Genomic DNA, 55,639 nt, shown 5'->3' with positions numbered 1-55,639 from the left:
GAATAGGCATGCCACAGATAGACGGCGGCGTAGGCGCGCCAGGGTCGCCAGGCTTCGGCGCGGCGTTGCAGTTCGCGGGCGGTGATGCCTTCGGCGCCCCAGACCGGTGACTTGAGCAGCCCCAGGTCAGCGGCGGGGAAGGCGTCGGGATCGCCGAAGGCGCGCAGGGCGACGTACTCGGCGGTCCAGGGGCCGATGCCGGGGAGGGCACAGAGGCGCTTCACCAGGTCCTCGGCGCCGTCGTCGACGTGCAGCGCCAGCGCGCCGCTGGCGCAGGCGGCGGAAAAGCGCTGCAGGGTCTCGACGCGCTTTCCGGGCATGCCGATGCCGGCGAGGTCGGCTTCGGCCAAGGCCTCGGGGGTGGGGAAAAGACGGGTCGGTTGGCCTTCGACGTTGCCGGGCAGCGCTTCGCCCAGGCGCTGCACCAGCCGCCCGACTATGGTCACGGCGGCTTTCACCGTGACCTGCTGGCCGACGATGGCGCGCACGGCCTGCTCGAACGGGTCGAACGCGGTCGGCAGGCGCAGGCCGGGAGCCTGCAGCAGGAGTGGGCCGAGGACGGCGTCACCGCCCAGGTGCCCGGCAATGTGGGCGGGGTCGCTGTCCAGGTCGAACATCTTGCGCACCCGCGCCGTCAGCGCTTCGGCATGGGCGGCCGGCAGGTGCAGTTCCAGTTCCAGCTCGGCGCTGTCGTCCAGCGGCGTGACGCTGAACCAGCCGCTTTCCGCGCCCAGTCGCACGCTGCGGGCATAGCGCCGGGGCGACAGGCATTCGACGCCGGCCAGGCTGCGCAGGGCGAAGTGGTCGTGGAACTGCTGCCAGTCCCAGGGGGCGTGGTAGGGCAGACGAATGATGCGGGAATCGGTGGCTGTGCTTTTCATGCCGCGACCTTACCTGTTGCGCGCCGGGCTGTCGTCCCGCGCCTGACTTTCAAACTGGCGTGGCCGGCACCTGAGAGGGAGAGCGCCGACGGCAGGGTTCGACCTGTCATCTTCCGGCACGTAGAATGCGCGCCTCTTTCGGGGCGGCCCGGCCGTCCCCTCCTAGTGTCTTGTCCCGACGGGAGCCCACTGCATGCACGATTACCAGGAAACCCTCTACGACGGCTATGGCCAGCGTTTCAGCGTCGACAGGATGCTCCACGAGGTGCGCACCGAGCACCAGCACCTGGTGATCTTCGAGAATGCCCGCATGGGCCGGGTGATGGCGCTGGACGGCGTGATCCAGACCACCGAGGCCGATGAGTTCATCTACCACGAGATGCTCACTCACGTGCCGATCCTCGCCCATGGGGCGGCCAAGCGCGTGCTGATCATCGGCGGCGGCGACGGCGGCATGCTGCGCGAGGTGTCCAAGCACGCCAGCGTCGAGCACATCACCATGGTCGAGATCGACGGCACCGTGGTCGACATGTGCAAGGAATTCCTGCCCAACCACTCCCAGGGTGCCTTCGACGATGCGCGCCTGAACCTGGTGATCGACGACGGCATGCGCTTCGTCGCCACCACCACGGAGAAGTTCGACGTGATCATCTCCGACTCCACCGACCCTATCGGTCCGGGCGAAGTGCTGTTCTCGGAGAACTTCTACCAGGCCTGCCACCGCTGCCTGAACGAAGGTGGCGTGCTGGTGACCCAGAACGGCACGCCGTTCATGCAGCTGGACACTGTGCGCAACACCGCTGGCCGCATGAACGGCCTGTTCGCCGACTGGCACTTCTACCAGGCGGCCGTGCCGACCTACATCGGCGGCTCGATGACCTTCGCCTGGGGTTCGACCAACCCGGCGCTGCGCAAGGTCGACGCGGCCATCCTGGCCCAGCGCTTCGCTGCCAGCGGTATCCAGACCCGCTACTACAACCCGGCCATCCACCAGGGGGCCTTCGCCCTGCCGCAGTATGTGCTGCAGGCCATCGGCAAGCCGGCCAACGACTGATCCAGCGCCGCCCGCCACGCTCCGCGCGTGGCGGGCCGGGGCGCAATGTCCCGGATTGCTTGTCCATCGGGACATTTTCTTCACATGCCGCCCGGCACTATCCCCGCCGTCAGGCGGTCCCACCTGCGCCCATTCACGCTTGCATCATCCCGATACGAATGCATGGCCAGGCTTAATGTCCGCTTAAGGCGCGCACAATAGAATGCGACGCCGCTGCTTTTGCGGTGTAATGCCGCAGCCTTTCGCGCTCGCGCGGGCAGTTCGTCTGTCCGGCCATGGCGACGCTCCTTCGAACCCTGAACGTTCAAAACGGAACCAAGAAATGGGCCAATCAGAAGTCCTGACCAACCGCCAGACCGGTGCGAGCCTCACGCGGCCGACCGTGTCCAGCCACCTGGCGTTCACCGCGCTCAGCGTCGTTGCGCTGATGGTGATGTTCTCCCTGCTGCGCGTAGCGCTGCTGATCTACAACCGCGAACTGATCGGCAGCACCCCGGCGTCCACCTTCGTCGAGGCCTTCATCACCGGGATGCGCTTCGATATCCGCGCCGTGGTCTACATCGTCGCCCCGCTGGTGTTCGCCATCGCCAGCGTGCGCGCCATGGGCTGGCGCTGGCTGTGGAAAGCCTGGCTGACCATCGCCGCGAGCATCACGCTGTTCCTCGGCGTGCTGGAGATGGACTTCTACCGCGAGTTCCACCAGCGCCTGAACAGCCTGGTGTTCCAGTACATGTCCGAAGACCCAAAGACGGTCATGAGCATGATCTGGTACGGCTACCCGGTGGTCCGCTACCTGCTGGCCTGGGCCTTCGCTACCTGGCTGCTGTACCTGGTGTTCCGCGGTATCGACCGCGCGACCCGTCCGGATGCTTCCGGTCCGTCCGCCGCCGCCTGGTACATCCGTGTGGCCGTGATGCTGGTGGTGATCGTGGTCTGCGTGGTCGCCGCCCGCGGCACCCTGCGCCAGGGCCCGCCGCTGCGCTGGGGCGACGCCTTCACCACGGATTCGATGTTCGCCAACCAGCTGGGCCTGAACGGCACCCTGAGCCTGATCAAGGCTGCCGAAAGCCGCTTCCTCTCCGAAGACCGCGACAACATCTGGAAGGCCACCCTGCCGGTAGACCAGGCACGCGACGTGGTGCGCCAGATGCTGGTGATGCCGGACGACAAGCTGGTCGACGCCGATGAGGCCGCCGTGCGCCGGGACTACACCCCGCCTGCCGATGGCACCCTGCCGATCAAGAACGTCGTGGTGATCCTGATGGAAAGCTTCGCCGGCCACTACGTCGGTGCGCTGGGCGGCAAGGGCGACATCACGCCGTACTTCGACAAGCTGAGCAAGGAAGGGCTGCTGTTCACCCAGTACTTCTCCAACGGCACCCACACCCACCAGGGCATGTTCGCCACCATGGCGTGCTTCCCCAACCTGCCGGGCTTCGAATACCTGATGCAGACGCCCGAGGGTGGCCACAAGTTCTCCGGCCTGCCGCAGCTGCTGTCGGCGCGCAAGTTCGAGGACGTCTACGTCTATAACGGCGACTTCGCCTGGGACAACCAGTCCGGCTTCTTCGCCAACCAGGGCATGACCTCGTTCATCGGCCGCAACGACTTCGTCAACCCGGTGTTCTCCGACCCGACCTGGGGTGTGTCCGACCAGGACATGTTCGCCCGCGGCAACGAGGAGCTGGACAAGCTGCACGCCACCGGCAAGCCGTTCTATGCCCTGCTGCAGACCCTGTCCAACCACGTGCCTTACGCACTGCCCAAGGATCTGCCGGTAGAACGCGTGACCGGTAATGGCAGCCTCGACGAGCACCTGACCGCCATGCGTTATTCCGACTGGGCGCTGGGGCAGTTCTTCGAGAAGGCGAAGAAATCGCCGTACTACAAGGACACCCTGTTCGTGGTCGTCGGCGACCATGGTTTCGGCAGCCCCGAGCAACTGACCGAGATGGACCTGTTCCGCTTCAACGTGCCGCTGCTGCTGGTGGCTCCGGGCATCCAGGAGAAGTTCGGCGCGACCCGCGACACCGTCGGCACCCAGATCGACATCGTGCCGACCATCATGGGCCGCCTGGGCGGCGAAGTGCGTCACCAGTGCTGGGGCCGCGACCTGCTGAACCTGCCGGCTGGCGACAAGGGCATCGGCGTCATCAAGCCGTCGGGCAGCGAGCAGGTGGTCGCCGTGATTTCCGGTAACCGCATCCTGATCCGGCCGAAGGAAGGCGACATCCGCGTCTACGACTACAAGCTGGGAAGCGACTTCGGCGTGAAGCGTGTGGATAGCGCGCCGGACCAGGAGAGCCTGCGCGTTCGCCTGGAGTCCTTCATCCAGACTGCGACCAAGAGCCTGCTGGACAACACCGCTGGCGTGGTGGACGGCAAGCCCGACGCGAAGTGATGAGATAGTTCAGTGAAAAGGGGCCTTCGGGCCCCTTTTTCATGGGCGAGGGTTTTGCCTTTCGCAGGAGCGAGCTTGTTTGCGAACAATGCCCAAACCACTAGGCCAGGGCGGTTCGCGAGCCAGCTCGCTCCTACAGGGAGGGTGCCACGCTGCAGCAAGAGGAAGTTATAAAGTAAGACCACATCGGTCTAATGGATTATAAGAAAAGTCAGTATCCTCCCGGCCACACCACGAGGTGATCAGTTTCGCCAGTCAGGACGCGTAGATGGATTTCGGCAATATCGGGTTTGTAGTCGCGGGTCTTGTCGTAGGCTTTATCGTTGGGATGACCGGTGTCGGCGGCGGTTCGCTGATGACGCCCATCCTGCTCTGGTTCGGTATCAACCCTGCCGCCGCGGTAGGCACCGACCTGCTCTATGCCGCCATCACCAAGTCCGGCGGCGTCCTGGTTCACCGCAAGAACGACAACATCGACTGGCGCATCACCGGCTGGCTGGCCCTGGGCAGCGTCCCGGCGGCGGCGCTGACGCTGCTGTTCCTGCACAGCCTGCACACCGATACCGCGGCCATGAACGCCGTGATCAAGAACGCCCTGGGCGTCGTGCTGCTGCTCACTGCGCTGGCGGTCCTGTTCAAGAAGCAGGTGCTGGCCTTTGCCCAGCGCCACGCTGGCGACAGCTTCCACTTCAGCGGCTCGAAGCTGAACAGCCTGACCGTGATTACCGGCGCCATCCTCGGCGCGATGGTCGCGCTGACCTCCATCGGCGCTGGCGCGCTGGGCACCGTGGCGCTGTTCATCCTCTATCCCTTCCTCGCCACCCGCCGTCTGGTGGGCACCGAGATCGCCCACGCCGTACCGCTCACCCTGGTCGCCGGCCTCGGCCACGCCAGCATGGGCAACATGGACTGGGGCCTGCTGGGCTACCTGCTGATCGGTTCGTTGCCGGGCATCTACGTCGGCAGCCACCTCGCCGGGCGCATTCCGGACGGCATCCTGCGGCCTTGCCTGGCCGTGATGCTGGCGATGATCGGCTACAAGCTGGTCTTCTAAGCGCCAGCTTTCCGAGCACTCAGCCGCGGCGGAAGCGCCCCGGCGTCACGCCTTTCCAGCGGCGGAAGGCGTGGATGAAGTTCGACACCTCGCCATAGCCGAGCCGCTCGGCAATCTCCTCCAGACGAATCGCCCCCGTGGCCAGCAACTCCTCGGCCAGCGCCTGGCGCACCTCATCCAGTAGTGCGCGATAGCTGCTGCCTTCGGTTTCCAGCCGGCGACGCAGCGTGCGCGAGGTCATGTGCAGCTCATCTGCCAGTTGCTCCATGTCCGGTAGCCGCCCCGGCGTACCCAGCAGGCGGTCGCGAATCTGCCCGGACAGCCCGGTGCGCACCTGGCGCCGGGCGAGCAGGGCGCGGCACTGTTCCTCGCAGCGGCGTGCCACCTCGGGATTGGCGCCGGGCAGCGGCATTTCGAGGATGCGGCTGTCGAAGACGATGCGGTTCTCCGCCTGGCCAAAGAGCGGCGTCACGCCCAGTTCATCGATGTACGGCTGCAGGTCGGCCGGCGCCTCGCGGCGGAACAGCGCCTGGCGGATCGGCGGTGGCTGGTTGGTGAGGTCGCGCTGGATGCGCAGCACGCCACCGCCGTCGCGGTCGATGAGGAAGTCGCGCAGGTCCTCCGGTACGGCGGCATCGTCCAGCACCAGGTGTGCCTCGCCGTCGTGCTCCTCCAGCGTCATGCGGTGGAAGGCGTAAGTCAGGTCGAGGTAGCGCAGCCCCAGGTGCGCGGCGCTGAGGAAGGTCGAGCTGCTGAGCAGGGCGAAGCCCCAGATGCCATAGGTGTTGAGGTGATAGCGCAGGCCGGCCTTGAGGCCGATGCCGGGGCGCTGGCCGATGTGCCGGTTGATATTGCGCAGCAGCTCCAGTTCCTGGGTGGCTTCCACCTCGGCGCCCGGGTCGGCGAGCACGCCGATGTCCAGGCCGGTGCCGTCCAGGCACTGTTCCAGGGTCATGCCGTGGTCGAGGCCGAACTGGGTCATGAGCTGCACGCTGATGGCGCTGCGCCGGGGCGACCAGGGTGGAGTGGCGGGCATCGGGACCTCGAAGGGCGGGGGTGACCGAAAGTCACAATTTTATGTCCGACTATGCCATAACCCCTGGCAGGAAGTCGCACTAGGATGTTGTCATCCGCCGCCGTGCGGACCTCGAAACCGGGAGCACAACAATGACAACACCTTCCCGTCGATCGGCCGCCCCGCGCGTGCTGATCATCGGCGCCGGCTTCGCCGGCCTGGGCTTGGCGATCCGCCTGCAGCAAGCGGGCATCCAGGACTTCCTGATCCTCGAAAAGGCTGCCGACGTCGGTGGCTGCTGGCGCGAGAACGTCTATCCGGGCGCTGCCTGCGACGTGCCTTCGCACCTGTACTCCTTCTCCTTCGAACCCAAGGCCGACTGGTCGCGCAAGTTCGCGCCCCAGGCGGAAATCCTCGAGTACGCGCGGCACTGCGCGGACAAGTACCGCCTGCGCGAGCGCATCCGCTTCAACTGCGAAGTGAGCGAGGCGAGCTTCGATGAAGCAGCCGGCGAGTGGCGGGTGAGTTGCGCCGATGGTGAGGAGCTGCGCGCCCAGTCGCTGGTCTGCGCCCTTGGCCAGCTGAGCCGCCCGCTGATCCCGAAGCTGCAGGGGATCGAGCGCTTCCGGGGCAAGGCTTTCCACTCCGCGCAGTGGGACCACGGCGCGCCGCTGGAGGGCAAGCGCGTTGCGGTGGTCGGCACCGGCGCCAGTGCCATCCAGTTCGTCCCGCAGATCGCCCCGAAAGTCGCCGAGCTGCTGCTGTTCCAGCGCAGCGCCGCCTACGTGATTCCCAAGCCGGACCGTCCCTACGCGGACTGGGAACGCCGGATCAAGGCGCGCCTGCCCTGGCTGCAGCGCCTGGACCGTGGGTTGAAGTACGTGCAGCACGAGGCACGGGCGCTGGCCTTCACGGTGTTCCCGCCGATGATGAAATTCATGCGGATCAGCTTCCACCTGCACATGCGCAAGAGCATCGCCGACCCGCAGCTCCGCTCGCGGCTGCAGCCGGACTACCCCATGGGTTGCAAGCGCATCCTGATCAGCAACGACTACTACCCGGCGCTGGCGCGCAGCAATGTGAAGCTGGTGGACACCGGCATCCGCGAGGTTACTGAAGACGCTATCGTCACTCGCGACGGCCAGCGTCATCCGGTGGACGCGATCATCTATGGCACTGGCTTCGCCGCCACCGAGTTCCTTGCGCCGATGCGCATCACCGGCCTTGCCGGACGCGAGCTGAACCAGGCCTGGAGCGACGGCGCCGAGGCGTACAAGGGCATCAGCGTCAGCGGTTTCCCCAACTTCTTCATCCTCTACGGGCCGAATACCAACCTGGGGCACAACTCCATCATCTACATGCTGGAGAGCCAGTTCCCCTACGTGCTCGGCTGCCTGCAACGAATCCAGCGCGAGGGCCTGAAGTACCTGGACCTCAAGCCGCAGGTACAGCAGGGCTTCAATCGCCAGTTGCAGCACGACCTGCAGCACACCATCTGGGAGCGCGGTTGCAGCAGCTGGTACAAGACCGAAAGCGGCCGCAATACCGTCAACTGGCCGGGCTTCACCTTCCGTTACCGCCAACAGACCCGCCAGCCGGAGTTCGCCGACTATGACTGCATCCGTTGAACCCGTGGTAGCGCTGTCGACCCGCCAGAAACTCCTGACCGCCACCCTGCGTGGCACGCTCAACCTGCTGTTCCGCGGGCTGATGGGCCCGCAATTGCCGGTGAAGGCTCAACGTGCATTGCTGCGCGGGCTGACGGCCGCCACCCTGACGCCTCGCGGCGTGCATCGTCAGCAGACGACGCTGGGCGGCGTCCCGGCCGAGGTTTGGCGTCCTGATGGGGGCGGCGAGGGCAGGGTGATCCTCTACCTGCATGGCGGGGCCTATCTGATTGGCTCGCCGGCGACCCACCGGGCGATCACCGCCAACCTGGCGCGGCGCTGCCAGGCCGAGGTGTGGGTGATCGACTACCGCCTGGCGCCCGAACATCGCTTCCCCGCCCAGCGCGAAGACGCCGTGGCGGCTTACCGCGCTCTGCTGGACAAGGGCATCCCCGCGTCCGCCATCGCGGTGGCCGGGGATTCCGCCGGCGGTCACCTGACCTTGCAGCTGGCTTTGGAGGCCAGAGCCCAGAGCCTGCCGGCTCCGGGGGCTCTAGTGACCTTCTCGCCGGTCACCGATCTCTCCGGTGAGCATTTGCATGCACCGGCGGCGGGCGACCCGCTGATCACCCAAGCCTGGATGGACAGCGCGATGGAGATGTTCTGCCCGCCGGGCGTGCCACGAGCGGACGCACAGGTGTCGCCGCTGCATGCCGATCTCACCGGCTTGCCGCCGTTGCTGATCCAGGTCGGCGAGGACGAGGTGCTGCGCAACGACAGCCTGCGCTTCGCCGATGCCGCGCGGCGCTACGGCAACACCGTGCAACTGCAGCGCTTCCCCGGCTGCTGGCACGTGTTCCAGGCTCACGCCGGCCTGCTGGATGTGGCCGACCGGGCGCTGCAGGACGTTGCCAACTATCTCGCCGGCCATCTGCAGGGAGCACGCCGATGAACTCCATCCTGATCAGTGGGGCTGCCTCGGGCATCGGCGCCGCCACCGCAAAACTGTTCCACCAGCGCGGCTGGCGCGTCGGCCTGATCGACCTCAATCCCGAGCCACTGGCGGCGCTGGCTGCCGAGTTGGGCGGCGCCTGGCAACGGGCGCTGGACGTTACCGATGCTGACGCAGTGACGGTGGCGTTGAACGCGTTCGCCGAAGCCAACGGCGGCCATCTCCGCCTGCTGTTCAACTGCGCGGGCATCCTGCGCTTCGGGCGTTTCGAGGACATCAGCCTCGCCGAGCACAACCGCATCATCGCCATCAACGTGCAGGGCGTACTCAACTGTTGCTATGCCGCGCTGCCGTACCTCAAGCGCACGCCTGGTGCGCAGGTGCTGAACATGGGCTCGGCTTCCGGGCTTTATGGCGTGCCGCAGATGGCCAGTTATTCGGCGTCGAAGTTTGCCATCCGTGGGCTGACCGAGGCGCTGGAGCTGGAGTGGCGCGAACTGGGCATCCGCGTCGCCGACCTGATGCCGCCGTTCGTGCGTACGCCGATGGTCGCCAGCCAGACCTTCGAGCCGCCGGTACTGCGCCGCCTGGGCGTCACCCTGGTCGCCGAAGACATCGCCCGGGCCGCCTGGCGGCAGGCCCAGAGTGGCGGCGTGCACCGGCCCATCGGTGCGATGTTCCGCGCCATGTACTGGTCCGGGCAGCTGTCGCCCCCGGCGATCAACCGCTGGGTGATGGCCTGGCTCAGCCGTGCCTGAGTAGACTGCAGGGGCGGCGAAGGAGGCCGTCCCATGCAGCGAATCCCCGACCCCCAGCCCTCTGTCTGGCAGCGAGTGCTGCAGGACATCACCACACCGTTCGACCGGATCAGCGAGATGACCTACGGGGTGATCATGACCCTGACCATCATCTCGGTGATCTCCGCCGCCAGTGGCGGTGCGAGCCGACAGGACCTGATCGTCGCCGCGTTGGGCTGCAATGTCGCCTGGGGCGTGGTGGACGCCCTGATGCTGCTGGTGCGCCTGCGGGTCGAGCGGGTGCACCAGCACGGGCGGCTGCGCGCTTTGCGGGGCGTCTCGAACGATACGGATTTCCGCGATGGGCTCGACGAGTTCCTGCCGCCCAGGCTGGTGGCAGTGCTCCACCCGGATGAGGTCTGGAGCCTGCGCCAGCGGCTGATGGCTTCGGAGCTGGGCACTGGTCAGCCGCTCAGTGGTGGCGCCGCTGTCTGGCTGGCGGCGTTGCTGATCGTGCTGCTGGTGAGCGGCATCACCCTGCCGCTGATCCTGCCGCTGTGGCTGGTACCGGACGAGCTGATGGCGCTGCGCATCGCCCAGGGGATCGGCGTGGTCATGCTGTTTGGCCTGGGCTGGCTGCTCAGCCGCTGGTCCGGCGATTCCCCCTGGCCGGGGGCGCTGGGCTTCACGGCCCTTGGCGTTGCCATGACGGGCCTGTGCATCGCGCTGGGCGGCTAGCCCTGCGGGATTGCGCTTTCCGCCGCCTGTCGCCGCCGAGCGGAGCAAAGCGTCAAAGTAGCGGCAGGTCGGGCGCCGAGACGCTACGCTGAGCAATGTGGCCGGTATATTTTCGCTGCGCCGCTCGGCGCGTTCGGCGGAGTTGGCCACCATTTCGGGGGACGTTGCGTCGTTTGACGTTTCCCGGCGGCACACTGAAGTGCCCGGAACGCGACCGCCAAGGCCGCGTTCGTTGGCGGGGAATACACTCTGAACGTCTCGACAGGAGGTGCGTACCATGGAAAAGCCCCTCTCGGAGGATATCAGCGTCAACGTGTTGCGCCGGATGAAGGAAGGTGGCTTCGATTTCGCTCGTATTCATCCCATCGATTTTTTCGCCATCTTTTCCGATGAACAGAACGCCCGCAAAGCTGCCCGGCAGTTTCGCGGCGAGTCGCTGAGAACCCAGGTCGAAGCGCGCGATGACGGCGGCTGGAACCTGCAGATCAGCAAGGTGATGTTCGCCACCCATGCCGCTATCGGCGATTTCGAACACGACCTTGAGGAAGTCGTGGTGCCACTGGGCGGTACGCTCGATGGATGGGGTGTGACTCAGGAGGTCACCTCCCTGCGTTGATCGCAACACGTCGTTGAGCCGTCTTTCGGCGGCCGATCTTCTACCCGCGTTTTTCACCCGCAAGCATGAAAATGCGCGCCGTCGCCAGCTGTGACGGCGCGCCTTTCCTCGTCCGGGAAGCAGCGCGGGCGGCAGTCGTGCAAGGACGCGCTTGCGGACACGCCAGGTTTCCTCACCGCCACCGATGCGGCAGACTGCCGCGCGGAGGTGACCATGACCGATATCCTGATCCTGACCCACGTCGATTTCTGCCCGCCCGGCCACCTGGGCGCGCTGCTCGACCGTCTGCAACTGCCGTTCGACGTGCGCCGCGTCGATCTGGGTGAGCTCGAAGGCTACGACCTGGAGCGGCCGAAAGCCGTCGCCATCATGGGCGGGCCCATGAGCGTGAACGACGACCTGCAATGGTTGCGCGACGAGATCGCCGCGATCCGCCGCTTCATCGAGCGCGATGTGCCGATGATCGGCCACTGCCTGGGCGGCCAGTTGCTGGCCAAGGCGCTGGGCGCCGATATCCACCGCCTGCCGTACACCGAGCTCGGCTGGCAGCCGATGCGCCGCCAGGAAGGGCAGAGCCCATGGCTGGCGCACCTGCCCGACGAATTCCCGATCTACCAGTGGCACGGCGATACCTTCGATATCCCCGAGGGCGGCACGCGCCTGCTGTCCAGCCCCTGGTGCGAGAACCAGGGCTTCAGCTATGGCGATCGCATCCTCGGCCTGCAGGGCCACCCGGAAATGACCGAGGAACTGGTCAGCGATTGGGTCAACGGTTTCCCGGAATACCTCGACCCCAGTCAGCCAAGCCAGGAGAGCGCAGCAGTCATGCTCGACGGTCTGCCGCAGCGAGTGGCGGCGATGAACCAGGTGGCGGAAGGGTTCTACCGCCATTGGTTGAAGCTGGCCGGGTTGATCTGATCCGGCGATCTTGGTGCGGCGGTGGGACATCGCGGACGGAGTCCGCTCCCACGCCGGGGCAGGCTTTTCGTAGGAGCGAGCTTGCTCGCGAACCCTGGCTCCGCAGCGGGAGTTGTTCGCGAGCAAGCTCGCTCCTACAGGTCAGGTTCACGCCGGTGCCGCGGCTCAATGCTTGAACATGATGTGCCGTGCCACGGTGTAGTCCTCCAGGCCATACATGGACAAGTCCTTGCCGTAGCCGGACTGCTTGAAGCCGCCGTGGGGCATCTCGCTGCACAGCATGAAGTGGGTGTTCACCCAGGTGCAGCCGTACTGTAGCCGCGCCGCCACCCGTGAGGCGCGGCCGACATCTTTCGTCCACACCGACGAGGCAAGCCCGTAGTCGGAGTCGTTCGCCCAGCGCACCGCCTCGTCGGCATCGCTGAACGGGGTCACCGATACCACCGGGCCGAATACTTCGCGGCGGACGATCTCGTCGTCCTGCTGGGCGTTGGCCACCACCGTCGGCTCGTAGAAGAAGCCGTTGCCGCTGACCACCTTGCCGCCTGTGGCGATCTGGATGTGCGGGCTCGCCTTGGCGCGTTCGACGAAGCCGGCGACGCGGTCGCGCTGGGCGGCGGTGATCAGCGGGCCGAGTTCGGTGTCGGGGGCGTTCTGCAGGCCCGTCTTCAGGCTCGACACCGCGCTGGCGAGGTCGGCGACGAAGTTGTCGTAGACCTTCTTGCCGGCGTAGATGCGGCACGCGGCGGTGCAATCCTGCCCGGCGTTATAGAAGCCGAAGGTGCGGATGCCGGCGATCACGTCTTCCAGGTCGGCGTCGTCGAAGACGATCACCGGGGCCTTGCCGCCCAGTTCCATGTGCAGGCGCTTCACGCTGTCGGCGGCGCTCTTGATGATGGCCTTGCCGGTGCCCACCGATCCGGTCAGCGAGACCATGCGCACCAGGTCGTGGCTCACCAGCGGCGCGCCCACGCTCGGGCCCCGGCCGAACACCAGGTTGACCACGCCGGCGGGGAACAGCTCGGCGATGAATTCGGCCACCCGCAGGGCAGTCAGCGGCGTCTGCTCGGAAGGTTTGAGCACCACGCAGTTGCCGGCGGCTAGTGCCGGGCCCAGCTTCCACGCCGCCATCATCAGCGGGTAGTTCCACGGCGCGATGGAGGCGATCACGCCCACCGGGTCGCGGCGGATCATCGAGGTGAAGCCGGGGAGGTATTCGCCCGCGGCGGAACCGGGCAGCACACGGCAGGCACCGGCGAAGAAGCGGAACACGTCGGCGATGGCCGGGATCTCGTCGTTCAGCGCGGCGGCGTAGGGCTTGCCGCAGTTGTCGGACTCAAGCCTTGCCAGCTCCTCGGCGTGCTCCTCGATGCGGTCGGCGAGGCGCAGCAGGAGCATGGCGCGGTCCTTCGGCGCGGTCTGCGACCAGCCGTCGAACGCCGCGTCGGCGGCGCGCACGGCGCTGTCCACCTGGGCTTCGCTGGCTTCGGCGATCTGGCCGATCACGGTGCCGGTGGCAGGGTTGAGGATGTCCAGCTTGGCGCCTTCGCCGGCGACGAACTGGCCATTGATGAGTAGTTTGGTTTGCATGGGGCTCCTCCGTAGTGGGTTTCCCTCTCCCCAGCCCTCTCCCTTCAGGGAGAGGGCTGGGGAGAGGGCGTTTCGCAAAACGCCAGAGTCATTTCCCGCTCCCCGCCACATCGCTGGTCCCGCGCGTCAGGTAGTACGCGCCGAGGATCGGCAGCATGGTGGCGAGCATCACCAGCATGGCGACGACGTTGGTGATGGGCACGTCGCGCGGGCGGGTCAGCTGGTTGAGCAGCCACAGCGGCAGGGTGCGCTCGTGGCCGGCGGTGAAGGTGGTGACGATGATCTCGTCGAACGACAGGGCGAAGGCCAGCATGCCGCCGGCCAGCAGCGCCGTGGCGATGTTCGGCAGGATGATGTAGCGGAAGGTCTGCCAGCCGTCGGCGCCCAGGTCCATGCTCGCCTCGATCAGGCTGAAGGAGGTACGGCGGAAGCGCGCGATCACGTTGTTGTAGACGATCACCACACAGAAGGTCGCGTGGCCGATGACGATGGTCAGGAAGCCCGGCTCGATCCCCAGCGTCTTGAACGCCGAGAGCAGGGCGATACCGGTGATGATGCCGGGCAGGGCGATGGGCAGGATCAGCATCAGCGAGATGCTTTCCTTGCCGAAGAAGTCGCGGCGGTACAGCGCGCCGGCCGCCAGGGTGCCAAGGACCATGGCGATCAGTGTGGCCACGCAGGCGATCTTCACCGAGAGCCAGATGGCGTCGAGCACGTCGCCGCGCTGGAACGCGATGCTGAACCACTTCAGGGTGAAGCCCTGCAGCGGAAAGCTGTAGGCCGACTCCTCGGTGTTGAAGGCGTAGAGCAGGATCACCAGGATCGGGAAATGCAGGAACACCAGCCCGCCCCAGGCCGCCAGTCGCAGGAACCAGGACGGCCGATCGGTGGAATGTGCATCAGAGCGCATCGAAGGCCCCCAGCCGCTTGGCGATGGAGAGATACACGGCGATCAGCACGATGGGCACCAGGGTGAAGGCTGCCGCCAGCGGCATGTTGCCCACCGCGCCCTGCTGCACGTAGACCATGGTGCCGATGAACAGACCGCTGGGGCCCACCAGCTGCGGGATGATGAAGTCACCCAGGGTCAGGCTGAAGGTGAAGATCGAGCCCGCCACCACGCCGGGGAAGGCCAGCGGCAGGATCACCTGGAAGAAGGTCTGCCGCGGGTGCGCGCCGAGGTCCGCCGAGGCTTGCAGCAGTGACGGCGGCAGGCGCTCCAGGGCGGCTTGGATCGGCAGGATCATGAACGGCAGCCAGATGTAGGTGAACACCCAGAAGCGCCCGATGTGCGAGGTGGACAGGGTATTGCCGCCCACGCCGGGAACCTCCAGCAGCAGGTCCAGCAGGCCGAGCAGGTGCAGGTGCTCGATCACCCAGTAGAGGATGCCGCCCTTGGCCAGGATCACCGTCCAGGCGTAGGCCTTGACGATGTAGCTGGCCCACATCGGCAGCATCACGGCGATATAGAAGAAGGCTTTTTCCTTGGGCCCGGCATAGCGTGCCATGTAATAGGCGATGGGGAAGGCGAGGACGGCGCTGGCCACCGACACGGCAATCGCCATGCTGAAGGTGCGCAGGACGATGTCGTAGTTGGCCGGGTTGAACAGCGCCTGGTAGTTGGCCAGGGTCAGGTCCGGCGTCACCGCCATGGTGAAGTCGTCGAAGGTGTAGAAGCTCTGCCAGAGCAGGGCGAACAGCGAGCCGATGTAGATGACACCGAACCACAGCAGCGGCGGGATCAGCAGCATCAGCAGGTAGAGCGTGCTGCGCCGGTAGAGGAAGCTGGAAATCGCCCTCACGGCGCCGGCTCCTCGAGCAGCGGCACCAGCGCGCTGCGTGCCCAGCAGGCGGTCACGGCGTCACCCGGTTTCGGCCGTTGCTCCTCGCGCTCGCCGTTGGGCAGGGCGGCGACCAGGCGCACGCCGTTCTCCAGCTCGATCTCGTAGCGGCTGCTGGCGCCCATGTATTGCACATCGAACAAGGTGCCGCTGACTTCCAGCTCCCCTTCGCCGGCACGCCCGAAGCGCACGTGCTCGGGGCGCAGCGAGTAGGGGCGCGACTCGCCCAGCAGGCGTTGGCCGAGGTCGCCGCGCAGCACGTTGGCGGTGCCGACGAACTCGGCGACGAAGCGCGTGGCGGGGCGGCGGTAGAGATTGCCGGGGGTGTCGACCTGTTCGATGCGGCCCTTGTTGAACACCGCCACGCGGTCGGACATGGACAGCGCTTCGCTCTGGTCATGGGTGACGAAGATGAAGGTGATGCCGAGCTGGCGCTGCAGTTTCTTCAACTCCACCTGCATCTGCTCGCGCAGCTTCAGGTCCAGCGCGCCGAGGGGTTCGTCCAGCAGCAGCACCCGCGGGCGATTCACCAGCGCGCGGGCCAGGGCGACGCGCTGGCGCTGGCCGCCGGAGAGCTGCGCCGGCTTGCGCTTGCCGTAGCCGGCCAGGGCGACCATGCCCAGGGCTTCCTCGGCACGGTGGTAGCGCTCGGCCTTGGCCACGCCCTTCACCTTCAGGCCGTAGGCGACGTTGTCCAGCACGCTCATGTGCGGGAACAGCGCGTAGTCCTGGAATACCGTGTTCACGTCGCGCTCGTAGGGCGGCAGGCCTGCCGCTTCCGCGCCATGGATGCGGATGGAGCCGGAGGTGGGCTGCTCGAAGCCGGCGATCAGCCGCAGGCAGGTGGTCTTGCCCGAGCCGGAAGGGCCGAGCATGGAGAAGAACTCGCCGTCTCGGATTTCGATGGATACCGAATCGACGGCGCGTACCTCGCCGTAGTGACGGCTCACGTCGGTGAACTGGACGGCTGTGGTCATGCTGCGGGCTACCTGAGTGGCGGGGGCTGCATCAGAAAAGGTAGCGCATGGGGGCGGGGGTGCTGGATCAGCCTGATGCGATGGCGTGGCTGACACCTTGTTCCCTCTCCCTAACCCTCTCCCTGAAGGGAGAGGGGACTGTTCGGCGAGCGCGGCCAACTCATCGCTCACTGGGACGCCGAAGTATCCGGCTGACTCTGTTTTCAGCTCCCGCTCGGATGGCTCCCTCTCCCTTCGGAGCGGGGCGCGCAGCCAGGGCTGGGGAGAGGGGCTTTCAGCGACGAAACAACGTCACCTCCCACCCATGATCGCAATGTAGTCCTGCGTCCAGCGGCTGTACGGTACGCACTGCCCCTGGGCGCACTTGGCTTGCGGGGTCTTCCAGAAGGCGATGCGGTCGAACTGGTCGTAGCCGTTGGTGGCGCAACCCTGGGCGCCCAGCAGCTGGCTGCCGGTGCAACCATCGGGGGAGGCGGGCACCGAGCCGAACCAGGCGGCGACGTCGCCCTGCACCTTGGGTTCCAGCGACCAGTTCAGCCACTTGTAGGCGCACACCGGGTGCTTGGCATCGACGTGCATCATGGTGGTGTCGGCCCAGCCGGTGACGCCTTCGCTGGGGATGGTCGAGGCGATCGGCTGTTTCTCGCCCAGCAGCGCGTTCACCTGGTAGGGCCAGGAGCCGGAAGCGGCCACGCCCTCGTTCTTGAAGTCGCTCATCTGCACCGTCGCGTCATGCCAGTAGCGGTGGATCAGCTTCTGCTGGCCGCGCAGCAGCTTGAGGGCGGCGGCGTACTGTTCCTCGTTGAGTTCGTACGGGTCCTGGATGCCGAGCGCGGGCTGGGTGGTCTTCAGGTAGAGCGCCGCATCGGCGATGTAGATCGGCCCGTCGTAGGCCTGCACGCGGCCCTTGTTGCTCTTGCCGTCGGGCAGTTTCTGCTCGCTGAACACCACGCTCCAGCTTTCCGGCGCCTTGGGGAAGACCTTGGTGTTGTACATCAGCACGTTCGGCCCCCACTGGTAGGGCGTGCCGTAGTGCTTGCCGTCCACCGTGTGCCAGGGCGCGTCCTGCAGGCGCTCGTCGACGTTCTTCCAGTTGGGCACCAGGGCGATGTTGATCGGCTGCACGCGCTTGCCGTAGACCAGCCGCAGGGAGGCGTCGCCGGAGGCGGTGACCAGGTCGTAGCCGCCCTTGGCCATCAGGCTGACCATCTCGTCGGAGGTGGCGGCGGTCTTCACATTGACCTTGCAGCCGGTGTCCTTCTCGAACTGGCTGACCCAGTCGTAGTTCTTGTCGCTCTCGCCGCGCTCGATGTAGCCGGGCCAGGCAATGATATCCAGCGCCCCTTCGGGGTTGCCGAGTTGTTTGAGTGCCTCGGCGGCCTGCAACGAGCCGCTGGCGAGCAGGCCGGCGCCGGCGAAGGCCAGCGCCGCGACTTTCAAGGAAAGCAATTGCACTGATGACATGGACGGACTCCTGTTGTTCTTCGTGTGGGAGCCACTGCGGAACCAGCGCGCAGAAAAATGGCACCTCCGTTGACCGCTGCGAGTCCATGGGGAATGGCCACGCTCTTGCAGCGTAGTTCTGGCCCCGGAGGCTGACAAGCGAGCCCTGGCGCGGCCCGTGGGCCCAAAGAGGGCGCGGCGTGCGCGGTCTGCAGCGCTTTCGCACCATGGCAGTGCGAGCTGCGCAAACAGCCGTTGCAAGTCTTTGAATGGACAGGAAATCGACCTCTGGCACGGGCCTTGCGACATCGCCTGCAGCCGAGGAAGAGCGGCAACAAGGAGTGGAAGATGGCTCGGGTGTTCTATGACGAAATGCATGACGCCGCTGGCGCCTGCCGACCGCACTACACGGAGTTCGCCCGCTGGCTGGCGGACATGCCCGGCGAACAGCTGCAGCAGCGCCGCCGCGAGGCCGACCTGCTGTTCTATCGCGCGGGCATCACCTTCACCCTCTATGGCGACGACCAGGGCACCGAGCGCCTGATCCCCTTCGACACCATCCCGCGCAGCATCCCGGCCAGCGAGTGGAAGACCATCGAGGCTGGCTGCATCCAGCGGGTGCAGGCGCTCAACCTGTTCCTCGCCGATCTCTATCATGACCAGCGCATCCTCAAGGAAGGCCTGATCCCGCCGGAGCAGGTCCTGGCCAACGACCAGTACCAATTGGCCATGCAGGGCCTGGACGTGCCCGGCAACGTCTACGCGCACATCGCCGGCATCGACCTGGTGCGCGACGGCAACGGCGCCTACTACGTCCTCGAGGACAACCTGCGCACGCCCAGCGGCGTCTCCTACATGCTGGAGAACCGCAAGATGATGATGCGCCTGTTCCCCGAGCTGTTCGGCGCCCAGCGCATCGCCCCCATCGACCACTACCCGAACCTGCTGCTCGACACCCTGCGCCAGGCCAGCGAAGTGGAGCAGCCCTGCGTGGTGGTGCTGACGCCAGGCCGCTTCAACAGTGCCTACTTCGAGCACGCCTTCCTCGCTCGCGAGATGGGCGTGGAGCTGGTGGAAGGCGCGGACTTGTTCGTCCGCGACGAGCGCGTCTACATGCGCACCACTTCGGGACCGATGCCGGTGGACGTGATCTACCGGCGGGTCGACGACGACTTCCTCGACCCGCTGGCCTTCAATCCTGACTCCATGCTCGGCGTGCCCGGCCTGCTGGCCGCTTATCGCGCGGGCAACGTGGTGCTGGCCAACGCCATCGGAACGGGTGTTGCCGATGACAAGTCGGTCTATCCCTACGTGCCGGAGATGATCCGCTTCTACCTCGACCAGGAGCCGATATTGCACAACGTGCCGACCTGGCAGTGCCGCCGGCCGCAGGACCTGTCCCACGTGCTGGCGCACCTGCCCGAGCTGGTGGTGAAGGAGGCCCAGGGCTCCGGCGGCTACGGCATGCTGGTCGGCCCGGCGGCTACCACGGCGGAAATCGAAGCCTTCCGCGCGCGGCTGATGGCTCGCCCGGAAGCCTACATCGCGCAGCCGACGCTGAGCCTGTCGACCTGCCCGACCTTCGTCGAGAACGGCATCGCCCCGCGCCACATCGACCTGCGGCCCTTCGTGCTCTCCGCGCCGGACAACGTGCGCCTGGTGCCCGGCGGGCTGACCCGCGTGGCGCTGCGCGAAGGCTCGCTGGTCGTCAACTCGTCACAAGGTGGCGGTACCAAGGACACCTGGGTAGTGGGGGACTGAACATGCTGAGTAGAACCGCTTCCGACCTGTACTGGATGTCGCGCTACCTGGAGCGCGCCGAGAACCTCGCGCGCATGCTCGACGTGTCCTACTCGCTGTCGCTGATGCCCCAGGACGGCCGTGGCGATGGCCTGGAAGAGCTGGCCATGCCGCTGCTGATCACCGGCAACCTCGACGCCTATCTCGCTCGCCACGGCGAGCTGCACGCCGAGCGCCTGCTGAACTTCTTCGCCCTCGATGCGCAGAACCCGGCGAGCATCTATTCCTGCTTCGGCGCCGCCCGCGCCGGGGCGCATGCGGTGCGCGGGCGCATCACCACCGACATGTGGGAGAACATCAACGCCACCTGGCTGGAGATGCGCGACATTGCCCACCAGGGCCTGCTGCGCTACGGCATCAGCCACTTCTGCGAGTGGGTTAAGGACCGTTCGCACCTGTTCCGCGGCGCCACCTTCGGCACCAGCATGCGCAACGATGCCTTCCACTTCATTCGCCTGGGCACCTACATCGAGCGCGCCGACAACACCCTGCGCCTGCTCGATGCCCGCCACCAGGTGCTGGGCGAGCACAGCGCCGGCCCGGCCGAAGGCACGGCGCGCGGCTACTACCAGTGGACCGCGCTGCTGCGCGCGCTGTCGGCGTTCGAGGGGTACACCGAGCTGTACCGCGACGCCCTCAACGCACGGAACATCGCCGAACTCCTGCTGTTGCGCGAGGACGTCCCGCGCTCGCTGCTGGCCTGCGCCGAAGAGCTGCGCCAGATCCTCGCCAGCCTGCCCGGCATCAACGGCCGCCCGGCCCAGCGCCTGGCCGCCGAACTGGAGGCACGGGTGCGCTATACCGGCATCGACGAAGTGCTGGGCAGCGGCCTGCATCCCTGGATCACCGACCACATCGGGCTGGTGCGCCAGCTCGCCAACGCCATTCACAGCTCGTACCTGGAGGCCGCATGAAACTCTCCATCCGCCATGACACCACCTACCGCTACGAAGACCAGGTGCGCGCGAGCATCCAGTACCTGCGTCTGACCCCGCAGGAAAGCGAGCGCCAGCATGTGCTCGACTGGCAGTTGCACCTGCCGCGCCCGGCGCATCCGCAGCGCGATGCCTACGGCAACATCCTCCACGTGCTGACCCTGGACGAGCCCCACGAGGCCATCGTCATCGCCGCCCACGGCCACGTGGAGATCGACGTGGAAAACGAGCGTGAGCACGATCACCTGTCGCCGCTGCCGTTCCTGCGCAGCACCCGCCTGACCCAGGCCGACGGCGCGCTGCAGGAGTTCGCCCGCGCCCAGTGTGCCGAGCGCCGCGACCGCAAGGCGATGATCCGCCTGATGCAGGCGCTGAACGAGCGCATCGCCTATGTTCCCGGTTCGACCCAGGTGGACAGCACCGCCGCCGAAGCCTTTGCGGCCGGGCAGGGCGTCTGCCAGGACCACGCCCACGCCTTTCTCGCCTGCCTGCGCTACCTGAGCGTGCCGGCGCGCTACGTTTCCGGTTACCTCTACACCGACAGCGAGGAGCACCTCGCCAGCCACGCCTGGGCCGAGGCCTGGCTGGACGACGCCTGGTACAGCTTCGACGTGACCAACGTGCTGGACCGCCCCGAACGTCACCTGAAGCTGGCGGTGGGCCTGGACTACCTCGACGCCTGCCCGGTGCGCGGCATGCGTCGCGGCGGCGGCGGCGAGCAGATGCATGCCCGCGTTACCGTGGCGCCGGGACACCTGCAGCAGGCCCAGCAGATGCAGCAATGAGCAGGCGTGGCGAAAGGCCGGGCACCGGCTTAAGATCGGTGCCAGCTTTCCCGCTCCCTGAACCTGCCATGAGAACGTCATGACCTACTGCGTCGCCATGAACCTCGCCCAGGGCCTGGTCTTCGTATCCGATTCGCGCACCAACGCCGGCGTCGACAACATCGCCGTGTTCCGCAAGCTGCATATCTTCGGCACGCCGGGAGAGCGCCTGATCGTGGTGCAAAGCGCCGGCAACCTGGCCACCTCGCAGTCGGTGATCAGCACGCTGCGCCAGCGCATGGGCGGCGATGGACCGAACCTCGGCACAGTGGAAAATCTCTTCGAGGCCGCGCGCCTCGTGGGCTCGACGCTGCGCGAAGTGGTCGATCACGACGAGAACATCGGCCAGAACCAGGGCGTCGACCTGGGCAGCTCGTTCCTCGTTGGCGGGCAGATCGGCACCGAGGTACCACGCCTGTTCAATGTCTACCCGCAGGGCAACTTCATCGAGTCCTGCCGCGACACGCCTTACTTCCAGATCGGCGAAAGCAAGTACGGCAAGCCGATCATCGACCGCGCCATGAGCTACGCCACGCCGCTGGAACAGGCACTGCGCTGCGCCCTGATCAGCTTCGACTCGACCATCCGCAGCAACCTCTCGGTGGGCATGCCGCTGGACCTGCTGGTGTACCGCGAAGGCAGCCTGGAGGTACCGGCGGGGTACCGCATCCAGGAAGGCGATGCGTATTTCGAGGGAATTCGCGGGCAGTGGGGCGCGGGGTTGCGGCAGTTGCTCGGCGAGCTGCCGGCGCCGCCGGGGGATTACTGGCACTGACGTTTCGCTGCGGGGCGGGTTCGCGAGCAAGCTCGCTCCTACAGGGGCAAGCCTGCGCGAGGAACCCGCTCTTGGTAGGAGCGAGCTTGCTCGAGAACCGTCGCCCCGCCTGGCTTCCGGGAGAGTGCGGTAGGGCGGATTACGCTGGCGCGTTATGCGCCCTACGAAGAGCCCCGGCTTCTAGCCGCCAACCTTCACCTTCCGCCCCGCCATGTGCTTCAGGTAGGCGACGATCTCATCCAGCTCCCTGTCGCTGATCACATCCGCCGCAAACCCCTTCATCCGCGCCTCCGGCCAGTGCCGCAGGCTCTGCGGATCGCGGATGTACTGCTTGAGATAGCCGGCGGCAAAGTATTCGGTGGGGTTGTGCGGGATATTCAGGTCCGGGCCGAACTGCGAGTCACCGGCACCGTTCAGGCGGTGGCAGGCCAGGCAGTTTTTCTGGAACTGGGCAAAGCCTTTCTGCACCGATTCCGGCGCATTCTTCGCTGGCAGCAGCGCCGGGAAGCGCTCGGCCAACGGTTTGAGATAACGGATGCTGGCGACCTGGAACGGCCATTGCTCCGGGCCGATGCCAGCCGCTTTCGGATCGGTCCACACCAGGTAGAACGGCCCGGCGGACGGCTTGCCCTCGGCCAACGGTGGCCAGGGTTTGCCGGCCTCCTCGATGGCCAGCCAGGCGCGGGAACCTTTTTCCGCCAGCAGCGGCGCAGCCGGCAGTTCGGCGGCGAAGCCGTCCAGCGCCACGGCCTGCAGGTGGTCGCCCGGCTTCACGCCCTGCAGCAACGTCGCCAGCGGCACCGCGCGGTAATGCATGGTGCGGTTGTAGGAGACGTCGGCAGCAATCTCGATGTCCTGCGCGTTGGGGGTGGCCAGCAGCTGTTCCGTGCTGAGGTCGTGCTTGCCGTCGGGCAATTCCAGGGTGAGCGTGGCGGCGAACGTGGTGGGGCAGAGCAGGAGCAGCGTCAGCAGCAGTGGGCGCATGGTCGCATCCGTGGCGGGAGAGGGCCGCGGAACATTAGCAGAGGTGTGGGCGCAGCAGGAGGTAGGTGGCTCCCGCGCTGCGTTGACCGTGGCTCGCGGATGGCGGCACGCGGTACGCAGCGGCGGGGTTGCCGGGTGTTGGCCCTAGCCGACCAGACGACTCAGATTGGGGATGATCAGTACAACGGTGGTTGCGAAGACGATCAGGCTTGCCTGACGCCACTTTCTCGATTGTTTGTCCATGATGTCCTTCCGCCTTTCTTGTTCTTGGCACGGCTCACTCACGGCCTGTTGATAGTGACGCGCATGCCTTGGCTTCTGGTTTCTCGAGCCGAGCCGGCAAAACCCGGCAACGGCACTCTTCGCATCATCTGCCTGTTTGAGTCTAAGCCTAGTGCCGCGCGGGCTTAGACCATCTTGCAGCAAGTGGTGCAGCTTCAGGCATATTCCCTCTATATGACTGGGACGTGACAACGCCGTTCCGCTTTTCGACCGCTCGTCCGTTCCCGCCGACACGCCCTTTCCAGAGCCTCCGGCCTGATCGCCTCCGGTCGGTCGCTGAGCGTGGCGGTCAATTTCGCTGAGCGCTGCGGTCATTGCTCCCTACCGATACGCCGCTAAGGTAGGCCGACACGCCACGCCTGCGTGACGACAACTCTAAGAGAGAACGCCATGACCGAAGCATTCATTTACGACGCGGTGCGTACTCCCCGCGGCAAGGGCAAGAAGGACGGCGCGCTGCACAGCGTCAAGCCGGTCAACCTGATGGCCGGCGTGCTGCGCGCGCTGCAGCAGCGCAACCAGCTCGACACCGCGCAGGTCGACGACATCGTCCTGGGCTGCGTGACCCCGGTGGGCGACCAGGGCTCGGACATCGCCAAGACCGCCGCGCTGGTGGCCGACTGGGACGAGCAGGTCGCCGGCGTGCAGATCAACCGCTTCTGCGCCTCGGGCCTGGAAGCGGTCAACCTGGGCGCCATGAAAGTGCGCTCGGGCTTCGAGGACCTGGTGGTGGTCGGCGGCGTGGAATCCATGTCCCGCGTGCCGATGGGCTCCGACGGCGGCGCCTGGGCGCTGGACCCGGAAACCAACCTGCACACCAGTTTCGTCCCCCAGGGCATCGGCGCCGACCTGATCGCCACCCTGGAAGGCTTCAGCCGTGCCGACGTCGACGCCTTTGCCCTGCGCTCCCAGCAGAAGGCCGCCAAGGCCCGCGCCGAAGGGCTGTTCGCCAAGTCGCTGGTGCCGGTGACCGACCAGAACGGCATCGTCCTGCTCGACCACGACGAATTCATCCGCGCCGACTCCACCCTCGAAGGGCTCGGCGCGCTCAAGCCCAGCTTCGAGATGATGGGGCAGATGGGCTTCGACGCCAGCGCGCTGCGCAAGTACAGCTTCGTCGAGCGCATCGAGCACGTGCACACGCCGGGCAACAGCTCCGGCATCGTCGACGGCGCCACCGCCATGCTCATCGGTTCCGAAGCCAAGGGCCGCGAACTGGGCCTGAAGGCCCGCGGGCGCATCGTCGCCGCCGCGGTGACCAGCACCGACCCGACCATCATGCTCACCGGCCCCGCGCCGGCGACCCGCAAGGCGCTGGCCAAGGCCGGGCTGAAGGCCGAGGACATCGACCTCTACGAGGTCAACGAAGCCTTCGCCTCGGTGGTGATGAAGTTCATGAAGGACATGGGCGTGCCGGAGAGCAAGGTCAACGTCAACGGCGGCTCCATCGCCATGGGCCACCCGCTGGGCGCCACCGGCTGCATGATCCTCGGCACCCTGCTGGATGAACTGGAGCGGCGCAACCTGCGCTACGGCCTGGCCACCCTCTGCGTGGGCGGCGGCATGGGTATCGCGACGATTATCGAACGAGTTTAAGGATCGATCATGGGCTACTGCGCTCGGCCATGCCGCGTTGGAAATTCTCCGGGAATGCTCATTGGCTATAGCCAACTCCGCTTCCCGAAGAGTTTCCGCCTTGCCTGACCTTCGCTCGTGACGCCCCTGAAGCAATCCTCCAGAACGGGAAGAAAACAAAAATGACCGACGCCATCCGCTTTGAAAAAGGCCAGGACAACATCGTCGTCCTGACCATGGACATGCCCGGCCAGAGCGCCAACACCATGAATGGTGTGTACCGCGAGGCCATGGCCGCCACTGTCGCGCGCCTGGAAGCCGAGAAGGACTCGATCGCCGGCGTGGTGATCACCTCCGCGAAGAAGACCTTCTTCGCCGGCGGTGACCTGAATGAACTGATCAAGGTGACCAAGGCGGACGCCCAGGCCTTCTACGAAGGCATCCTGGTGCTCAAGGGCCAACTGCGCCGCCTGGAGACCCTCGGCAAGCCGGTAGTCGCCGCCATCAACGGCGCGGCCCTGGGCGGCGGCTGGGAAATCTGCCTGGCCTGCCACCACCGCATCGCCCTGGACGAAAGCCACGTCCAGCTCGGCCTGCCGGAAGTCACCCTGGGCCTGCTGCCCGGCGGCGGCGGGGTAGTGCGCATGGTGCGCCTGCTCGGCCTGGAGAAAGCCCTGCCGTACCTGGCCGAAGGCAAGAAGGTGCGACCGGACCAGGCGCTCAAGGCCGGCCTGATCCACCAACTGGCCTCCAGCCGTGACGAGATGCTGGTCAAGGCCCGCGAATGGATCGCCGCCAACCCGGCCGCCAAGCAGCCGTGGGACAGCGCCGGCTACAAGATCCCCGGCGGTACGCCGTCCAGCCCGGCCGTGGCACAGATGCTGGCCATCGCCCCGTCCGTGCTGCGCGACAAGACCAAGGGCTGCTTCCCGGCGCCGGAGAAGATCATGTGCGCCGCCGTCGAAGGTGCGCAGGTGGACTTCGACACCGCCCAGCTGATCGAGGCGCGCTACTTCACCGAGCTGACCACCGGCCAGGTGGCGAAGAACATGATCGGCACCTTCTGGTTCCAGCTCAACGAGATCAACGCCGGCAAGTCCCGCCCGCAGGGCATCCCGCCGCAGCAGACGAAGAAGGTCGGTGTGGTCGGCGCCGGCATGATGGGCGCGGGTATCGCCTACGTTTCGGCCGCCGCCGGCATCGAGGTGGTGCTCAAGGACGTGTCCATCGAAGCGGCGGAAAAGGGCAAGGCCTATTCCGCCGGCCTGCTGGACAAGAAAGTGGGCAAGGGCCAGATGAGCGCCGACAAGCGCGATGCCTTCCTCGCTCGGATCAAACCAACCGCCAGTGACGCCGATTTCGAAGGCTGCGACCTGATCATCGAAGCCGTGTTCGAGGACCGTGGCCTGAAGGCCAAGGTCAGCGCCGCCGCCGAATCCGCCGCATTGTCGGATGCCGTGATCGCCTCCAACACCTCGACCCTGCCGATCACCGGCCTGGCCGAAGCCGTGGTGCAGCCGCAGAAGTTCATCGGCCTGCACTTCTTCAGCCCGGTGGACAAGATGCCGCTGGTGGAAATCATCCGAGGCGAGAAGACCGACGACGTCACCCTGGCTCGCGCCTTCGACTACGTCCTGCAGATCAAGAAGACCCCGATCGTCGTGCATGACAGCCGTGGCTTCTTCACCTCCCGCGTGTTCGGTACCTTCACCAACGAAGGCCTGGCCATGCTCGGCGAGGGCGTGTCGGCGGCGATGATCGAGAACCAGGCGCGCCAGGCCGGCATGCCGGTCGGGCCGCTGGCGATCAGCGACGAAGTGTCGATGAGCCTGATGACCCACATCCGCGAGCAGACCCGCAAGGACCTGGAAGCCGAAGGCAAGCAGTTGCCCAAACACCCGGCGTTTGCCGTGGTCGACCTGATGGTCAACGAGTACAAGCGCCCCGGCAAAGCCGCCGGTGCCGGTTTCTACGACTATCCCGCCAATGGCAGGAAGCACCTGTGGCCGGAGCTGAAGCAGCGCTTCGAGAAGGCCGATGCGCAGATATCCGCCGAGGACGTGCGTGATCGCATCCTCTTCGTGCAGGCCATCGAGACGGTGCGCTGCGTGGAGGAGGGCGTGCTGACCTCCACCGCCGACGCCAACATCGGCTCGATCTTCGGTATCGGCTTCGCGGCCTGGAGCGGCGGGGCGCTGCAGTTCATCAACCAGTACGGCCTGAAGGACTTCGTCGCCCGCGCCCAGTACCTGGCCGAGCAGTATGGCGAGCGCTTCCTGCCGCCGGCGCTGTTGCTGGAGAAGGCCGCGCGCAACGAGCAGTTCTGAGCGTACGTGTAGGAGCGAGGGGGACGCCTAGTTCTTGCTCGCGAAGCACTCCCGCTGCCGGGTCGTTCGCGAGCAAGAACTAGGCGTCCCCCTCGCTCCTACAGAAAGCAACCGGCCCGCGTGGCCGGTTTTTTCTTGCCTGTTCAGGCCGTAGGATGGCGTCTTCCGACTCGCAAGGAGCGCCTCGATGATCCCTCACGCCCTGTTGATCATCGACCAGCAGAAAGGCATGCGTGACAGCCTGGAGCCGCGCAACAACCCGCAGGCAGAGCAACGCATTGGTGAGCTACTGGCAGCCTGGCGCCAGGCCGGCTGGCCGCTGGTGCATATCCGCCACATGTCGCGCACGCCGGGTTCACCGTTCTGGCCCGGACAGCCGGGCGCCGAGTTCCAGGAGGCGCTGGCGCCGCTGGAGCACGAGCACGTGGTGGAGAAGAATGTCCCCGACGCTTTCATCAACAGCGGGCTGGAACGCTGGTTGCGTGTGCGGGGCATCGGGGCGCTGGTGATCTGCGGCGTCAGCACCAACAACTCGGTGGAGGCCACGGCGCGCACGGCAGGCAACCTGGGCTTCGATACGCAGGTCGTCGCGGACGCCTGTTTCGCCTTCGACAAGCGAGATTTCAATGGTGTGCAACGCAGCGCGGAGGAGGTCCACGCCATGTCCCTGGCCAATCTGCAAGGCGAATACGCGCAGGTAGTGGGCGCGAACTCGATTCTGCGCGAGCTGTCATTGGGCTGAATCCTTGCCAACCGGCCGTCACCCTTGTGCGCCGGTGCAATTGAAGGAAGTCGGTTTTTCCGGTATTTCCCCTGAAATTCCTACACAAGAATCGGCCTCGGCATCTTGTGTGGTGAAAAAATAGGGCGTAATTTTCACGCGCGTTTCATCAGTGTCAGGAAAACCATTCTTATCAGCCGCCAACCCCCCAGGAATCACCCCTGCATGTCGTTGCACATCTGCATTCTGGAAACCGACATCCTCCGCCCCGAACTCATCGATCAGTACAAGGGCTATGGCTGGATGTTCCAGCAACTGTTCGCCAAGCAACCCGTTCCGGCCGAGTTCACGGTCTACAACGTGGTGGAAGGGCATTACCCGCCCGAAGATGAGAAGTTCGACGCGTACCTGGTGACCGGCAGCAAGGCGGACTCCTTCGGCACTGATCCCTGGATCCAGACCCTCAAGGATTACGTGCTCAAGCTCTACGAGCGCGGCGACAAGCTGCTGGGCGTGTGCTTCGGCCACCAGTTGCTGGCGCTGGTGCTGGGCGGCAAGACCGAGCGCGCGAGCCAGGGCTGGGGCGTGGGTATCCACGATTACCGCATCGAGGAGCAGCCGGAGTGGATGAGCCCGGCGCCGGGCGATGGCCTGACCCTGCTGGTCAGCCACCAGGACCAGGTCACCGAGCTGCCCCATGGAGCTCGCCGTATCGCTTCCAGCGACTTCTGCCCGAATGCCGCCTACGCCATCGGCGACCAGGTGCTGTGCTTCCAGGGCCACCCGGAGTTCCAGAGCGATTACTCCCAGGCGATCCTCGAACTGCGCAAGCACATCTTCAGCGAGCCGGTGTTCCAGTCCGGCATCGACAGCCTCTCGCGCCCGCACCAGGGCACGGCCGTTGGCGAATGGATGATGCGCTTCGTCCAGCAAGGTCGTGACGCGAAGAAAAGCGCCGCCTGATTGCTGTTTTGTTGAATGAAAGCGCCGCTCCCTGGAGCGGCGTTTTCATTTGTGGCCGTGGGGCGGCGGTCTTTGATGAAGATTGTGCGAATTGGACCCGATCGCGGACGGAGTCCGCTCCCACCCCGCCGGCGAATGTGGGAGCGGACTCTGTCCGCGATTGCCTCCCGGCTGGCACAGATCACAACCAATCCGCCTGCTTGAAACTGATGTACAGCCCGACGCAGCCCAGCGCCAGCAACCCCATGATCAGGAAGTAGCCGTAGTGCCAGTGCAGCTCCGGGATGTATTCGAAGTTCATTCCATAGATGCCGGCCACGGCGGTGGGGAAGGCGAGGATGGCCGCCCAGGCGGCGAACTTGCGCTGCACCACGCTCTGCCGTGAGGACTCCAGTGCCAGCCCGACCTCGATGGTCTGGCTGGCCACGTCACGCAGGGTGGTGAGGTCTTCCAGCAGGCGATTCACGTGGATCGCCACGTCGCGGAAGTAGGGCCGCATCTGCTTGTCGATGAAGGGGAAGTCCAGGCGCTGGAGCTCCTGGCAGATTTCCACCATGGGCGCGGCGTAGTGCTTGAGCTTGAGCACCTCGCGGCGCAGGCCGTAGATCTTCTCGATCTGCTCCTGGGTCAGCGACTTGCGCAGTACCTGCTGCTCCACTTCCTCGATTTCCTCGCGGATTGCCTCGACCACCGGCTCGTAGTTGCTCATCACGAAGTCCAGCAGGGCGTAGAGCACGAAGTCGGTGCCATGGGCCAGCAGCAACGGTCGCGCCTCGCAACGCTGTCGGACCTGGGCGTAGGACTGGGAGAAGCCGTGACGCGCACTGATGATGTAGCCGATGCCGGCAAAGAGGTGGGTTTCGACGAACATGAGCCGACTATCGGCGCGGATCGGCGAGTAGATAACGATGAACAGCGCATCGCCGAAGGTTTCCAGCTTCGGCCGGCTGTGCTTTTCCAGGGCATCGGACACGGCCAGTTCGTGGAGGTTGAACTGCCGTTGCAGGTTGAACATCTCTTCCGGCGTTGGCTCCTGCAGGCCGGTCCAGACGAAGTGGTCGGGCTGACATGCCCAGCGGTAGCCGTCCTCGAGCGCGATGTCGGAGACCTTGCGGCCCTTGCTGTAGACGGCGGAAGCGATGACTCGGCCCATGCTGAAGCCCACCCTGCTGTGGATCTGGTGTGGAGTCGGGAGTCGTTCTGCAGGGATTGAGTGTTGGCCAGCCTGGCGCGACGCGCCAGCGAAGCGGAATCAGGAGTGGGGCGTGAGGGCGTCCTGGAGGCCTTGCAGCGCGACGGGCACTGCCTGGTTGAAACGCTCGAAGAGCCCGCTGCGGTCGATGTTGTCCACCGGGGCGCGGCGCGCGCCGTCGAAGCCGGCGCTGAGGGCGGTGACCACCAGGATCACGATGGTGTAGAGCCCCAGGGCGGCGAGGGCGCCGTTGCGGGCGTAGCGGTGGGTTTGGCGATTCATGCTGGCGACTCGGGCTCGGGGAAGTGATGGCCCAGTGTCGCCCTGGTCATTTCGATTGAATAACGATGCCGGTTGGTTCCCGGTATCAGGCAAATTGATAGATAGCGGCGCGGCGACCAGGCGCAAGGGGGTGGATGTCGGGGCGCTGTCGGTGGATTCCTGAACTCTGGCGGGCTTCATGGTTATCTGACCCTTGCCGAGGTTGCGTCATCGTCCCTGAAAGGCCCGGCATCACGCCGGGCTTTTCGCTTCGGGCTCGACTGCATGACGTCACCTGCTGCAGGCGGCTGGCGGGATGTGAAGGTTTCAGCCCTGCTTGGAAGCGGCTTCGACATTCACCTGGCTGGCGGACTGCTCGGACTGCTGTTGCTGGATGGCGGCCTGGGTCATATGAACCATGCGGTCCTGCATCAGCGGGGACTCTTCGGCGAAGCTGGCCTGGGCGGCAAGGACGGTAGCGGCGGCCAGTACGCTGGCGGCGATGATATTGAGTTTCATGATGAACACCTCTGGGGTTGGTTTGTTTCGGGTTCATCTATAGGTTAATGCGTAATAATTTTTGAAAAATAGCAAACAGGATTAATCAGTGTTGCTATTTAGGTAATAGTGGTGGCATGAAAAAGCCCGGCACCAGTCCGGGCTTTTTGTCATCGGGCGATCAGGCCAGGTGGTTCCGGTCCAGCTCGATGGACTTGTCGAGGGTTTCCAGCAACTGCTTGCGCACTTTCAGCTTGGTGTTGCGGTGGGCGGTCATGTTCAGCTTCTTCAGGTGCTGGGCGGCTTCCAGGGCGGCGGCCTGGAGTTGTTCGGCCGGTACCACCTTGTCGAGGAAACCGGCGTCCACGGCGTCGCGCGGGTTGAACATCTCGGCATTCACCACCGAGCGGGTGAAGGCGGAGCGGCGCAGGCGGTCACGGGCCAGTTCGATGCCGACGTGGTGCATGGTCATGCCGATGGCCACTTCGTTGAGGCCGATCTGGAACGGGCCGTCGACGCCGATGCGGTAGTCCGCCGAGAGCAGGATGAAGGCGCCCTTGGCCACTGCGTGGCCGGTGCAGGCAACGATGACCGGGAACGGGTGGGACAGCATGCGGCGGGCCAGGGTGGAGCCGGCGGCCACCAGGTTCACGGCGTTCTCCGGGCCGGAGGTCATCACCTTGAGGTCGTAGCCGCCGGAGAGAATGCCCGGCTGGCCGGTGACGATGACGATGGCGCGGTCCTTCTCCGCCTGGTCCAGGGCCTGGTTGAAGGCTTCGATGACCGCCGGGGAGATGGCGTTCACCTTGCCGTTGTTCAGGGTCAGGGTGGCGATGCCGTCTTCGAATTGGTAGCTGATCAGCTCACTCATGGCAGAGGGTCCTGGGTTGCAGTCCTTGGGTTGGAAGTGGCCAGAACATACTGACGCAGGCCTGGTGCGTAAAGCGTTTTGACTGACTGGTGAGTCAGCCGCATGCCACTAAATTCGGGCGATTTCTGTGCGCTGTGCACGAAAATTCCGACGGCGTTCGTGGAGAGGTCTCAGGCGTACTGTTAAGCTGCCAGTATCCCTGCGTCCCGCTCTCGCACAATCCAGGATGTGCCTGCCATGTCGAAGATTCTCAAGTGGTCCCTATTCGCCGTCGTGGCGATCGCCCTCATCATCAAGGCGTCGCTCTGGCTTTCGGTGCGCAGCGTGGTGAACGACGCCATCGCCCGCGTCTCGCCGTTCATGGAAATTACCTATGGCGGCATCTCCTCGTCCTTCGACGGCCGTGTCGGTCTGCAGAACGTGGTCATCAGGGTGCCTGCGGCCGGTGACAGCCTGAAGGTCTCCCACGCCCAGTTGAAGTTCAATGGGCTGCGCGAGCTGCTGAGCTTCAAGGAGCGTCTGGACGAGGGCAAGTTGCCCGAGCAGATGGCAGTGGACCTGAAGGGTGTCGAGCTGCAGATCCACGGTCCGTTCATGCAATCGCTGTACGCCCAGCCGGCAGAGAAGAGCGCCTTCACTGCCATGAGCGAAGTGGCCTGCGGCAACGTCCGCAACATCGGCGTCGATGAGTTGCTGCAGATGGGGTACCGCACCCTCGAGTCGGATATCGAGTTTTCCTATCGCCTGCAGCCGGGGGCGCAGACCCTGACCTTCGACCTGCGCAGCGATACCCGCGACATGCTGGACATGCACACCAGCATGACGCTGATGAACGTCTCCGAGCGCCCGGGCGACATGCGCGTGAATCCGCCGCGGGTATCCCAGGTCGTCTTCGAGATGAACGACAACCAGTACCAGCGCCGGGTCAGCGAATTCTGCCGTGGCAAGCTGGGCGTGGACCAGAAGGCGTACACCGCGCTGTCGCTGGATAAATTCGACAAGGCCCTGCGCCAGCAGCGCGTCGCGCTCGACAAGCCGGTACTCGAGGCCTATGGCCGTTACCTGGAAGATCCACGCTCGCTGCGCATCGAACTGATGCCCAGCGAGGGCATGGCCTGGGGTGGCCTGCAATTTTTCGAACCCAAGGATGTGATCCAGATGCTGCATCCGGTCGTCTTAGTGAACCAGCAGTCAGTCACACCGCTGGGGTTCGCGTGGGTCGATCCGCTGAAGAAAAAACTCACGCCGGAAAGCCAGTATCAAATGGTTTCGGCCCCGGAAACGGTTGAGTCGCAGGCCAAAACGCAGCAATATGAGTTCGTTAGCGTTGAAAGCCTTGCCCAGTACACCGGCAAGCGCCTGCAGTTCATCACGTTTGATGGTGCCTATTATCAGGGTGTGCTGCACAAGGTGGAGAACGGCCGAGTCTATATCACTGTCCTGATCGGGACGGGCTCGGCGGAAATGTTCCTCCGCCTGAACAAGATCAATCAGGTGCGGGTCATGTTGTAAGGGCCCAGCGAAGGAGAGAGCAAGTGAGTGAGTCGTTGTCCATCCAGCATGATGAAACCAGCCACCAGTTCGTAACGACTGTTGATGGTCATCGCGCCTATCTGGCCTACATGGATCTGGGCAAGCAGACGCTCGACATCTATCGCACTTTCGTTCCTGACAGCCTGCGCGGCCGCGGCATCGCCGCCGCCCTCACCGAACATGCGCTGCAGTTCGCCGAGCGCAAGGGCTACAGCGTCATCCCGTCGTGCTCCTACGTCGAGCGCTACCTGGAACGCCGCCAGCGTCACACCGATACCGCGCTCTGATCTTCAGGGTATGGAAACAGGAAGCCCGGCGAATGCCGGGCTTTTTTGTGCCCGCTGGAATTCCACTTCTGGCCGCGTCGGCAGTTCTGTAGGAGCGAGCCTGCTCGCAAACGGTGTTTCTGCCCAGCGTCAAGCGATTCGCGAGCAAGCTCGCTCCTACAAAAAGCACCGGTGCGGAATTTGCCAAAGAAAAAGCCGGGCATTTGCCCGGCTTCTTTCCTATCCGCTCGAAGCGTCAGCCGCGCTGGCGCTTGGGCAGGACGTCCTTGAGCTTGGCGTGCATGCTGCGCACGGCCTTCTCGGTGGTGTCCCAATCGATGCAGGCATCGGTGATCGACACGCCGTACTGCAGCTGGCACAGGTCCTTCGGGATCGGCTGAGCGCCCCAGCCCAGGTGGCTTTCCACCATCAGGCCGACGATGGAGTTGTTGCCTTCGGCGATCTGGTTGGCAACGTTGTCCATCACCAGCGGCTGCAGGGCCGGGTCCTTGTTGGAGTTGGCGTGGCTGCAGTCGACCATCACGTTGAGCGGAATCTTCGCCTTGGTCAGTTCCTGTTCGCACAGGGCGACGCTGACCGAGTCATAGTTCGGCTTGCCGTTGCCGCCGCGCAGCACCACGTGGCCGTAGGCGTTGCCCTTGGTGGTGACGATGGAAACGCCGCCTTCCTGGTTGATGCCCAGGAAACGGTGCGGGCTGGAAACCGACTGCAGGGCGTTGATCGCCACGGTCAGGCTGCCGTCGGTGCCGTTCTTGAAGCCGACCGCCGAGGACAGGCCGGAGGCCATTTCGCGGTGGGTCTGGGATTCGGTGGTGCGCGCGCCGATGGCCGACCAGCTGATCAGGTCCTGCAGGTACTGCGGGGAGATCGGGTCGAGAGCCTCGGTGGCGGTGGGCAGGCCCATCTCGGCGAGGTCGCGCAGCAGCTGGCGGCCGATGTGCAAGCCGTCCTGGATCTTGAAGGAGTCGTCCAGGTACGGGTCGTTGATCAGGCCTTTCCAGCCGACAGTGGTGCGCGGCTTCTCGAAGTACACGCGCATGACCAGGAACAGGGTGTCGGAGACTTCCGCGGCCAGCACCTTCAGACGTTCGGCGTACTCGTGGGCGGCCTTGATGTCGTGGATCGAGCAGGGGCCGATCACCACGAACAGGCGGTGGTCCTTGCCGTCGAGGATGTCGCGCACGACCTGGCGGCCGTTGGCGACGGTGCGCAGGGCGGCGTCGGTCAGGGGGATTTCGCGCTTGAGCTGCTCCGGCGTGATCAGTGTCTCGTTGGAGGCAACGTTAAGGTCGTCGATCTGTAAATCAGCCATCGTGGTACTCAATCAGGTCACGGGTGCCGGCCGCCAGAAATCCCCGTGCGATGGGGCGCAGGCAGAGGTGTCGCTAAGGGGAACCCGAACCTTAACCGTTCAGGCGTAGCCTCGACAATGGCTCGATGCAGGAAAATGCCCGCGACACGGGCATTTGCGCGACTTTCTGCGGGGCTCCGATCAGACCGCGCAAAACATCGGGAAGTCGGCGGCGTTCTGCGCGATCCATTCCAGCGCCAGGGGCTCGAACGGCAGGCGGGTGCCGCAGGCCTGTTCCTGCTGGCGGCGGTACTGCTCGATCTGGCAGACCTGCTCGACCATGCGCGCCCGGAACAGGGTGTCTTCGTCGATGAAGGCGATACCCACGCGGTAGTCGCTGGCCTGCTTGCGGCTCCAGGCGATGACGCCGGGGTAGCAGGCGGAGTCGCCCAGCAGGGGAATGCGCAGCTCGATGGAGGTGCCGCGGCGAAAGCCCCGTGGCGAATTGCACGCGACACCGCCGAGGCTGATATTGTGCAACCGCTGGCGCGGCAGGAACGTCTGTTTGCGGATGACCAGCTCGACCGGAAAATCGCAAGGGTGACGCAGGAACTGACGCATGACGGAACGCTCCGACTGCAATCTTTATAGTGGTGGCACCTTGAGTATAGTGCCGGCCCTGGAGCTGACCGACCTGGATGCCGACCGCCGGCTGCTGGAGCTGCCGGGCGTATCGTTGCTGATATTCACTGGTGCTGGCTGCTCCACCTGCCGCTGGGCGCGGCAGGTGCTGCCGGAGTTCGGCCTGTCCATCGACCGCTTGTGCTGGATCGATGCCGGGCACAGCGGCGGCCTGGTCGAGCGCTATGAGGTCTTCCATCTGCCGTCCCTGTTCCTGGTGCGCGACGGTCATTTCCTGGGCCCGGTCCACGCACCGCTGCGCCCCGAACCCCTGATCCAAGCCCTGCGCGCTGCCCTGGCGCGCCCTGCTGAGGAATTGCCTTGATGAATCTGCGAATAGGAGTCATCGGAACCGGCGCCATTGGCGGCTTTTACGGCCTGATGCTGGCCCGCGCCGGCCATGACGTTCATTTCCTGCTGCGCAGCGAGTATCCCGCCGTCGCGCAGAACGGCCTGCGCCTAAACAGCCAGGTGCACGGTGCGCTGAGCCTGTCGCCGGTGAATGCCTACGACGACGTGACGAAGATGCCGCCCTGCGACTGGCTGCTGGTGGGCGCCAAGACCACCAGCAACGCCGACCTCGCGCCGCTGATCATTCAGGCTGCCGCGCAGGGAGCGAAGGTCCTGCTGCTACAGAACGGTCTCGCCGTGGAAGATGAACTGCGCGCGCTGCTGCCCGAGCACATCCACCTGCTCGGCGGACTCTGCTTTATCTGCGTACACCGCGCCAAGCCGGGTGTCATCGAACACCAGGCCTTCGGCGGGGTGAACATCGGCTATCACTCGGGCTCTGCGCAGGAGGCCGAAGCGCGCCAGGCGATCCTGGAGGAGGGCGCCGCGCTGTTCCGCAGCGCCGGCCTGGACTCCAACGCCATGCCGAACCTGGAGCAGGCGCGCTGGCAGAAGCTGGTCTGGAACATCCCCTACAACGGCCTTTCCGTGCTGCTCGACAGCGGCACGCGCGCGATCATGGACAATCCCGACAGCCGCGCCCTGGTGGCCGAGCTGATGGAGGAAGTCATCGCCGGCGCTGCCGCCTGCGGGCACTCGCTGCCCCCGGGCATAGTCGGCGCGATGCTCAGCTCCACCGACGCCATGCCGGACTACCTGCCCAGCATGTACCATGATTTTGCCCAGCGCCGGCCGCTGGAGCTGGGTGCGATCTACGCCGCGCCGCTGGAGGCTGCGCGCAAGGCGGGGCGAGAACTGCCGAAGATCGAGGCGCTGTACCGCGCGCTGCGCTTCATCGACACGCGCAACCAGGCTCGCTGACGGAAACCGGGGGAAGCATGGCAAAAGGGCTGGATGACAAGCTGGTGGTGGCGATCTCCTCGCGGGCGCTGTTCGACCTGCGGGAAAGCCATCAGGTCTATGAACGCGAGGGCGTCGAAGCCTATCGCCAGTACCAGATCGACCGCGAGGACGAAGTCCTGCCGCCGGGCGATGCCTTCGCCCTGGTGCAGAAGCTGCTCGCCCTCAACGGCGGGACTGACAGTGCGCCGGTGGAAGTCGTCCTGGTCTCGCGCAACAGCGCCGACACTGGCCTGCGCGTGTTCAATTCGATCCAGCACTATGGCCTGGGCATCTCCCGCGCGGCCTTCGTCGGCGGCCGCAGCCCTTACCCCTACCTCAAGGCGTTCAACTGCCACCTGTTCCTCTCCACCCACATAGAGGACGTGCGTAACGCACTGGACGCCGGCTTCGCCGCGGCAACCATCCTCTCCGGCGGCACCCGCCGGGAAGCCAATGGCGAACTGCGCTTCGCCTTCGACGGCGATGCGGTGCTGTTCTCCGACGACTCCGAGCGCGTCTACCAGCAGGGCGGCCTGGAAGCCTTCCAGACTCACGAGCGCGAGTCCGCGCGCGAGCCTCTGGGCGGTGGGCCGTTCAAGCCCTTCCTCAAGGCGCTGAACCGCGTGCAGCAGGCCTTCCCGCAGGAGTCCTGTCCGATCCGCACCGCGCTGGTCACCGCGCGCTCGGCTCCGGCCCACGAGCGGGTTATCCGTACCTTGCGCGAGTGGGATATCCGCCTGGACGAGTCGCTGTTCCTCGGCGGGCTGGACAAGGCTGCCTTCCTCGAAGCCTTCGCCGCCGATGTGTTCTTCGACGACCAGCCGATGCACTGCGAGAAGGCGCGCGAGGTGGTGGCGACAGGCCATGTTCCCCATGGTGTGAGCAACGAGAAGAAGGTCGCCGGATAGTCGCTCGGCCGCGACATCCGGCCTTCTCGGAGCGATTCGCGTTCTCCTGCTACGCTGCTGGATAGGCCCCGCCGCGCAGGCAGTCGAGGAGGCCGCATGATCCGAACGATTCTTTACGCCACCGATCTCGGTCTTTACGCCCCCTACGTCCTTCAGCACGCACTTTCGCTGGCCCGTGCCTACGGAGCCGAGGTGTATGTCGTGCACGCGGTGGAGCCGCTGGGGCTGTTCGCCGAATCCGTCCTGCAGACCTACCTGGACGAAGACACGCTGAACGAGATGCGCACCAATGGCCTGACCAACGTCATGGGCAGCATCGAGCAGCGGGTAATGGAAGGGTTCCGCGATGAACTGGGGGAAGCGCGCCAGGACGCCGAGCTGATCCGCTCGGTGCGAGTGGTGCAGGGGGATGCGCCGATGGTGATCCTCGACGAGGCCAAGCGCCTGGACGTCGACATCATCGTCGCTGGCAGCCACAGCCACGGGGAGGGGCTGAACACGCCGCTGGGGCGCACTGCCGCGCGCCTGGTGCAGCTGGCCGAGGTGCCGGTCTACCTGGTGCCGATGCTGCAGCACCGCTGAAGGCTTTGTGACGATACGTCGGACAAGCCCGGAATTTCCGTGGGGCTTTAGACGAATGGCATGCAGGGCGAAAAAAAACGTCTAGTTTTATTCCTTAAACCATTAATATGGTTATAAAACGACAAGCCCTTCATCGCGGGTCGCGACATCCATTTCGAGGAAATTCCATGAAGCTTCAGCAACTGCGCTATATCTGGGAAGTTGCGCACCACGATCTGAACGTCTCGGCCACTGCCCAAAGCCTGTATACCTCCCAGCCCGGCATCAGCAAGCAGATCCGCCTGCTGGAAGACGAACTGGGCGTCGAAGTCTTCGCCCGCAGCGGCAAGCACCTCACTCGCGTCACCCCGGCCGGCGAGCGCATCATCACCACCGCCGGCGAGATCCTGCGCAAGGTCGAGAGCATCAAGCAGATCGCCCAGGAATTCTCCAACGAAAAGAAGGGCACGCTGTCCATCGCCACCACCCACACCCAGGCGCGTTATGCGCTGCCCGGCGTGATCAGCGGCTTCATCAAGCAGTACCCGGACGTCTCCCTGCACATGCACCAGGGCACGCCGATGCAGATCGCCGAGATGGCCGCCGACGGCACCGTCGACTTCGCCATCGCCACCGAGGCGCTGGAGCTGTTCGGTGACCTGATCATGATGCCGTGCTACCGCTGGAACCGCTGCGTGATCGTGCCGCAGGGCCACCCGCTGACCAAGGTGCCGAAGCTGTCCCTGGAGCTGCTCGCCGAGCAGCCCATCGTGACCTACGTATTCGGCTTCACCGGCCGTTCCAAGCTCGACGAAGCTTTCAACCAGCGAGGCCTGGTGCCGAAGGTGGTGTTCACCGCCGCCGACGCCGACGTGATCAAGACCTATGTACGCCTGGGCCTGGGCGTGGGCATCGTGGCCCACATGGCGGTCGATCCGAAGCTCGACAGCGACCTGGTGATGCTCGACGCCAGCCACCTGTTCGAGTCCAGCGTGACCAAGATCGGCTTCCGTCGCGGCACCTTCCTGCGCGGCTTCATGTGCGACTTCATCGAGAAGTTCGCCCCGCACCTGACCCGCGACCTGCTGGCCAAGGCCGTGCAGTGCCACAACAAGACCGAGCTGGACGAACTGTTCGACGGCATCGAACTGCCGGTCTACTGAGGACGTTCGTCCCCGCCATTGCGTAGGCGAGCTGCAAGGAAAACGCCGCGATCCGAACGAGAGTCGCGGCGTTTTTTTATGAGCGGTTTCCAGGCGTGGTGAGCCGGCTGCACTTGCTAGGAGCGAGCTTGCTCGCGAACAGCCCAACGTCGGAGTGCCCGGCGGATCCGTTCGCGAGCAAGCTCGCTCCTGCAAAAGGGGCAGCGACTCAGTGGACACGCCAGCGCAGCAACAGCAGGGCGGCGAATGCCAGCGCCGCGCCGGCAAGGAAGGTCCAACTGGCGCCGAAGCTCTGCCACAGCCAGCCGGCCAGCACGCTGGCCAGCAGCATGGCGATGCCGCTGGCGAGGTTGAACACGCCGAAGGCGGTTCCCTTGAGATCGGCGGGCGTGGTGTCGGCGATCAAGGTCGCCAGCAGCCCTTGGGTGAAGCCCATGTGCAGGCCCCAGAGCGCGACACCGACGAGCATCAGCGGGGTTGAGTCGCCCCAGGCCAGCAACAGGTCTGCCGCCACCAGCAGGAGCATGCCGATAGCCAGCAGGCCGGTGCGATCGGTGCGGTCCGACCACCAGCCCACCGGGTAGGCCGAGAGCATGAACAGCAGGGCCATCACCACCATCACCACCGGTGTCCAGGCCATCGGCAGGCCGATGTCCTGGGCGCGCAGTACCAGGAAGGCTTCGCTGAAGCGCGCGAGGGTGAACACCGCGCCGATGCCGACCACCCACCAGTAGCGCGCCGGGAAGCTGCGCAGCGCGTCGCGATGGATCGGCGAGCGGAAGCGATGGGTGCCTTCGGCCTGTTCCGGCTCCTTGACGAAAAAGACGATGGCCAGCACTGCGATGCCGGCTGGAATGCAGGCGAACCAGAATACCAGCGGCAGGTTGTTGCCCAGCCAGAGCATCAGCGCGATGGCCAGCAGCGGGCCGGCGAAGGCACCGACGGTGTCCATGGACTGGCGCAGGCCGAAGCAGGCCCCGCGGATCGACGGTGGCGAGACGTCGGCGATCAGTGCGTCCCGCGGCGCCCCGCGGATGCCCTTGCCGATACGGTCGAGCAGGCGCGCGGCGAAGATGGTCTCGCCCGAGGTGGCCAGCGGGAACAGCGGCTTGGACAGCGCTGCCAGGCCGTAGCCGAACAGCACCAACCCCTTGCGCCGGCCGAGGTAGTCGCTGATGGCGCCGGAGAACACCTTGACGATCAGCGCGGTGGCCTCGGCGACGCCTTCGATCAGGCCCACCGCGACCATGCTCAGCCCGAGGCTGCCGACCAGGAACAGTGGCAGCAGGCTGTGCAGCAGTTCCGAGGAAACGTCCATGAACAGGCTGACGAAACCCAGCGCCCAGACGGTGCCGGGAATGCGCGGGCGCGTGCGATCCGAACCGCCGGCCATGGGGATACTTCCTTGTGCGTCTGCAACAGGAAACGACAGTCTGGCCGAGCGGCCATCAAGAAAGCGTCAAGGTCGACGGCTACAGACGATCCAGATCGTCGCGCTGGGCCAGTTCGGCCAGGGCTTCGCGGGAGTCCAGCGGCAGTTCGCCGCGGCCTTCGAGCACCTCGTGGAGGAAACTCATGAACACCGTGTAAACGACTTCACGGCCGTCATCGTGGCGGACGACGAAGAAGGGCGCGGTGTCCACGCCGTACTGGGCGGCGACCAGCCAGCCGGTGCTGGCGGGGTTGCGCTCGTCGGCAACCAGGGTGCGGTCGATACGATTCAGGTAGCCGCCCTTGACCAAGCGTTCATGGACTTCGCGGCACTTGCGGCAATCCTGGCCATCGGCCAGGACCTTTTTTACCAGGGTGATGCGCATGGGATCGGCTCCGCCGCAGGCGTGCAGGCGTCCGATCCTGGGCTGCGGGCTGACAGGGAAATTTCCGTCAGCCGAGGGTAAGGCCTCAGGCCTTGCTGATCAAATTGCCGGCGTGCAGGCCGCACTCTTTCTGCGTGGCTTCTTCCCACCACCAGCGGCCTTCGCGCTCGTGCTGGTTCGGCAGCACGGGACGGGTGCAGGGTTCGCAGCCAATGCTGATGAAACCTCGCTCGTGCAGGCTGTTGTAGGGGATTTCCAGCATGCGGATGTAGGCCCAGACCTCTTCACTGCTCATGTTCGCCAGCGGGTTGAACTTGACCAGCGGTTTCTCCGGAGTGGAGAAGGCGCCGTCCACTTCGACCACGGCAACCTGGCTGCGGGTGCCGGGGCTCTGGTCCTTGCGCTGGCCGGTGGCCCAGGCGGTCGCGGTGGACAGCTTGCGCTTGAGCGGCTCGATCTTGCGGATGCCGCAGCACTCGCCGTGGCCGTCCTTGAAGAAGCTGAACAGGCCCTTCTCCTTGACGAACGGCTCCAGCAGGCGCGGGTCGGGGGTCATCACTTCGATGGCGATGCCATAGTGCTCGCGGACCTGCTCGATGAAGCGGTAGGTCTCCGGGTGCAGACGGCCGGTGTCCAGGCTGAACACCTTGACGTTCTTGTTGAGCTTCCAGGCCATGTCCACCAGCACCACGTCCTCGGCACCGCTGAAGGAAATCCACAGCTCGTCGCCGAAGTGCTCGAAGGCAAGCTTCAGGATGTCCTGTGGGGCTTTGCTGGCATAGCTCGCGGCGATTTCCGCGATATCGAACGGGAGGCTCATCAGGCGGTATTCCTAGTTTTAATGGCGCAAGGCGCTCTGTGGGCGCGATGGTAGCAAAGAGGGGGATATGCCCCTAAATAACCATCAGGAAGGTGGACTGTGGTGTTTGGGTATAAGTGGCGCGTTGCACCGCTTGGAGCGAGCGGCTAGAGTGCCGCCTCTCAAGTCAAACCTGCGGGGAAATCGTTCGTGGAAATCGCCTGTCTCGACCTGGAAGGGGTTCTGGTTCCGGAAATCTGGATCGCCTTCGCTGAAAAAACCGGTATCGAAGCGCTCAAGGCGACGACCCGTGACATCCCGGATTACGACGTGCTGATGAAGCAGCGCCTGCGCATCCTCGACGAGCACGGCCTGAAGCTGTCCGACATCCAGGAAGTGATCGCCACCCTGAAGCCGCTGGAAGGCGCGGTGGAGTTCGTCGACTGGCTGCGCGAGCGCTTCCAGGTGGTGATCCTCTCCGACACCTTCTATGAGTTCTCCCAGCCGCTGATGCGCCAGCTCGGTTTCCCGACCCTGCTGTGCCACAAGCTGATCACCGACGAGACCGATCGCGTGGTCGACTACCAACTGCGCCAGAAGGATCCGAAGCGTCAGTCGGTCATCGCCTTCAAGAGCCTGTACTACCGTGTGATCGCCGCTGGCGACTCCTACAACGACACCACCATGCTCTCCGAAGCCCACGCCGGCATCCTGTTCCACGCGCCGGAAAACGTGATTCGCGAGTTCCCGCAGTTCCCGGCCGTGCACACCTATGAGGACCTGAAGAAGGAGTTCCTCAAGGCGTCCAACCGCCCGCTCAGCCTGTAACGCCGGCTGTGACGAAAAAGCCCCGCCGATGCGGGGCTTTTTCTTTCCGGCTTTTGGCAGGAGCACCTGTCTTTTCCTGGAAAAGTCCGCGCCCGCGTTTCCCCTCACCCCAGCCCTCTCCCGCTGAGGAGCGGGGCGCGCAGCCAGGGCTAGGGTGAGGAGCTCTTGATCTTTGTAGGAGCGAGCTTGCTCGCGAACCACTTGATGCCGGTGCTGTAGATGAAATCTGCTTGCGAGTGAGCTCGCTCCTACAGGTAACGGGCAATCCGAGTGAGCGTTACAGGCTTTCCAGGGTTCGCAGGAGTACGCCCACCTTGGTCAGCGACTCCTCGTATTCTTCCTCCCAGTTGGAGTCGGCCACGATGCCGCCGCCGGCCCAGCAGCTTGCCTGGCCGTCCTTCACCAGCACGGTACGGATGGCGATGGAGCTGTCCATCTCGCCACGCACGTCGAGGTAGAGCAGGCTGCCGCAGTAGATGCTGCGCTGGGTCGGCTCCAGTTCGTCGATGATCTGCATGGCACGGACCTTCGGTGCGCCGGTGATGGAGCCACCGGGGAAGCTGCCTTCGAGCAGGTCCAGCGCGTCCTTGCCGTCCGCCAGTTCGCCACGCACGCTGCTGACCAGATGGTGGACGTTGGGATAGGTCTCCACCGCGAACAGTTCGGGCACGCGCACGCTGCCGGGGCGGCAGCTGCGGCCGAGGTCGTTGCGCAGCAGGTCGACGATCATCAGGTTTTCGGCACGGTCCTTCTCGCTGGCGAGCAGGGCTTCGGCATTCTGCCGATCGGCCTCTGGCGTGTCGCCGCGCGGGCGGGTGCCCTTGATCGGGCGGGTTTCCACCTGCTTGCCGTGGAGCTGGATGAAGCGCTCCGGTGACAGGCTGAGGACGGCGCCTTCAGGCAATGCCAGATAACCGGCAAAAGGCGTAGGACACGCCTCGCGCAGCGCACGGTAAGCCAGCCAGGGCGAGCCCTGGCAAGGCGCGCGGAAGCGCTGGGTGTAGTTCACCTGGTAGCAGTCGCCGGCGAGGATGTAGCCGTGCACGCGCTCCAGCGCTTCGCGGTACTGCTGGCGGCTCAGGTCCGGGCGGAAGGGGGCGGAGAGCCGGAAGTGCGGCAGCGCTTCATCGTCGCGGGCGCCTTCGAACAGCGCGATCAGGCGCTCTCGCTCGCTCGTCGGCAGTGACGGATGGAACACCAGCTGGCTGCTGCATTCCTCGTGATCGGTCACCAGCGCCCAGGCATACAGGCCCAGGCGTGCATCGGGCAGGGCGAGGTCGTCGAGGTTCGGTTCGGGCAGGTGCTCGACGCGCCGGCCAAAGTCATAACCGAGATAACCGATCATTCCGCCGACGAATGGCACGTTGCGATTGTCCGGGACTTTTGCCTCGCCCAGGCTCTGCAAGGCGGCTCTTGCGCGGGCAAAAAAGCGCTTGGCCGATTCGTCGGCGGTTGGTGCCAGTTCTGCCAATGGCCAGGCGCTCAGAAGGTCATAGCGTCCACGTGTGGCAATGGGTCGACCGGCGTCCAGGAGTACGGCGCCGGGTGCCCGATGGATCAGGGCGAAGCGTTCGCCCGGGTCTTCCCGGTAAGGAAGCGGGTACAGAAAACAGTCAGGCATGGGTAACAGCGTGCAGGCAAATGAGGTGATCAGGTCGGCTGAAGTGTCGATCCTAGAGCTATTTCTTCAGTTTACGTAGGAAAAGCATTCTGATAAGAAGTGACGAATCCCACGCGGACAGTGCTCCGTACCAACAACGATAATGACATAGGGATACAGGCCGTGGATGTAGTGCTCGAGCCCGCAGCCGGCAGCCTTCTGCGCTCCAGATTAACACCCCCTCGGGTGCCTGCTGATTATTTGATTCGTCCCGAGGTCCAGAATGCCCTGGACCGTCATCCTTATGCCTCGATACTGTCGTTCTCGGCGCCAGCCGGTTTCGGCAAGACCACCGCATTGGCGGCGCTGGCCGGCAAGCGTGCGAGCGAAGGCCACCAGGTCGCCTGGCTCTCCCTGGAGAGCGACGACGACGATCCCGGCCGTTTCTGCCTGAAACTCATCCAGGCCCTGGCCACCGCCGTGCCGGGTACCGGCGAGGATGCGCTGGGCTACGTGCACAACACCATGCGCGTGCCCGTGGTCGCGGTCATGGAAAGCCTGCTGATGGACCTCTCCCGCGACGAGCGCAAGGTCCTGCTGGTACTCGACGACCTGCATGAGATCACCCATTCCGACGTCTTCGCCGGCCTCAATCGCCTGGTGCAGTACGCGCCGCCCGGCCTCACCCTGGCCATCGGCAGCCGTTCCCAGCCGCCGCTGAACCTCGCCACCTGGCGCGCCAAGGGCCTGCTGCTGGAAATTGGCCAGGACGAGCTGCGCCTGTCCCGCGACGAAACCCGCGAGTACCTGGCCCGCGATGGCCTGCAACTCGAAGATAGCTGCCTGCAGTCGCTGCACAACCAGACCGAAGGTTGGATGGCGGGGGTTCACCTGGTCAGCCTGTGGCTGCGCCAGCAGCCGGGGGCTCCGGAAGACCTCAAGCTGCTCAGCAGCGACAAGGCGGCGGTCGGCGATTACCTGCTGCGCGCGGTGTTCGAGCGTCTGCCGGCCGATGTGCAGGGGGCGCTGCTGTCCCTGGGGATTGCCAACCGTCTGAATGGCGACCTGGCCAACACCCTGACCGGTCGCCAGGACGGCCAGGCGCTGCTGGAGCACCTGGACAGCATGCAGCTGTTTCTCCTGCCGCTGGACCGCGACCGCCAGTGGTACCGCTTCCACCAGCTGTTCGCCGATTTCCTCCGTGCCCGCCTGCGCGAGCGCGACCCGGAACGCTTCAAGCAACTGCACTTCAACGCCAGCCTGTGGTTCACCAACCACCACATGCCGACCCTGGCCATCGAGCACGCCTGCCTCGCCGAGGACCCGGAGATGCTCGCCGCGCTGGTCGATGGCTGCGGCCTTGAACTGATCAACCGGGGCCAGCTCTACCTGATTTCGCGCTGGCGCAAGCACGTGCCGAACGAGATCGCCGAGCGCTACCCGATCCTCGTGCTCAGCGACGTCTGGACCCGTGCCACCGAGCTCAGCCTGCCCGAAGCCAACCGTATGATCGACGAGCTGCTGGCGCGCTGGGGCGACTCGCGCGGCAACGGCCCGATGGGCAACCAGTACCTCTCGGCGCTGGCGGTAAAAGCCGTGCTGGCGCTGCAGAAGGATGACCTCGAACAGTGCATCACCCTGGCACGCAACGTGGAGAGCCAGCTGGGGCAGAACTCGGCGTTCCTCGAAGGCGCCATCCTGCTGATCGGCGCCTTCGCCCAGGTCATCCGGGGGCACGCGGAGCAGGCGCGCCGCCTGATGGGGCTGGCACAGCAGCGCAACCACTTCCTCGACGGCCGCTACCTGCACATGCAGCAGTGCACCATCGAAGTGGTACTGGCGCTGGAGCAGGGCCAGGTCAAGCAGGCGCAGATGCTCATCGAGCGCGTGCGCGAGCAGGCCATGCCGCTGTTCGACAAGCGCTCCCAGGCGCTCGCCCTGCCGGCCATCGCCGAAGCGCTGACCGCCTACTACCGCACTGAGCTGGACGGCCTGGAAGAACGCCTGCGCTGGGCGCTGGGCCGGGTCGACGTGGTCAATCCCATCGACCTGTACGCCCAGGGCATGCAGTGCCTGGCGCGCATCCAGCGCCTGCAGGGGCGCGGCAAGGAGGCGCTGGCCACCCTCGGGCTGATGCAGACCCTGGCGTCGCGCAACCAGTCGTGGCGCTTCTTCGCCATGGCGGTGGGCGAGGAGATCAACCTGATCCTCCAGGAAACCGCCACCGACCGCTGCAAGCGCGCCGAGCAGCGGCTCAAGGCCATCGACTGGGCCAAGCTGGCCAGCCATTACAAGCAGATGCCGTTCAACCCGGTGCTCTGGGTGCAGGGCATCAGTCGGGTGCGGCTGCTGCAGGCGCGCGGGCACTTCAGCGAGGCGCTGCACGAAATCACCCAGCTGCGCGGCATGCTGCAGCCGGGCTGGCACGGTCTGCAACGGCTGCGCCTGGACCTGCTGGCGGCCCTGAGTTACCAGCGCCTGGGTTACCAGGAGCGTTCCCACAGCCTGCTCGGCCAATGCCTGGTCGGCGCCGAGCGGGAAGGGGTGCGGAGCATTTTCATCGAGGAAGGCGAGGGGATTCGCCAGTTGCTGCAGCAGCTGGAATCCACCGAGCGACAACCGGCCTTGCAGGTCTTCATTCGCGGAATGTTGACCGTCTGGCCGGGGCAGGAAGCACGCAGGTCGCCCGAGGTGCTCGAAGAAGGTCTGACCGACCGCGAGCGCGAGGTGGTATGCCTGGCGGCCCAGGGGCTCTCCAACGAGGAGATCGGCCAGCAGCTGTCGCTGGCCCTGGGCACCGTCAAATGGCACCTGCACAACATCTACGAGAAGCTCAAGGTGCGCAATCGGACCCAAGCGATACGCCGTGCCCGCGAGCTGAGTCTGCTCTGACATGACGACCCTGACCACACTGCCGCAACAGCCCATGCCGCTGCTGCGCACCAAGCTGTTCCCTCCGCGCGCCGACAGTGATTCGCTGCTGCCGCGCCGCGCCCTGATCGATCGTCTGTACGCCAACCGCCAGCAGCGCGTGCTGATCCTCAGCGCGCCGGCCGGGTTCGGCAAGAGCACCATCCTCAGCCTGTTCCGCCAGCGTCTGCTGGAGGGGGGCGCGCGGGTCGCCTGGATGTCCTGCGACGAGGGTGACAGCGAGCCGCAGCGCCTGGTGCAGTACCTGGTGGCAAGCATTCGCAGCGTCGAGACGGACTTCGGCACCAACACCTCGAATCTGCTGCAGTCGGACATGACCCTGCCGCTGGAAGGCATCATCGACGCCTTCCTCTCCGACCTGCGCCGCCTCGACGGACCGATCTACCTGCTGCTCGACGACTTCCACCAGATCCGCCACCCGGCGCTGGCCCACGGCGCGCGTTACCTGATCGAGCACTTGCCGGACAACATCCGTCTGGTCACCAGCACTCGCTACCGCCCGCGCTTTCTGGTGGACGAACCGGGCCTGGCGCCCTGGGCCTTCTGCCTGAGCGGCGACGACCTGCGCCTGACCCGCGAGGAAACCGATACCTTCCTCACGGAGCTCAAGGGCCTGGCCCTGAGCGACAGCGAGCTCAAGCTGCTGCACAAACGCACCGAAGGCTGGATCACCGCGCTGCACCTCGCGGCGCTGGCGCTGGCGCGCAATCCGGACCGAGCGGCGCTGCTCAAGGGGCTCTCCGGCACCGAGCGCGACCTCGCCGACTACCTCGCCGAGGATGTGTTGCGCAGCCTGCCCGAACCGCTGCAGCAGTTCCTCGACCAGACCTCGGTGCTCGACGAATTCTGCGCCGAACTGTGCAACGCCCTGACCGGCCGCCGCGATGGCCTGGACATGCTGATGCGGCTGCAGAACGAGCAGTTGTTCATCATCCCGCTGGACGACCAGCGCGAGTGGTTCCGCTACCACCACCTGTTCGCCGAATTCCTCCAGGGCCGCCTGGCGCGCAACTCCGATCCGACGCCGCTGCTGCACGCCGCCGCGCGCTGGTGCGAGGGCCGCGACATGGCCGATCGCGCAATCAAATACGCCCTGCGCGCCCGTGACTATGCCTTCGCCGCCGATCTGCTGGAGCGCCAGGGCGCCAAGCTGATTGCCGGCAACCGCGTCTACGGCATCCTCGGCATGCTCGGCAGCATCCCCGCCGAGGTGATCCGCGAGCACCCGGTGTTCCAGATCTTCTACGCCTGGCAGTTGGCCTTCGAGCAGAAGTTCGCCGAGGCTGAAGCGCTGATCGAAGAGCTCAGCGTCCGGCTGCTGCAGGGGCAGGGCAAGGTGCGCCACTTCGGCATGGCCGAGCTGCTCGCCGTGGCCCAGGTGCTGAAGGCGCTGGTGCTGCTCTACCAGGACAAGCTGGAGGCTTGCCTGAAGGTGGCGCGCCAGTGGCTGGCGCTGGTGCCGGGCAACCAGCCGGTGTTCCGCGCCAGCCTGTCGTGCATCCAGGCGGCGGCCTATGCGCTGCTGGGTGACTACGCCGAAGCGGCCAACGCCATTGGTGTCGCCCGCGATTGCCTGCGCATGGCCGACAGCGAATACCTGCAGGTCGTCGTCAGCATGATCGAGGCGCTGATCTGCAAGGAGCGCGGTGAGCTGGAGCGCGGGCGCACCATCGCCGAGAGCGCGCGCAGCCGCGTGGAGCGGGTCTTCGGCCGGCGCAGCCGGGTCGGGGGGCCGTTGTCCCTGGCCTATGCGGATTTGCTGTACGAGCAGGATCGCCACGCGGCGATCCTCGCCGAACTGCCACTGGCCACCACCTGGCGCGACGTTGCCACGCCGGTGGAGCTGATCAGCCGTGGCCAGTTGGTGATGGCCAAGGCGCGTTTCTTCGCCGGCGAGGCCGAACAAGGGTTGGCCCAGCTCGACGAATGGCTGGTTGGCCTTCAGTCGCCGGGCTACGAGCGGGTGCATGCGCTGGCCATGAGCTGCAAGGTGCAGCTGTTGCTGTGGATGCGCCGGCCCAACGAGGCCGAGCGCGTCTGCCTGCAGCTGGCGCGGCACCTCTCGGGGCTCAACGCTGAACGCTACGCCGATGCCCATGCGGCGCTGGTGATGGCAGAGGCGCGCCTGGCACTGTCCGAGCGCCATGCCGAGCGAGCTCAGCAGCGTCTGGAATCGTGCCTGGCGGGCTTTACCTCGCCCTACCAGCGCGACCGGCGGCTGCGTCTTTCGCTGTTACTTTCTGTGGCGTATTGGCAGAAAGGTAACAGCGAAAAAGCCTTTGCCTTGTTCGCTCCCACCCTGGAAGAAGCCTGGAATCTGGGCTACCGACGTCTGTTCCAGGACGACGCCCTGTGGTTGCTGCCGCTCTGGGAGGCCTGGAAGGGCGCCGAACCCAAGCGCGCATCGGCTTGGCAAGGGGTAGCCGAGATGCTTCGCGAGCAGTGCCGCAGGCTCTCCGTAGACCCTGAAAGTTTCGATGAAAATCAAGATGTTAGCCACCGGGAGCGGGAGATTCTGCGGCTCGTGGCGGCAGGCTTGTCGAACCGGGACATCGCCCAGGCGGTGCATCTGTCGGAGGCCACCATCAAGTGGCATCTGCACAACCTGTTCGCCAAGCTCGGCGTGCGCAGCCGGACCCAGGCGGTACTCAAGGGGAAGAGCCTGGGGCTGCTCAGCGAAGCTTGAGTCGGAAGGTTGGTTTTGCGCCATCCCTTGGATGGGCTGGCAGGTTCACGGCGGGTCAGTAGCTTGGAGATCAGGACGCGAAGCTTCGTGCTTCACGAATCCATACCCGCGGCGCCTAAGGAAGAAGTCGGGGGTCTGGAAGATCGGCATCAGCCGGTCAACCTGCAGCGGGGTAGGACGCCCCTTGCAGTGCCTGGGGCAACCCCACCTGAACACTGGAGAGTTATAACAATGAAAATCAAGCAACTGGTTCTTGCAAGCGCAGTTCTGGCCGCTCCGTTCCTGGCACATGCCGACATGAAATCCATGGATGACGCTGCACTGTCCGGTATCACCGGCCAGGATGGCATCAGCATTTCCGGTACCTTCAACGCCTCCATTGGCGCTGTCACCTACAAGGACGCCGACACCAACGGCGGTTCCCTGGTCCTGCAGGGTATCCACCTGCCGAGCGTGACCATCGCCGACAACGCGCCGATGACCGTCGACGTGGTGAAAACCAACATCACCCCGGTTGGCGGCGGCACCGCCGTTGCTACCGAGCAACTGGCCATCGGCCTGCCCACCGTGACCGGCGACGTCACCATCGACGCCGTCAAGGTAGGTGCCACCGGCGCCAGCATTGGCTCGCTGACCGTTTCCAACCTGAACCTGGCGGGTTCGACCGTGAAGGTCTGGGGTCACTGATCCCCAGGGTTGATGCGCAGTACCCCTTGCCGGCGCCTGCCGGCAAGGGTCTTCCAGGATTGACTTCCAGTATTTGAAGAGAGGGGTGGGATGTTCGAGATTCTGCTGGGAAGCCTGTTGGGCCTGTTCGGTTTTACCCAGGCCGTGGATACCAAGCCGCAGCAGCAGGGCACAGTGAACATCTCGCAGCCGCTCACGCCCAACGGTCCCTTCCGCGAGTCGGTCCAGCTCGAGCCGATGAGCCAGGTGCAGTTCCGCAATGTCATCCGCCAGGCCTACGACTACAGCTGCGGCTCGGCAGCGCTGACCACGTTGCTGGACTACTACCTGGGCCGCAACCTGGAAGAGCGTCAGGTCATGGAAGGCCTGATCAAGTACGGCGAGGCCGACAAGATCGTCCAGCGCCGTGGATTCTCGCTTCTGGACATGAAGCGCTATGCCGCTGCACTCGGCTACAAGAGTGGCGGCTTCCGTGCCGAGTTCTCCGACCTGGACTCGCTCGAACACCCGGCGCTGGTGCCGATCCACTATGCCGGCTTCAAGCATTTCGTCGTGGTCCGCGATGTCTACAACGACCACGTCTTCGTTGCCGATCCTGCCTTGGGCAACATCAGTTTCACCCGCGCCCGTTTCGAGGAAATCTGGGACCAGAACGTGCTCTTCGTGATCTACCCCAGCGGCCAGGAGCCCAAGAACGCCCTGGAGCTGAAAGAGGCCGACATGCGCCTGGTGGATGACCGGACCGTCAGCCTGCTGGCTTTCCGCGAGTTCCCGGAGATGAGCAAGCTCACCCAGAACCAGATTGGCGAAGCCGCCACGAACGGAGATGTCCAGTACATCCGGCGCAAGTGATCGCCCGATCGGCCCATACGAATAAGAACAAGACCAGGGGATAGCAACATGGATTTCAAGGGGTTTGCGTGCGTTGCCGCTCTGGCCTTGCTGGCAAGTACCAGCGCCATCGCCGAAGAAGCGACAACCGAGGACGCGCGTGATGCGCTGGCCAAGAAGGATACCGACGCCGACAGCGCCAAGGCGCTGGAACAGGTGTTCCAGGCCGCCGAGAAGAGCTACACCCTGCTCAAGAAAGGTGAGCGCCAGCTGACCTACGGCTTCGACTACACCCTGATGCGCGACACGCGCCTGCAGGCCGTGCGCAGTGGCGAGAACGTCTACAGCGTGCTGGCCCAGAGCGAGGCGCAGCATACCTTCACCAACTCGTTCACCTTCGACTACGGCATCTGGGACAACCTGACCTTCAGCATGCGCCTGCCGTTCGTGGCCAAGTACGACACCGAGCGCGACATCCATGCCTACAGCCTGGGCGACGTCTCCGCGACGCTGCGCTGGCAGCCCTGGGCCGCGCGCCGCGGCGCTCCGGTCACCACGCTCTACGCGACCCTCGGCCTGCCCACCGGCGACAGCCCGTACAAGGGCAACGTGCAGGACGACGTCTCCACCGGCAACGGCTTCTACAGCCTGGGCGCCGGGGCCAACATGTCCTACGTGATCGACCCCGTCGTGCTCTACGGCTCGCTCGGGTACACCTACAACATGAAGGTCGACGACATCCACCAGAACCAGTACGGCGAAGAGCTGGAGAAGGTGGTGCCGGGCGACACGGTCAACTTCGCCATGGGCATGGCCTACGCGCTGTCCTACGACGTTTCCCTGGCCACCTCCTACCAGATGGCCTACTCGTTCAAGAACAAGTACTACTTCAACGACCGCACGGTCGAGGCGCCCGAGCAGACCAGCGCGATCATGAACTTCTCGCTCGGCCTGCGAACATCGCCGGACTACATCGTCAACGTGAACGCCGGTTTCGGTCTGACCGAAGACTCGCCGGATGTACTGCTGGGGGTTTCCCTGCCCCTGGATATCCAAGGCCTCAAAGCCCAGTAACCGACGAGCGATCACCACATGACTATGCGCATTTCGCCCCTCGCGGTGGCGATGGCAGGGGTAGGGTTTGGCTGGGCGACGCTCGCCAACGCCCAGTTGGCCAACGACCTGACCATCGGCAACCCCAAGGCCATGGCCATGGCCAACGCGGTCACGGCCGACTCCACCGGCATCGACGCGGTGCATTACAACCCCGCCGCCCTGACCAAGCTCAAGGGCCGCCAGACCCAGCTCAAGCTGATCACCGGGGTCATGGATATCCGCGCCGGCTTCAAGGCGCCGCCGGACTATGGTTCGTCCTCCTTTGGCCTGGACAATGACCCGGTCGCTGGTGAGAACAGCCGCACCCTGACTCCGACCATGTACCTGCCGGGGCTTGGCGGCATGACCGACATGCCGTTGCTGGTGGCACCGCTGGCGGGCCTGTCGATCAACCCGCCGGGCTCCAAGTTCACCTTCGCCACCAACGTCTACGCGCCCCAGGCGCTGGGCTATTCGCGCGATTCGGACAGTGACCCGGCACGCTACGAAGGCCGCCGCGTCTCGCTGCAGCGCATCACCTACTTCTCGCCCTCGGTGGGCTACGAGGTCAACGACACGCTGTCGGCGGGCCTGTCGATCGGCTTCTCGCACCAGGCCATGGCGCTGGATACCGACTTCCGCAACCCCGGCCTGCTCACCGGCCTGCTGCAGACCCTGCACGACACCACCTGCGTGCCCGGCGCGCAGGAAATCGTCGAGCTGGTGTTCAACGTCTGTGGCGGGCGTATCGGCCCGTACGACTCGCTGGCCAACCTCAAGCTGGACATGCAGCAGACCCTCTCGCCGAGCTTCAACCTGGGCGTCCTCTGGGAACCCTACGACTGGTTCGCCTGGGGCGCGACCTACCAGAGCGAGTCGCGCATGCACCTCAAGGGCAAGTACCGCGTCGACTACACCAAGGACTGGCAGGGCTTCTGGTCCGGCATGCAGAACTCGGTGTTCGGCGCCTTCCTGAGCCCGCTGTTCCCCTATGGCAACGCCGAGGAAGAACACGGCGTGGCGACGCTGAACATGGTCAACCCGGACAGCTTCTCCACCGGGATCAAGGTGCGCCCGTTCGACAAGTGGCAGTTCAACTTCGACCTGAAGTGGACCGACTACAGCGACTGGAACAAGCTGGAAATCGAGTTCGACAAGGAACTCGACCTGCTGCGCATCGCCAAGAACTTCGCCCCCAACGGCGCCACCGACCACAGCATCATCCTCGACCGCGGCTACCAGGACACCTGGAGCTACGCCATGGGGATGCAGTACGACGTCAATGACCGCCTGCAACTGCGCGCCGGCTATGAGTATCGCCCCTCGGCGATTCCCAAGGACAAGGCCGACGCGCTGGTGCCCATCGGCGATGCCAACCTCTACGGCCTGGGCCTGGGCTACCAGTGGGACAAGGACACGGTGATCGATCTGGGCTTCAACTATTTCGTCTCCAAGCAGAGCATCAAGGCGGGCACCAGCTGCAACCTGAACTGCACCGGCATCGACAACCTGGTGTACAACCCCTATGCCGGCCTCGATGTCAGCACCACGGTGAAGGCCTACGTCTTCGCCATGACTTACCGCACCACCTTCTGAGGGCATGGACATGGGCAGGTTGACCCTCCTGATTTCCTGCATCGCCGCCGTCGGCATGGGCGCATCGGCGCACGCAGCCAGCGGCCGCTACCTGTCGTGGATCGACGACAGCGGCCAGGTGCACAACACCTTCGTCGACGCCAGCTATGCCCAGCAGCAACGCCAGGCGGACAAGCGCATCGACCAGAGCGACCGTGCGCGGCTGATCGACCTCAGCGCCACCCAGTGGCCGGGCAGCCGCCCGGCGGGCGAGAGCAAGCGCCGCTACTTCACCTGGGTGGACGCCCAGGGCAACCTGCAGAACAGCTTCTACGCCGCCGGCCAGGTAGCGCCCGGTCGTGCCGATTACGTGCTGCCCAACGGGGACCATTCTTCCGAGTACATCGACGCTGAATCCTATGAGGATCGCGGCTTCGTCCGCAGCGAGAACGGCAACCCGTACTTCACCTGGGTCGATGACAAGGGCCAGGTGCGCAACTCACCGATCACCGCGGAGCAGCGCGGAGCGATGTTCCGCCGTGGCGAGCAGGATGGCAGCAATATCGCCTTCACCGAAGGCCGGCAGATCGACCTGAAGGGACGCCCGAACAACCTGCCGGGACTCGACGGCATGGGTGAGCAGACCGATGCCATGAAGGCGCTGCTCAAGGGCAGCGGCAAGACCCTGGATGACCTCTACGTCGACCTGCAGCGGCGCTGCTGCGATCAGATGGGCGATGGCGACTTCACCGAGCTGTCGGTGGAGGAGCCGCGCTACGAGGAGCTGAACAAGTTCTCGCCGAGCTTCGACTTCCCCATGGGCAAGAGCTACTTCGTGGCGATGAAGCTGCCCAGCTCACAGCACGTCTACGGCTTGCGCGTGCGCAGCTTCGCCAACCACCAGGTGGTCTATCCGTCGCTGCTGTTCCTCGACGAACAGAAGCGTCCGACGCGACTGGTGAGCGACGCGGTGTACAAGCTCAACCCAGAGACCTGGTACCGCTACGCGTTCATCGAAGGGACCATTCCGGTGCGCGCCAACCAGGGCGAGCGTTATGTGTTGCTGCTCACCACCGACGAGGACCGCAGCCTGCAGACCCTCGACAACAAGCCCTACAAGCGACCGCTGGAAGACCTGGCGGTGAACGAGGCGGGGATGAAGGTGCGCGAGCACGGCGACCAGGGCGGCTTCGAGCTGGCGGTTGTTCGCTGATCCGTTTCCCCCTGTAGGAGCGGGCCAT

51 protein-coding genes (1 of these 51 running past the window's edge) are annotated in these 55,639 nt (G+C 65.3%); 32 read left to right on the top strand and 19 right to left on the bottom strand.

Going from position 1 to position 55,639, the window contains the following annotated elements:
• A protein-coding gene (locus UB43_RS04080; protein ID WP_045208637.1) for a DNA-3-methyladenine glycosylase crosses the window boundary here: on the bottom strand, positions 1 to 881 show its 5' portion. The gene continues 25 nt to the left of window position 1, outside the view; the window shows 881 of its 906 coding nt (coding positions 1–881); the start codon lies at positions 879 to 881; the stop codon falls past the left edge of the window.
• A 193-nt stretch (positions 882 to 1,074) separates the two neighbouring features.
• On the opposite strand from UB43_RS04080, the gene speE reads away from it, so the two are divergent.
• The 3 genes from speE (at position 1,075) to UB43_RS04065 (ending at position 5,390) form a co-directional block, all read left to right on the top strand.
• Positions 1,075 to 1,935 (top strand): polyamine aminopropyltransferase, encoded by an 861-nt coding sequence (gene speE / locus UB43_RS04075; RefSeq protein WP_045208634.1) that lies wholly within the window; start codon positions 1,075 to 1,077, stop codon positions 1,933 to 1,935.
• A 322-nt stretch (positions 1,936 to 2,257) separates the two neighbouring features.
• Positions 2,258 to 4,336: an LTA synthase family protein gene (locus UB43_RS04070; protein ID WP_045208631.1), complete on the top strand. Its 2,079-nt coding sequence runs from the start codon at positions 2,258 to 2,260 to the stop codon at positions 4,334 to 4,336.
• A 268-nt stretch (positions 4,337 to 4,604) separates the two neighbouring features.
• Entirely contained in the window at positions 4,605 to 5,390 is a 786-nt protein-coding gene (locus tag UB43_RS04065; protein WP_045208628.1) for a sulfite exporter TauE/SafE family protein, read from the top strand.
• Between the two features lie 19 nt (positions 5,391 to 5,409).
• On the opposite strand, the gene UB43_RS04060 is transcribed toward UB43_RS04065, so the two are convergent.
• A complete protein-coding gene (locus UB43_RS04060) occupies positions 5,410 to 6,426 on the bottom strand; it encodes an AraC family transcriptional regulator (RefSeq protein WP_045208625.1) in 1,017 nt (338 codons plus the stop codon).
• A 131-nt stretch (positions 6,427 to 6,557) separates the two neighbouring features.
• Here UB43_RS04060 and UB43_RS04055 point away from each other — a divergent pair, with 131 nt between their 5' ends.
• The 6 genes from UB43_RS04055 (at position 6,558) to UB43_RS04030 (ending at position 11,973) form a co-directional block, all read left to right on the top strand.
• Positions 6,558 to 8,033, top strand: coding sequence for an NAD(P)/FAD-dependent oxidoreductase (locus tag UB43_RS04055; RefSeq protein WP_045208623.1), 1,476 nt, complete (start codon positions 6,558 to 6,560; stop codon positions 8,031 to 8,033).
• A complete protein-coding gene (locus tag UB43_RS04050; protein ID WP_045208622.1) occupies positions 8,017 to 8,964 on the top strand; it encodes an alpha/beta hydrolase in 948 nt (315 codons plus the stop codon). Before UB43_RS04055 ends, UB43_RS04050 begins: the two co-directional genes overlap by 17 nt.
• Positions 8,961 to 9,722, top strand: a complete 762-nt coding sequence (locus UB43_RS04045) for an SDR family oxidoreductase (RefSeq protein WP_045208621.1) — start codon at positions 8,961 to 8,963, stop codon at positions 9,720 to 9,722. Before UB43_RS04050 ends, UB43_RS04045 begins: the two co-directional genes overlap by 4 nt.
• Before the next feature lie 33 nt (positions 9,723 to 9,755).
• Entirely contained in the window at positions 9,756 to 10,439 is a 684-nt protein-coding gene (locus UB43_RS04040) for a hypothetical protein (protein WP_045208620.1), read from the top strand.
• A gap of 277 nt (positions 10,440 to 10,716) precedes the next feature.
• Positions 10,717 to 11,055, top strand: coding sequence for a ribonuclease E inhibitor RraB (locus tag UB43_RS04035; protein WP_045208619.1), 339 nt, complete (start codon positions 10,717 to 10,719; stop codon positions 11,053 to 11,055).
• Between the two features lie 213 nt (positions 11,056 to 11,268).
• Entirely contained in the window at positions 11,269 to 11,973 is a 705-nt protein-coding gene (locus UB43_RS04030) for a type 1 glutamine amidotransferase (RefSeq protein WP_045208618.1), read from the top strand.
• Positions 11,974 to 12,138: 165 nt separating this feature from the next.
• On the opposite strand, the gene UB43_RS04025 is transcribed toward UB43_RS04030, so the two are convergent.
• The 5 genes from UB43_RS04025 to ydcS all read right to left on the bottom strand — a co-directional run bounded on the left by UB43_RS04025 (position 12,139) and on the right by ydcS (position 17,845).
• On the bottom strand, positions 12,139 to 13,563 hold the full coding sequence (locus UB43_RS04025) for a gamma-aminobutyraldehyde dehydrogenase (protein WP_045208616.1): 1,425 nt from the start codon (positions 13,561 to 13,563) through the stop codon (positions 12,139 to 12,141).
• Positions 13,564 to 13,651: 88 nt separating this feature from the next.
• Positions 13,652 to 14,473, bottom strand: a complete 822-nt coding sequence (locus tag UB43_RS04020; RefSeq protein ID WP_045208614.1) for an ABC transporter permease — start codon at positions 14,471 to 14,473, stop codon at positions 13,652 to 13,654.
• The gene (locus UB43_RS04015) at positions 14,463 to 15,314 is read right to left on the bottom strand and encodes an ABC transporter permease (RefSeq protein ID WP_218187689.1); all 852 of its coding nucleotides are present in this window, start codon (positions 15,312 to 15,314) and stop codon (positions 14,463 to 14,465) included. Before UB43_RS04015 ends, UB43_RS04020 begins: the two co-directional genes overlap by 11 nt.
• Before the next feature lie 47 nt (positions 15,315 to 15,361).
• Positions 15,362 to 16,381: an ABC transporter ATP-binding protein gene (locus UB43_RS04010; RefSeq protein WP_045208610.1), complete on the bottom strand. Its 1,020-nt coding sequence runs from the start codon at positions 16,379 to 16,381 to the stop codon at positions 15,362 to 15,364.
• A gap of 291 nt (positions 16,382 to 16,672) precedes the next feature.
• Positions 16,673 to 17,845, bottom strand: coding sequence for a putative ABC transporter substrate-binding protein YdcS (gene ydcS, locus UB43_RS04005; protein WP_045208608.1), 1,173 nt, complete (start codon positions 17,843 to 17,845; stop codon positions 16,673 to 16,675).
• A gap of 327 nt (positions 17,846 to 18,172) precedes the next feature.
• Between ydcS and UB43_RS04000 the strand changes: the two genes are divergently transcribed.
• The 4 genes from UB43_RS04000 (at position 18,173) to UB43_RS03985 (ending at position 22,158) form a co-directional block, all read left to right on the top strand.
• A complete protein-coding gene (locus UB43_RS04000) occupies positions 18,173 to 19,585 on the top strand; it encodes a circularly permuted type 2 ATP-grasp protein (protein ID WP_045208607.1) in 1,413 nt (470 codons plus the stop codon).
• Positions 19,586 to 19,587: 2 nt separating this feature from the next.
• Positions 19,588 to 20,538, top strand: coding sequence for an alpha-E domain-containing protein (locus tag UB43_RS03995; RefSeq protein WP_045208605.1), 951 nt, complete (start codon positions 19,588 to 19,590; stop codon positions 20,536 to 20,538).
• Positions 20,535 to 21,344: a transglutaminase family protein gene (locus UB43_RS03990; RefSeq protein WP_045208603.1), complete on the top strand. Its 810-nt coding sequence runs from the start codon at positions 20,535 to 20,537 to the stop codon at positions 21,342 to 21,344. Before UB43_RS03995 ends, UB43_RS03990 begins: the two co-directional genes overlap by 4 nt.
• Positions 21,345 to 21,423: 79 nt before the next feature.
• Positions 21,424 to 22,158, top strand: coding sequence for a proteasome-type protease (locus UB43_RS03985; protein WP_045208600.1), 735 nt, complete (start codon positions 21,424 to 21,426; stop codon positions 22,156 to 22,158).
• Positions 22,159 to 22,338: 180 nt separating this feature from the next.
• Here the strand turns inward: UB43_RS03985 and UB43_RS03980 are convergent, their stop codons facing one another.
• Both UB43_RS03980 and UB43_RS29495 read right to left on the bottom strand, forming a co-directional pair.
• Positions 22,339 to 23,142 carry a cytochrome c gene (locus UB43_RS03980; protein WP_045208598.1) on the bottom strand — a complete coding sequence of 268 codons (804 nt, stop codon included), beginning with the start codon at positions 23,140 to 23,142 and terminating at the stop codon, positions 22,339 to 22,341.
• Between the two features lie 144 nt (positions 23,143 to 23,286).
• Positions 23,287 to 23,739, bottom strand: coding sequence for a hypothetical protein (locus UB43_RS29495; protein WP_156160333.1), 453 nt, complete (start codon positions 23,737 to 23,739; stop codon positions 23,287 to 23,289).
• Between the two features lie 75 nt (positions 23,740 to 23,814).
• Here UB43_RS29495 and UB43_RS03975 point away from each other — a divergent pair, with 75 nt between their 5' ends.
• The 4 genes from UB43_RS03975 (at position 23,815) to UB43_RS03960 (ending at position 29,010) form a co-directional block, all read left to right on the top strand.
• Positions 23,815 to 25,020 (top strand): acetyl-CoA C-acetyltransferase, encoded by a 1,206-nt coding sequence (locus tag UB43_RS03975; protein WP_045208597.1) that lies wholly within the window; start codon positions 23,815 to 23,817, stop codon positions 25,018 to 25,020.
• A gap of 161 nt (positions 25,021 to 25,181) precedes the next feature.
• Complete coding sequence (locus UB43_RS03970) at positions 25,182 to 27,326, top strand: 3-hydroxyacyl-CoA dehydrogenase NAD-binding domain-containing protein (protein ID WP_045208596.1); 2,145 nt, start codon at positions 25,182 to 25,184, stop codon at positions 27,324 to 27,326.
• 187 nt (positions 27,327 to 27,513) lie between these two features.
• Positions 27,514 to 28,068, top strand: coding sequence for a cysteine hydrolase family protein (locus UB43_RS03965; RefSeq protein WP_045208595.1), 555 nt, complete (start codon positions 27,514 to 27,516; stop codon positions 28,066 to 28,068).
• A gap of 204 nt (positions 28,069 to 28,272) precedes the next feature.
• Positions 28,273 to 29,010: an amidotransferase gene (locus tag UB43_RS03960; protein WP_045208593.1), complete on the top strand. Its 738-nt coding sequence runs from the start codon at positions 28,273 to 28,275 to the stop codon at positions 29,008 to 29,010.
• 181 nt (positions 29,011 to 29,191) lie between these two features.
• On the opposite strand, the gene UB43_RS03955 is transcribed toward UB43_RS03960, so the two are convergent.
• The 4 genes from UB43_RS03955 to UB43_RS03940 all read right to left on the bottom strand — a co-directional run bounded on the left by UB43_RS03955 (position 29,192) and on the right by UB43_RS03940 (position 31,832).
• Entirely contained in the window at positions 29,192 to 30,163 is a 972-nt protein-coding gene (locus tag UB43_RS03955) for a magnesium and cobalt transport protein CorA (protein ID WP_045208936.1), read from the bottom strand.
• Positions 30,164 to 30,262: 99 nt separating this feature from the next.
• A complete protein-coding gene (locus tag UB43_RS03950; RefSeq protein WP_045208592.1) occupies positions 30,263 to 30,484 on the bottom strand; it encodes a hypothetical protein in 222 nt (73 codons plus the stop codon).
• Positions 30,485 to 30,790: 306 nt separating this feature from the next.
• On the bottom strand, positions 30,791 to 30,982 hold the full coding sequence (locus UB43_RS03945) for a hypothetical protein (RefSeq protein WP_045208934.1): 192 nt from the start codon (positions 30,980 to 30,982) through the stop codon (positions 30,791 to 30,793).
• A gap of 160 nt (positions 30,983 to 31,142) precedes the next feature.
• On the bottom strand, positions 31,143 to 31,832 hold the full coding sequence (locus UB43_RS03940; RefSeq protein WP_045208591.1) for a crotonase/enoyl-CoA hydratase family protein: 690 nt from the start codon (positions 31,830 to 31,832) through the stop codon (positions 31,143 to 31,145).
• 237 nt (positions 31,833 to 32,069) lie between these two features.
• On the opposite strand from UB43_RS03940, the gene UB43_RS03935 reads away from it, so the two are divergent.
• Entirely contained in the window at positions 32,070 to 33,344 is a 1,275-nt protein-coding gene (locus UB43_RS03935; protein WP_045208588.1) for a hypothetical protein, read from the top strand.
• 23 nt (positions 33,345 to 33,367) lie between these two features.
• Positions 33,368 to 33,652 carry a GNAT family N-acetyltransferase gene (locus UB43_RS03930; protein WP_024765462.1) on the top strand — a complete coding sequence of 95 codons (285 nt, stop codon included), beginning with the start codon at positions 33,368 to 33,370 and terminating at the stop codon, positions 33,650 to 33,652.
• A gap of 235 nt (positions 33,653 to 33,887) precedes the next feature.
• Here the strand turns inward: UB43_RS03930 and UB43_RS03925 are convergent, their stop codons facing one another.
• Complete coding sequence (locus UB43_RS03925; RefSeq protein ID WP_045208585.1) at positions 33,888 to 34,964, bottom strand: 3-deoxy-7-phosphoheptulonate synthase; 1,077 nt, start codon at positions 34,962 to 34,964, stop codon at positions 33,888 to 33,890.
• Between the two features lie 180 nt (positions 34,965 to 35,144).
• The gene (locus tag UB43_RS03920) at positions 35,145 to 35,564 is read right to left on the bottom strand and encodes a PilZ domain-containing protein (protein WP_045208584.1); all 420 of its coding nucleotides are present in this window, start codon (positions 35,562 to 35,564) and stop codon (positions 35,145 to 35,147) included.
• On the opposite strand from UB43_RS03920, the gene UB43_RS03915 reads away from it, so the two are divergent.
• The 5 genes from UB43_RS03915 (at position 35,563) to cysB (ending at position 39,549) form a co-directional block, all read left to right on the top strand.
• Positions 35,563 to 35,949, top strand: coding sequence for a thioredoxin (locus UB43_RS03915; protein WP_045208583.1), 387 nt, complete (start codon positions 35,563 to 35,565; stop codon positions 35,947 to 35,949). The two genes, UB43_RS03920 and UB43_RS03915, sit on opposite strands and share 2 nt — an antisense overlap.
• Positions 35,949 to 36,896 carry a putative 2-dehydropantoate 2-reductase gene (locus UB43_RS03910; protein ID WP_045208582.1) on the top strand — a complete coding sequence of 316 codons (948 nt, stop codon included), beginning with the start codon at positions 35,949 to 35,951 and terminating at the stop codon, positions 36,894 to 36,896. The genes UB43_RS03915 and UB43_RS03910 overlap by 1 nt, the downstream gene beginning before the upstream one ends.
• A gap of 17 nt (positions 36,897 to 36,913) precedes the next feature.
• Positions 36,914 to 37,825, top strand: coding sequence for a 5'-nucleotidase (locus UB43_RS03905; RefSeq protein WP_045208581.1), 912 nt, complete (start codon positions 36,914 to 36,916; stop codon positions 37,823 to 37,825).
• A 96-nt stretch (positions 37,826 to 37,921) separates the two neighbouring features.
• Positions 37,922 to 38,407: a universal stress protein gene (locus UB43_RS03900; protein WP_045208580.1), complete on the top strand. Its 486-nt coding sequence runs from the start codon at positions 37,922 to 37,924 to the stop codon at positions 38,405 to 38,407.
• A 167-nt stretch (positions 38,408 to 38,574) separates the two neighbouring features.
• Positions 38,575 to 39,549, top strand: coding sequence for an HTH-type transcriptional regulator CysB (cysB, locus tag UB43_RS03895; protein WP_045208578.1), 975 nt, complete (start codon positions 38,575 to 38,577; stop codon positions 39,547 to 39,549).
• Between the two features lie 208 nt (positions 39,550 to 39,757).
• Here the strand turns inward: cysB and UB43_RS03890 are convergent, their stop codons facing one another.
• The 3 genes from UB43_RS03890 to UB43_RS03880 all read right to left on the bottom strand — a co-directional run bounded on the left by UB43_RS03890 (position 39,758) and on the right by UB43_RS03880 (position 42,186).
• Positions 39,758 to 40,942 (bottom strand): MFS transporter, encoded by a 1,185-nt coding sequence (locus UB43_RS03890; RefSeq protein ID WP_045208576.1) that lies wholly within the window; start codon positions 40,940 to 40,942, stop codon positions 39,758 to 39,760.
• Positions 40,943 to 41,021: 79 nt separating this feature from the next.
• Positions 41,022 to 41,366: a hypothetical protein gene (locus UB43_RS03885; protein ID WP_045208573.1), complete on the bottom strand. Its 345-nt coding sequence runs from the start codon at positions 41,364 to 41,366 to the stop codon at positions 41,022 to 41,024.
• Positions 41,367 to 41,451: 85 nt separating this feature from the next.
• Positions 41,452 to 42,186, bottom strand: a complete 735-nt coding sequence (locus UB43_RS03880) for a phosphoadenylyl-sulfate reductase (RefSeq protein WP_045208570.1) — start codon at positions 42,184 to 42,186, stop codon at positions 41,452 to 41,454.
• Between the two features lie 189 nt (positions 42,187 to 42,375).
• Between UB43_RS03880 and thrH the strand changes: the two genes are divergently transcribed.
• Positions 42,376 to 42,993 (top strand): bifunctional phosphoserine phosphatase/homoserine phosphotransferase ThrH, encoded by a 618-nt coding sequence (thrH, locus tag UB43_RS03875; protein WP_024765701.1) that lies wholly within the window; start codon positions 42,376 to 42,378, stop codon positions 42,991 to 42,993.
• Between the two features lie 277 nt (positions 42,994 to 43,270).
• Here the strand turns inward: thrH and pabB are convergent, their stop codons facing one another.
• Positions 43,271 to 44,614, bottom strand: coding sequence for an aminodeoxychorismate synthase component I (pabB, locus tag UB43_RS03870; RefSeq protein ID WP_045208568.1), 1,344 nt, complete (start codon positions 44,612 to 44,614; stop codon positions 43,271 to 43,273).
• Between the two features lie 162 nt (positions 44,615 to 44,776).
• Between pabB and UB43_RS03865 the strand changes: the two genes are divergently transcribed.
• From UB43_RS03865 to UB43_RS03835, 7 genes are all read left to right on the top strand, one after another.
• The gene (locus UB43_RS03865; RefSeq protein ID WP_082085763.1) at positions 44,777 to 47,485 is read left to right on the top strand and encodes a helix-turn-helix transcriptional regulator; all 2,709 of its coding nucleotides are present in this window, start codon (positions 44,777 to 44,779) and stop codon (positions 47,483 to 47,485) included.
• A 1-nt stretch (position 47,486) separates the two neighbouring features.
• Entirely contained in the window at positions 47,487 to 50,210 is a 2,724-nt protein-coding gene (locus UB43_RS03860) for a helix-turn-helix transcriptional regulator (RefSeq protein ID WP_045208565.1), read from the top strand.
• A gap of 231 nt (positions 50,211 to 50,441) precedes the next feature.
• Entirely contained in the window at positions 50,442 to 50,897 is a 456-nt protein-coding gene (locus UB43_RS03855; RefSeq protein ID WP_045208563.1) for a DUF6160 family protein, read from the top strand.
• A 90-nt stretch (positions 50,898 to 50,987) separates the two neighbouring features.
• Positions 50,988 to 51,749, top strand: a complete 762-nt coding sequence (locus UB43_RS03850) for a C39 family peptidase (RefSeq protein WP_045208561.1) — start codon at positions 50,988 to 50,990, stop codon at positions 51,747 to 51,749.
• Positions 51,750 to 51,797: 48 nt separating this feature from the next.
• On the top strand, positions 51,798 to 52,802 hold the full coding sequence (locus tag UB43_RS03845; protein WP_045208559.1) for a transporter: 1,005 nt from the start codon (positions 51,798 to 51,800) through the stop codon (positions 52,800 to 52,802).
• 18 nt (positions 52,803 to 52,820) lie between these two features.
• Positions 52,821 to 54,419, top strand: a complete 1,599-nt coding sequence (locus tag UB43_RS03840; protein ID WP_156160332.1) for an outer membrane protein transport protein — start codon at positions 52,821 to 52,823, stop codon at positions 54,417 to 54,419.
• A gap of 55 nt (positions 54,420 to 54,474) precedes the next feature.
• Complete coding sequence (locus UB43_RS03835) at positions 54,475 to 55,611, top strand: MalM family protein (protein WP_371318987.1); 1,137 nt, start codon at positions 54,475 to 54,477, stop codon at positions 55,609 to 55,611.
• Positions 55,612 to 55,639: the final 28 nt, after the last annotated feature.

Source organism: Pseudomonas sp. 21 (assembly GCF_000955805.1).
Taxonomy (GTDB): Bacteria; Pseudomonadota; Gammaproteobacteria; order Pseudomonadales; family Pseudomonadaceae; genus Pseudomonas.
Note: the sequence above shows the minus strand (reverse complement) of the source record. Positions and strands in the feature narration are given on the sequence as shown.

Excerpts from the sequence above, each read along its gene's own strand:
- UB43_RS29495 (WP_156160333.1), bottom strand. The coding sequence starts at position 23,739 with ATGACCGCAGCGCTCAGCGAAATTGACCGCCACGCTCAGCGACCGACC.
- UB43_RS03940 (WP_045208591.1), bottom strand. The coding sequence starts at position 31,832 with ATGAGTGAGCTGATCAGCTACCAATTCGAAGACGGCATCGCCACCCTG.
- cysB (WP_045208578.1), top strand. The coding sequence starts at position 38,575 with ATGAAGCTTCAGCAACTGCGCTATATCTGGGAAGTTGCGCACCACGAT.
- pabB (WP_045208568.1), bottom strand. The coding sequence starts at position 44,614 with ATGCCTGACTGTTTTCTGTACCCGCTTCCTTACCGGGAAGACCCGGGC.
- UB43_RS04055 (WP_045208623.1), top strand. The coding sequence starts at position 6,558 with ATGACAACACCTTCCCGTCGATCGGCCGCCCCGCGCGTGCTGATCATC.
- UB43_RS04035 (WP_045208619.1), top strand. The coding sequence starts at position 10,717 with ATGGAAAAGCCCCTCTCGGAGGATATCAGCGTCAACGTGTTGCGCCGG.
- UB43_RS03910 (WP_045208582.1), top strand. The coding sequence starts at position 35,949 with ATGAATCTGCGAATAGGAGTCATCGGAACCGGCGCCATTGGCGGCTTT.
- UB43_RS04000 (WP_045208607.1), top strand. The coding sequence starts at position 18,173 with ATGGCTCGGGTGTTCTATGACGAAATGCATGACGCCGCTGGCGCCTGC.
- UB43_RS03960 (WP_045208593.1), top strand. The coding sequence starts at position 28,273 with ATGTCGTTGCACATCTGCATTCTGGAAACCGACATCCTCCGCCCCGAA.
- UB43_RS04020 (WP_045208614.1), bottom strand. The coding sequence starts at position 14,473 with ATGCGCTCTGATGCACATTCCACCGATCGGCCGTCCTGGTTCCTGCGA.
- UB43_RS03890 (WP_045208576.1), bottom strand. The coding sequence starts at position 40,942 with ATGGCCGGCGGTTCGGATCGCACGCGCCCGCGCATTCCCGGCACCGTC.
- UB43_RS03995 (WP_045208605.1), top strand. The coding sequence starts at position 19,588 with ATGCTGAGTAGAACCGCTTCCGACCTGTACTGGATGTCGCGCTACCTG.
- UB43_RS03880 (WP_045208570.1), bottom strand. The coding sequence starts at position 42,186 with ATGAGCCTCCCGTTCGATATCGCGGAAATCGCCGCGAGCTATGCCAGC.
- UB43_RS03955 (WP_045208936.1), bottom strand. The coding sequence starts at position 30,163 with ATGGGCCGAGTCATCGCTTCCGCCGTCTACAGCAAGGGCCGCAAGGTC.
- UB43_RS03855 (WP_045208563.1), top strand. The coding sequence starts at position 50,442 with ATGAAAATCAAGCAACTGGTTCTTGCAAGCGCAGTTCTGGCCGCTCCG.
- UB43_RS03945 (WP_045208934.1), bottom strand. The coding sequence starts at position 30,982 with ATGAAACTCAATATCATCGCCGCCAGCGTACTGGCCGCCGCTACCGTC.
- UB43_RS03900 (WP_045208580.1), top strand. The coding sequence starts at position 37,922 with ATGATCCGAACGATTCTTTACGCCACCGATCTCGGTCTTTACGCCCCC.
- UB43_RS03925 (WP_045208585.1), bottom strand. The coding sequence starts at position 34,964 with ATGGCTGATTTACAGATCGACGACCTTAACGTTGCCTCCAACGAGACA.
- UB43_RS03845 (WP_045208559.1), top strand. The coding sequence starts at position 51,798 with ATGGATTTCAAGGGGTTTGCGTGCGTTGCCGCTCTGGCCTTGCTGGCA.
- UB43_RS04040 (WP_045208620.1), top strand. The coding sequence starts at position 9,756 with ATGCAGCGAATCCCCGACCCCCAGCCCTCTGTCTGGCAGCGAGTGCTG.
- UB43_RS03920 (WP_045208584.1), bottom strand. The coding sequence starts at position 35,564 with ATGCGTCAGTTCCTGCGTCACCCTTGCGATTTTCCGGTCGAGCTGGTC.
- UB43_RS03885 (WP_045208573.1), bottom strand. The coding sequence starts at position 41,366 with ATGCGCATCACCCTGGTAAAAAAGGTCCTGGCCGATGGCCAGGATTGC.
- UB43_RS03970 (WP_045208596.1), top strand. The coding sequence starts at position 25,182 with ATGACCGACGCCATCCGCTTTGAAAAAGGCCAGGACAACATCGTCGTC.
- UB43_RS04015 (WP_218187689.1), bottom strand. The coding sequence starts at position 15,314 with ATGCTGCTGATCCCGCCGCTGCTGTGGTTCGGTGTCATCTACATCGGC.
- UB43_RS03860 (WP_045208565.1), top strand. The coding sequence starts at position 47,487 with ATGACGACCCTGACCACACTGCCGCAACAGCCCATGCCGCTGCTGCGC.
- UB43_RS03990 (WP_045208603.1), top strand. The coding sequence starts at position 20,535 with ATGAAACTCTCCATCCGCCATGACACCACCTACCGCTACGAAGACCAG.
- UB43_RS04050 (WP_045208622.1), top strand. The coding sequence starts at position 8,017 with ATGACTGCATCCGTTGAACCCGTGGTAGCGCTGTCGACCCGCCAGAAA.
- UB43_RS03835 (WP_371318987.1), top strand. The coding sequence starts at position 54,475 with ATGGGCGCATCGGCGCACGCAGCCAGCGGCCGCTACCTGTCGTGGATC.
- ydcS (WP_045208608.1), bottom strand. The coding sequence starts at position 17,845 with ATGTCATCAGTGCAATTGCTTTCCTTGAAAGTCGCGGCGCTGGCCTTC.
- UB43_RS04070 (WP_045208631.1), top strand. The coding sequence starts at position 2,258 with ATGGGCCAATCAGAAGTCCTGACCAACCGCCAGACCGGTGCGAGCCTC.
- UB43_RS04045 (WP_045208621.1), top strand. The coding sequence starts at position 8,961 with ATGAACTCCATCCTGATCAGTGGGGCTGCCTCGGGCATCGGCGCCGCC.
- UB43_RS03905 (WP_045208581.1), top strand. The coding sequence starts at position 36,914 with ATGGCAAAAGGGCTGGATGACAAGCTGGTGGTGGCGATCTCCTCGCGG.
- UB43_RS03850 (WP_045208561.1), top strand. The coding sequence starts at position 50,988 with ATGTTCGAGATTCTGCTGGGAAGCCTGTTGGGCCTGTTCGGTTTTACC.
- UB43_RS03840 (WP_156160332.1), top strand. The coding sequence starts at position 52,821 with ATGACTATGCGCATTTCGCCCCTCGCGGTGGCGATGGCAGGGGTAGGG.
- UB43_RS03950 (WP_045208592.1), bottom strand. The coding sequence starts at position 30,484 with ATGAATCGCCAAACCCACCGCTACGCCCGCAACGGCGCCCTCGCCGCC.
- UB43_RS03935 (WP_045208588.1), top strand. The coding sequence starts at position 32,070 with ATGTCGAAGATTCTCAAGTGGTCCCTATTCGCCGTCGTGGCGATCGCC.
- speE (WP_045208634.1), top strand. The coding sequence starts at position 1,075 with ATGCACGATTACCAGGAAACCCTCTACGACGGCTATGGCCAGCGTTTC.
- UB43_RS04025 (WP_045208616.1), bottom strand. The coding sequence starts at position 13,563 with ATGCAAACCAAACTACTCATCAATGGCCAGTTCGTCGCCGGCGAAGGC.
- UB43_RS04065 (WP_045208628.1), top strand. The coding sequence starts at position 4,605 with ATGGATTTCGGCAATATCGGGTTTGTAGTCGCGGGTCTTGTCGTAGGC.
- UB43_RS04010 (WP_045208610.1), bottom strand. The coding sequence starts at position 16,381 with ATGACCACAGCCGTCCAGTTCACCGACGTGAGCCGTCACTACGGCGAG.
- UB43_RS03965 (WP_045208595.1), top strand. The coding sequence starts at position 27,514 with ATGATCCCTCACGCCCTGTTGATCATCGACCAGCAGAAAGGCATGCGT.
- UB43_RS03980 (WP_045208598.1), bottom strand. The coding sequence starts at position 23,142 with ATGCGCCCACTGCTGCTGACGCTGCTCCTGCTCTGCCCCACCACGTTC.
- UB43_RS03975 (WP_045208597.1), top strand. The coding sequence starts at position 23,815 with ATGACCGAAGCATTCATTTACGACGCGGTGCGTACTCCCCGCGGCAAG.
- UB43_RS04060 (WP_045208625.1), bottom strand. The coding sequence starts at position 6,426 with ATGCCCGCCACTCCACCCTGGTCGCCCCGGCGCAGCGCCATCAGCGTG.
- UB43_RS03915 (WP_045208583.1), top strand. The coding sequence starts at position 35,563 with ATGACGGAACGCTCCGACTGCAATCTTTATAGTGGTGGCACCTTGAGT.
- UB43_RS04030 (WP_045208618.1), top strand. The coding sequence starts at position 11,269 with ATGACCGATATCCTGATCCTGACCCACGTCGATTTCTGCCCGCCCGGC.
- UB43_RS03985 (WP_045208600.1), top strand. The coding sequence starts at position 21,424 with ATGACCTACTGCGTCGCCATGAACCTCGCCCAGGGCCTGGTCTTCGTA.